This is a genomic window from Micromonospora sp. NRRL B-16802 (assembly GCF_001279555.1).
Classification (GTDB): domain Bacteria; phylum Actinomycetota; class Actinomycetes; order Mycobacteriales; family Micromonosporaceae; genus Micromonospora; species Micromonospora profundi.
Genome location: NZ_LGEB01000001.1, coordinates 228136 through 285434, shown reverse-complemented (window position 1 = coordinate 285434; position 57299 = coordinate 228136). Strand labels below are relative to the sequence as shown.

The window sequence follows — 57299 nt, the reverse complement described above, 5'->3', positions numbered from 1 at the left end:
TCAGCTCGATGGCAAGCGGCAGTCCACCCAGTCGGCGAACCAGCGCGGCCAACGCCGGCAACTCCTCGGGTGTGGGCGGCTCCCGGCGGACCTGGGCGAGCCGGGCGATGAACAGCGCGACCGCGGGCCAGGAACCGAGCGTGGCCGGGCCGGAGTGTTGGGCGTCAGGCGGTGGCACCTCGAGCGGGGCCACCGGCCAGACCCGTTCGCCGGGCAGACCGACCGGGTGTCTCCCGGTGACGAGCACCCGCAGCGACGGCACCACTGTGGTCAACCGGTGCAGCGTCTCGGCGACCGGGCCGGGGGCCCGCTCCACCGCGTCCATCACCAGCAGTGCCGGCCGGCCGGACAATCGGGCGGCAAGCTCCGGTAGCCGGGCCTCGCCCAGCACTGTCATCGCGCCGGCGAGCACGTCCGGCCCGTCCGAACCCTCACCGACCAGCACACCGGCGACGCCGGCCGGATACGCGCGGGCTGCCGCGTGTGCCACGGCCAGGGCGAGCGCGGTCTTGCCGACGCCGGCCAGCCCGACCAGGCTCACCAGTCGAGGGCCGCGCTCGGCGATCAGCATCTCGGCCAGCTCGCTGACGTCGCGGTCGCGGCCGATCAGGGCGACCGGAGGCGGAAGGGCTGCCGGTGCGGCTGTCGCCTCCGTGTCGCCGGCTACCGCACCGCCCTCCGGCTGCGGAGGTTCACCACCGGCGGTGCCCCGGGCCGCGCTCAGGAACGCCGCACGGGTGGCTCCGGTCAGCTCCAACGCCGTGGCGAGCAGCTCGACGGTGGTGCGCTGCGGCCGGACCGATCGGCCGCGTTCCAGGTCGCGTACGGTCCGCACGCCCACCCCGGCTCGGGACGCCAGCTCCGCCTGGGTCAGTTCGGCAGCACGCCGGTGCGTGCGGAGCAGCTCCGGCAGCCGGGTACGACCAGCCGGGCTCCGCGACCAGTCCTGATCCGGAGTCATGGGCACGAAGAGTACGGTTCGACGCCGACTGATGGCAGTCGACCGTCTGGCTCCCGACGCCCGCTCGCCGATATCCGACAGCCGAACGGACAACTCGGCCTGGACAGGTGGCTGAACCGCTCGCCTCCCGGGTGCCCGCGCGGGTCAGAGACCCAGGTCGCGAGCGATGATCATGCGCTGCACCTCGCTGGTGCCCTCACCGATCTCCAGGATCTTGGAGTCCCGCCAGAAGCGGGCCACCGGGTACTCGTTCATGAAGCCGTAGCCGCCGTGGATCTGGGTGGCCTCGCGGGCGTTGTCCACGGCGATGGTGCTGGCGTGCAGCTTGGCGATGGCGGCCTGCCGCTTGAACGGCTCGCCGGCCAGCATCCGCGCGGCGGCGTCGTAGTAGGCCAGCCGGGCGGTGTGGGCCTTCAACTCCATGTCGGCGATCTTGAACTGGATCGCCTGGTTGGCACCGATCGGCCGGCCGAATGCCTGCCGCTCCTTCGCGTACTTGATCGACTCGTCGACGCAGCCCTGCGCGAGCCCGACGGCCAGCGCGGCGATGGCGATCCGACCCTCGTCGAGGATCCGCAGGAACTGGGCGAAGCCCCGACCCCGCGCACCGAGCAGGTTGGCCGCCGGCACCCGGCAGTCGTCGAAGGTCAGCTCGTGGGTGTCCGAGGCGGTCCAGCCCACCTTGGAGTAACCAGGCGCCACGCTGAAACCGGGCGTGCCGGTGGGCACGATGATCGTCGACAGTTCCTTCGAGCCGTCCGGGTTGGTGCCGGTCACGGCGGTGACTGTGACGAGTGCCGTGATGTCGGTGCCCGAGTTGGTGATGAACGCCTTCGACCCGTTGATGACCCACTCGTCGCCGTCCAACACGGCGCGCGTCTGGGTGCCTGCGGCGTCGGAGCCGGTGCCCGGCTCGGTGAGCCCGAAGCCGGCAAGCGCCTCGCCGCTGAGCAGCTTCGGCAGCCAGGTCGCCTTCTGCTCCTCGGTGCCGAACCTGTAGATCGGCATCGCGCCGAGCGACACCGCCGCCTCCAGCGTGATCGCCACGCTGGAGTCGACCCGCGCCAACTCCTCAAGGGCCAGGCAGAGCGCGAAGTAGTCGCCGCCCATGCCGCCGTGCTCCTCGGCGAAGGGCAGGCCGAACAGGCCCATCTTGCCCATCTGCCGGATCACCTCGTACGGGAAGGTGTGCTGCTCGTAGTGCTCGGCGATGACAGGGGCGACCACCTCGCGCGCGAAGTCCCGCACGCTGGACCGCAGCGCCGCTTGTTCGTCGGTGAGCCGGAAGTCCATCTCAGTCCTCCTGTGTGGACGGCCGCCGTGCGCTCGTGACGCCGGGCGGTCGCTGTGCGGGTGGTCGGGGATCAGACCGGGGTGACGCCGTGCCGACGCCGAGAGAACGTACGGTCCTTCGTGCGTGCCGCCGCGAAGCGACGGATCAGCTCGGCGCGTAGGTCGTGCGGCTCGACGATGGCGTCCACCACCAGCTCGCTCGCGAGCCGGACGACGTCGATGTCCTGCTCGTACTCGGCCCGCTTGGCGGCCACGAAGGCGGCCCGCTCGGCCTCGTCCCCGATCGCCGCGATCTTGTTGGCGTAGACGGCGTTCACCGCTGCCTCGGCCCCCATCACCGCGATCTTCGCGGTGGGCAGCGCGATTGTGGCGTCCGGCTCGAACCCGGGGCCGGCCATCGCGTAGAGGCCCGCGCCGTACGCCTTGCGGACCACCACGCAGATCTTCGGGACTGTCGCCTCGGAGATCGCCGTGATCATCTTTGCGCCGTGGCGGATGATGCCCTGCTTCTCGACGGCGCTGCCGACCATGAAGCCCGGCACGTCGCTGAGGAAGAGCAGCGGCACGTTGAACGCGTCGCAGAGCTGCACGAACCGGGTCGCCTTGTCGGCGGAGTCGACGAAGAGCACCCCGCCCTTGAACATCGAGTTGTTGCCGAGCACGCCGACGACCTCGCCGTTCAGCCGACCGAAGCCGATTGTCAGCTCCTTGGCCCAGAGCGCCTGGATCTCGAAGAACGACCCCTCGTCGAGCAGTCCCTTGACGTACCGGCGCATGTCGAACGCCTGCCGCTCGCTGGCCGGCACCAGCGCGGCCAGGTCGGCCTTCGCGGGCGCGTCGACCGCCGGGGCGGTCGGCGGCTGCTGCGTCCAGTTGGCCGGCAGGTACGACAGGTAGGTCTTCACCACGTCGAGCGCGTCGGCCTCGGTCTTGCAGAGGAAGTGCCCGACGCCGGACTCGGCGGTGTGCACCTTGGCCCCGCCCATCGCCTCAAGCGTGGTCTTCTCGCCGGTGACCATCTCGACCATCCGGTCGGAGCCGAGGTACATGCTCGCGTTGCCGTCGACCATGGCGACCACGTCGCAGAACGCCGGGATGTAGGCCCCACCGGCGGCGCTCGGGCCGAACAGCGCGCAGACCTGCGGGATCGAGCCGGAGGCACGCACCTGGTTCCAGAAGATCTTGCCGGCGCCGCGCCGTCCGGGGAAAAGGTCGACCTGGTCGGTGATCCGCGCGCCGGCCGAGTCGACCAGGTAGACCATCGGGACGCTTGTGGAGTATGCGCGCTCGATGATCCGGATGATCTTTTCGACCGTGCGGGCGCCCCAACTGCCGGCCTTGACCGTGGAGTCGTTCGCCATCAGGCAGACCTGTCGGCCGTCGATGGTGGCGGTGCCGGTGACCACGCCGTCGGCGGGCAGCCCGTCGGCGAGCGCGTTGGCGTAGAGGCCGTCCTCGACGAAGGAGCCCTCGTCGACGAGCAGGGCGACCCGCTCGCGGGCGAAGAGCTTGCCCTTGGCGGCGTTGGCCGCGTGGTACTTGTCCGCGCCGCCGGACCGGGCCCGCTTGCGCAGTTGCTCCAGTGCCTCACCGTCGAGCGTCACGCCGACTCCCTCGCCGTACTGACCTGAACGATCGTTAGGCTATCGCATTCGCGCGCCCCTCGGCGACCCGCGCGGGGAGCAGCCAACCTCTCAACCTAGACATTGAAATGGATTGATGTTTGGCGCTAGGCTCCTGACACCCCCTCCCGGATAAGGAGTCAGCGATGACCTCACGACTCAAGCGGCTCGCGGTCGCATCGCTCGCGACGGCGCTCGCCACCCTCGGCATCACGGTCGCCAACCCCTCGCCCGCGTCCGCCGCCATGACCATCTGCTACAACACCAGCCAGGCGGGAAGCTACGCCAGCGTCGCCAACCAGGCCGCCTCGATCTGGAACAACGCCACAGTCAACCTGACGCTCTCGGCGAACTGCGGCTCGAACCTGCGGATCTACCGGATCACCGGTGGCGGCTCGTACGCCGTGCGGACCAGCCTCGGCAACGGCCGGGTCTACATCGACACCCAGCAGGCCGCCCAGTACAGCGTGCTGCGGATCATGACCCACGAGATCGGGCACATCCTCGGCCTGCCGGACAACTACAACGGCAACTGCTCGCTGCTGATGTCCGGCGGCAGCGCCGGCACCAGCTGCACCAACGCGTACCCGAGCAGCGCCGAGGCGAACCGGGTGAGCAACCTCTTCGCCGGCACCTTCGCCGCCACCGAACGCAGCGCCGACCGCGCCGGAGCGGACGTCTTCCAGGACAGCTGGCCGAGCATGCTCACCTCCGTGAGCTGACCTGGCCGAAACGACGGAGGGGCCGGCACTCTGCCGGCCCCTCCACCACGTCACGGCCCGTCAGTCGGGCATCGGCGTCAATCGGGTACGCGGACCCGCCCGCAGTACGCCGGAGGGCAGCTTCTTGCCGAGCAACTCCTCGGCCAGCTCGGCCGCCTCGATCAGGGCCGCCAGGTCGATGCCGGTGTCGATGCCCATGTCGTGAAGCATGTGCACGGCCTCCTCGGTGGCGAGGTTGCCGCTGGCGCCCGGCGCGTACGGGCAGCCACCGAGGCCGCCCACGCTGGCGTCGAACTCGGTCACCCCCAATTCCAAGGCGGTCAGCAGGTTGGCCAGCGCGGTGCCCCGGGTGTTGTGGAAGTGCAGCAGCACCGGCACGTGCGCGTTGCGGTCGCGTACCGCGGTCAGCAGCTCGCGGACCCGACGCGGAGTGGCCATGCCCGTGGTGTCGCCGAACGCCACCCGGTCCGCGCCGTCGCGGACCACCCGGTCCACGATGCCGGCCACCCGCTGCGGGTCGATATCCCCCTCGTACGGGCAGCCGAAGCTTGTCGCCACGATCACCTCGACCCGTGCGGAAGCACCGTGCAGCAGGTCGATCAGCTCGGCGATGTCGTCGAGCGACTCGTCCGTGGCGCGGTTGACGTTGCGCCGGTTGTGCGTGTCGCTCGCCGACACCACCACCTCGATCTCGGTGAACCCGGCGGCCAACGCCCGCTGGGCACCCCTGGTGTTGGGCACCAGCGCCGAGTAACGCACCCCCTCGGCCTTCGTCGCCCGACGCCACACCTCGTCGGCGTCGGCCATCTGCGGGATCGCCTTCGGGTGTACGAACGACACCGCCTCGATCCGGCGTACGCCGGTGCCGGAGAGCGCGTCGAGTAGCCGCACCTTGGCGTCGGCGGGGATCGGGTCCTCGTTCTGCAACCCGTCCCGCGGGCCGACCTCGCGGATCGAGACGGAATCTGGCAACTGGGTCATTCGGTCACCTCGCTGTGACGTCGGGTCGGGACGGAGGGTTGGGGCCGGGGGCGGGGGGCGGGGGGACAGCGCGACGACCGGCGGCCGCCCGAGGGCTCAGCGCATGCGGGAGACGATCGCCGTGTCGTAGGCGCCGGAGAGAAACTCCTCGTTCTCCAGCAACTCGGCGAAGAAGGGCAGGTTGTTCTTCGGGCCGACGATCTGGAACCCGGCGACCGCGTCCCGCGCACGGGCGATCACCTCGTCACGGCTGGCACCGCTGACGATCAGCTTGGCCAACAGGCTGTCGTAGAACGGCGTGACGGTGTTGCCCTCGACGTACCCGGAGTCCACCCGGATGCCCTCGCCGGTGGGCTCCACCCAGGTCGTGACCTTGCCGGGGCCGGGCAGGAAACGCTTCGGGTCCTCTGCGTTGACCCGCAGTTCGATGGCGTGCCCGCGCGGCGACAAAGCGTCCGGGTCGAACGTCGGCGCCAGGCCGGCGGCCACCCGCAACTGCTCCTCGACCAGGTCGACGCCGTAGACGTACTCGGTCACCGGGTGCTCCACCTGAAGCCGCGTGTTCATCTCCAGGAAGAAAAAGTCTTCGGAGTCAGGAACAGCGCCAGCAGCGTCCGGCTCGCGCGGGACCAACAGGCACTCGACGGTGCCCGCGTTGCGGTACTTCACCGCCTCACCGGCCCGCACTGCCGCCGCCAGCAGGCGGTCGCGCAGCTCCGGCGAGACCGCCGGGGACGGCGACTCCTCGACCAACTTCTGGTTGCGTCGCTGCACCGAGCACTCCCGCTCGCCGAGCGCCACAACCCGACCGTCGGCGAGGCCGAGGATCTGCACCTCGACATGGCGTACCCGGGGGAAGAACCGCTCGATCAGCACCGAGCCGTCGCCGAACATCCGCTCGGCGAACGCGCGCACCTTGTCGTACTCGATGCGCAGCGCGCCCTCGTCGGCGGCCACGCCCATGCCCATGCCGCCGCCACCGGCCGCGGCCTTGACCATCACCGGATAGCCGATCTCCGCGGCGGCGGTCACCGCCGCGTCCAGGTCGGCGGCCGGGTCGGTGGTCCCGGGAGCGACAGGCACCCCCGCCGCGGCCATCAGATTCCGAGCATTGATCTTGTCGCCCATCGCGGTGATCGCGTCCGCGCCGGGGCCGACCCAGATCAACCCGGCAGACTCGACGGTACGGGCGAACTCGGCGTTCTCCGACAGGAACCCGTAGCCGGGGTGGATGGCCTGCGCACCTGTGGACTTCGCGGCTGCGAGGATCGCCTCGGTGTTGCGGTAGCTCTGCGTCGGGTTCGGCGGGCCGATGAGGACCGCCTCGTCCGCCTCGACGACGAAGGGCAGGTCGGCGTCAGCCTCCGAGTACACCGCGATCGCGCGGATGCCGAGCCGCTTGGCGGTCCGGATGATCCGGCGGGCGATCTCGCCCCGATTGGCGACCAGCAGTGACTCGATCATGTTTCCTCCAAGTGTCCGAATGTCGGGACGCCTGTCAGGGAACCATGACCGGACCGCTTCTGACGAGTCGGCTCAGGCGAGCAGCGCGGCGAGGGTGGCGTCGCGCAGCAACTCGGCCCGACGCTGCCGATCGACCTCGCCACCGAGGAACGGAGTCGAGTTCATCAGGCCGAAAGCGGCATGCGCCAGCACCCGCGCCTCACCGTCGGGCATGCCCGGGTGCAGCGCGGTAAGCACTGTCACCCACTCCTCGACATAGAGCCGCTGGAGCCGGCGGATGCGCCGCCGCGGCTCCTCCGGCAGGCGGTCCAACTCGTGCAGGTGCAGCGCGATCACCGCCGGGTTGGCAAGCGCGAACTCGACATGGAAGTCGATAAGCGACTCCAGCACGCCGCGCGGGTCGTCCGGGTGCCCGGCGGAGCGTTCCCGCCCGCCGGCCAGCAACCCTTCGCTGACCGGGATCAGCGCGGCGGCCAGCATGGCCTCCTTGCCGGCGAAATGGTGATAGAGCGCCGGACCGGTGACCCCCGCCGCCGCGCCGATGTCGTCCATCGACACACCGTGATAACCACGGGCGGCGAACAGCCCGACAGCGATCTCCAGGATCTCGTCCTTGCGGGACCGGCGCCGGCCCGCACCCACCGCGCCCCGCGCCTGCTGCTCCACCTTCACCGGGCAAGCGTAGACCGCGAACCGCGCCGGTTGGTTACCGGTCAGTTGCGCCCACCGACCGCCAGCCGCCCCTCGTCCGGCAGGGGCGGCCGGTGGCGGTCAGTCCTCGTCCAACTGGTGCTCCGCGCGCACCGCGGCGGCCTCCGTCGGCCGGTCCAGCAGGTCCAGCGCACGGGCCAGCAGCCAGGCCGTCTGGCGCACGGGCCGCGAGTCGGCGGGGAGCCCACCGAGCACGCGGCGCAGGAGTGGTTCGGCCTCCGCCGGCCGTTCCAGGCGCAGCAGCAGCTCGCCGGCCAGGATCTCCACCTGGATGGCCTCACCGAACGCCTCGATCGACCGCAACCGGTCGGGCACGCCGGCGATGCGTCGCAGTGCCTCGTCCGGTCGGTCCTCCCCGGTCAGCACCCGGGCGCCGACCTCGGCCACCATCGCCAGCTCGTAGGTCGCCGCCGGCTCCGTCCGCCCGGCCAGCTCCGCCGCCAGCGCGTCCACCAGCTCGACAGTACGCAGCGCCGCCTGCCGATCATCGGACCAGAACCAGGCGTACGCCTCCCGTCGGCGGGCCCGCAGCTCGTCCAGCCGCAGGTCGGCCAGTCGGTACGCCGTGGCGGCTGCGGCGAACCGCTCGGCGGCCGCCGCATCCCGGTCGGCGTCGTAGAGGATCCCACCGGCCTCCTCAAGCACCTGCCCCCGGTGCGGGAGATTGTCCGGTCCATCCAGGTTGTCGGCCAACTGGCCGAGCAGCGCCAGCGCCGGCTCGATCTCACCGAGCCCGGCGTAGACACCGGCCAGCAGGTGCCGGCAGCGGTCCGCCTCCGACTGGGCACCCATCCGGGCCAGACCGAGCACCGCTTCCTCGGCCACCTCGGCCGCCTCGGAGAGCCGACCCACCGTCCGGTACGCGATCGCCAACTCCCAGCGCAGGAACGCGTCGCCGTCGGCGCCCCGTTCCACGCAGAGCGTCACCGCCTCGACGAAGTCGTCCACAGCGTCGGCGGCCCGACCGGCGGCGAGCAGCGCCCGAGCCCTGGCGACCCGCACCGGCAGCTCCGCGTCCGGCGGCGCCCATCGCAGCGCCTCGTCGCAGGCGACCACCGCCTCCGCCGGATAGTCGACGGTCCGCGCGTACGCCAGGCAGGCAGCCGTCTGCAACTCACCGACGCCCAACTCCTCGGCGATCCGGCGGGCTGCTGCGGCGGCGACGCGGGCCTCCTCGATGCGGTCCAACTGCTCCAGCAGATGAGCACGGTGCAGCGCGATCCGGGTCGCCAGATGACTGTCGCCACCCGCGTCGGCCGGTGCCCGGTCGAGTGCCGCGAGGGCGTCCTCCCACCGTTCCCGGTGCAGCAGCGCCAACGCCAGCCGGTCGTACCCGGCCGCCCGCTGTCCGGCGTCACCGAGCCGGTCGAGCACCTCGACGGCCTCCCGGACCAGTGTCAACCCTTCCTCGGCGGTCTCGTCGGAGTGCGTCAACAGCACGCCGAGCCGCCCGGCAACCACCTGGGCGGGCACCTCCTCGGCCGCCTCCCGGTAGAGCTTGAGCGCGGCGCGGTTGATCTCGATGGCACCGTCGATGTCGTCCTCGTCGCCGCGCTCGGCCGCGCGCAGCGCCAACCGGTGTGCTGTCGTACCCGCCGGCAGGTCGGCAGCGCCGAACCGGTCGTCGAAGGCGGCCAGCGCCGCCCGGAAGGTGGCCCGCTCGTGGCGCCCCCAGCTCAGCTCCGCGAGATCCAGCAGGTCGTCCGGGCCGGCGTCGGCGGGCGGCTGGACGGCCGGCGGCTCGCCGACCCGGGCCTCCCTACCCTGCTCACCGGAGGACGACGCACCGGTCGCCGCGTCGGCCCCGGCCGGGCGGGCCGGGCGGGCCGGGCGACGGCGGACGCTCGCGGACAGCGGCAGGTGCTCGCCGCTCGGCCGCACGGCGAGCCTGCGGGTGATCCACTCCGACTGGTGGGTGGTGCCGTTGCGGGCGTCGAAGCGGGCGGCCAGCCCGGTCGCAGTCTCGGCCAGCTCGTCGGCCAACACCGACGCCGGCACCTCGGCCGCCGGCCGGCCCTCGGCTGCCCGGCGGTACACCGTCGACGCGCCGGCCTGGCGCAGCGCCGCGGCGCCGGCGGCCGCGAAATGCATGGCGGCGGCCGGGGACGGCGGCCGGTCCAGCCAGTCCAGGTGCCGCTCGATCAGCTCGACCGCCCGCGCCTCGTTTCCGGTCAACGTGCAGAACTCGACATGATCGCCGATGTCCCACAGGTCCGCGAGGTTGCCACGCAGCCGCCGGTACGCCTCCCGGTGCGCGTCCCGCGCCGCCTCACCCCGCCCGGTCCGCAGGTACGGCAGGAGCAGCGCGGTGAGGATCGCCTGTGGCTGCTCGGTGCAGGTGAGCCGGCCGGCGAGCACCGGCTCGGCAAGCGCCACAGCCTCCGCGTCCCGCCCCGTGTCGGCGAGGTAGCCGACCTGACTCGTCGGGTCACAGCCCGCGCAGTCGGAGAGGTCATCGCGGGGGGTCGTCTGCCAGAGCCGGTACCAGTGCGCGGCAGCCTCCGCGTCGCCCACATGGTCGGCCACCCGGAACCGATGCTTGTGGACGGTCTGCAGGCTGTGCCCGCCCGCCCGATAGCGCCGCTCCATGTCGTCGAGCACCGCGTACGTGCGGTCCAGTGGCACCTCGGGGAACTTCAGCAGGCCGGACACCATGTACTTGAAGTGCCACAGCAACTGGTGCAGGTGCCGCTGGTGGTAGGGCTGCGGGTCACGATCGAACTCCGACAGGCACCAGGAGAAGGTCACGAACGACTTCGCCGGCTCCCCGCCGTAGACGTACCCGGTGGTGGCCTGCATACGGGTGACGAAGGCGAGATGCCTGTCGTCGGCGGCGTCCACCCGTCGTAGCAACTGCTCCAGGGCGGCGATCTGCCCCGCCCCGTACGGCATGTCGGCGATGCCGCGAAGCACACGCCACAGATCCTCGCCGCTCATGCTCACTCCCGTCCCGGCACGGCCCGGCCGAGCAGGCCGAGGAAGGAATCGTTCAACAGGGCGGCGTCGGCCGCGCGGATCGGATGGTGGCCGAGCAGCAACGCCTGCCCGTACAGCGCCTCGACGGCGAGCCCCACAAGCTCCGGGTCGCTGAGCATGGCCACCCGGCGTACCAGCGGGTTGCGATGGTTGAGCACCAGTTGCGGGCGGTCCGGCGGGGCGGTCGCGGCGAGAGCGTCGAGCACGCCGCCCCACAGCTCGTCGGCCCGGTCCCGGCTGGCGGCGAGCTGGTCGTTGAACGCCGCCGACCGGCTGACCAGGTAGAGCGCGGGCAGCGAAACCGGGTCGTACGCCCGGACGACCACCTCGCAGCCGGAACGCTCGACGGCCCGCTGCGCGGCGGTGAGGAACGGCCGCAACGCCAACTCCACCTGCGGGTCCAGTGCCTCGAAACGGGTCGTGAGGTCGCTCGGCTCCAACCGCTCGATCAACACCGTGCGGTCCACCACCGGCAACCGCTCGATCAACTCGGTGTCGTACGTGTAGCCGGCGTTCACCACCGCCAGGTCCTGCGCGGCGGCCACCGCGGCGAGCTGGCGGAACTCGTCGAGGCTCGCCGCGTAGCGGACCACGCCGTAGCGCTCCCGGAACTCGGCGAGGGTGAGCGTGCCGACGTTGGTGTCCATCGGCCACCACCTGTCGACAAGCCGCAGCATCTCGTCGTCGTGCAACGCCAGCGCCTTCACCCCGAGGTGGTGCACCTGGAGGAACTCGGCAAGCCGGCGCGGCTCGTGCCGCGCCAACCGGACAAGCCAACCCCGGACCTGGTCGCCGAGCGCCTCCCGGGTCGCCGTCAGCAGGGTGTCCTCATAGAGGGCCTCCCGGCTTGCGGTGGGGCGCAGCTCGGTCGCGTCCACAACGCAGTGCGCGAAGAACGCCCAGTCCGGCAGCAGCCCGTCGGCGGTCTCGGTGAGCAGCATCCGCTTGAGGTAGACCCGGTGCCCGGCCCGGGCCGCCGGGTTCACCGGGGTGGGCAGGATGAAGGCGACACCTGTCAGCCCGGCCTCCGGCACGGCGAGCGGCAGCACGTCGAACGGGTCCACACCGAGCGTCTCCCGGGCGTACCCGACAAGCGCGGCGCGGTCCAGTGGTGCGCCGGGCGTGGTCGGCCACGGCGGTTCGCCGGTGGTGGTGACCACGTCGCCGACCCGGACGGTGACCGGCAGCAGCGAACCGAAGAGCCGCGCGAGGTCGGTGACCGTCGGAGTGGTGAACCACTGGTCGGCGTCCTGGCGGGGCACAAGCGTGACAGTGGTGCCCGGCTCGGCACGGGCGGCCTCGGTCGGCGCCACGGTAACCGCGTAGCGGCCGTCGGCGTACCCGGTCCAGCGGACCGTCGGGTTGTCGCCGTGCCGGGTGAGCACGTGGATCTCGTCGGCCACCAGGAAGCAGGAGAGCAGACCGATGCCGAACTGGCCGAGGAACTCGTGCCGGGAGAAGCCCAGCTCGTCGCGCTTCGAGCTGCGGCCGATGGTGGCCAGCAGTTCGTGCACCTGCGCCTCGGTCAGACCGATTCCTGTGTCGTGGATTCGCAGGGTGCCGTCACCGGTGCGCTCCGGTGGCTCGATGCGGATCAGCGCGGGCGCTTCCGGGTCTGCGGCACGTCGCGCGGTGATCGCGTCCACCGCGTTCTGCAGCAGCTCACGGACGTAGACCCGTGGGCTGCCGTAGAGGTGATGACTGAGCAGGTCGACCACGCCGCGTAGGTCGACCTGGAAGGTGTGGTCCACGCCTGATTTCTCCCCGATCCCGGTGCCGGCGCTCACCGTACCGACGTTCACGGGCCGGCGCGGCCCCCCTTTTCGCCACCGGCGGCTTGACCCTCGACCCTGTCGAACCGGCACGGTCGCCGGCATGACCTCCTCCGCTCTGGGCCGGGATTTCCGGCTCCTGTGGTCGGCCGCTGTCTCGTCCCGGTTCGGCGACGCGCTGCGTACCCCCGCTCTGGCTCTGCTGGCCGCGACGGTGACCCGTGATCCCCGGGTCATCGCGGCGGTCGCAGTGGCCGGGCTGTTGCCGCCGCTGCTGTTCGGCCTGCTCGGCGGCGTGTACGCGGACCGCTGGGACCGGCGTCGGGCCATGGCGCTTGTCGACGGGGTACGCGCAGTGGTGGTCGCGGCCCTGGCCGTGGCGGTCGCCCTCGACCGGTCGCCCGTCGTGGTGCTGCTTGTGGCGGCGTTCGTCCTCGCCACGCTGGGGACGCTCTTCGACTCGGCCTCGTTCGCGATGCTGCCCATGGTGGTTCCGCCGGACGCGCTGGCCCGCGCGAACGGGCGGCTACAGGCCGGAAGCGCTGTGGCTGGCGGCTTCCTCGGCGCGCCGGCTGCCGGCATCCTGTTCGCCGTCGCCCCCGCGCTCCCCTTTGCCGTCGACGCCGTCAGCTTCGCCGCGGCCGCCCTGCTCGTGCTGGCGCTGAGCCCGCCTCCCGCCGTGGCCTCGGCGACGCCGCCGAGGCGTGGCTCGGTGTGGAACGAGATCGCCGAGGGAGTGCGATGGCTGCGGGGTCACCGGACACTGTGGCGGGTCACGCTGCTCACGGCCGCGAGCAACCTGGCGATCAGCGGCATCGTGGCGGTGCAGGTGCTCTACGCGCTGGACGTGCTGCGGGTCCCGCCTGCCGGGTACGGGTTGTTCACAGCGGCCGCCATCGTGGGCGGCTTGACGGGGGCGCTCGGGGCGGGCCGGCTCGCCGCCCGGCTCGGCACGGTGTCCGCGCTGCTCGTTGTGCTCGCCGCGGAGACCGTCGCGCTCGCCGGGTTCGCGCTGGCCCGGCACCCGGTGTCGGGCGGGATCGCCTTGGCCGTCTTCGCCGCCGGCACTGTGGTGTGGAACAGCCTGTGGGCGTCGTACGGGCAGCAGCAGGTGCCGAGTGGGCTGCTCGGACGGGTGGGTGCCGCCCAGCGGATGGTCGGTCTGCTCACCGCTCCGGTCGGGGCGGCGCTGGCCGGGTTTGTGGCCGCCGCGTACGGGACGGTGCCGGTGATGGGCGGGGCAGCGGGCACGTTCGCACTTGTCACACTGGCGGCGTGGTGGGCACTACGGCCGGCCGCACCGACGCCGACGGTCGCGCCCACCAGCGACGCGACAGAAGCCCGGCCAGTGCCGCACCCGTCGCGTTGAGCAGCACGTCATCCACTGAGGACACCCGACCGAGGTCCAGCGCGTACTGGAGGAACTCGATGACCAGGGAACCGGCGGCACCGAGCAGGAAGAGCCTGCTGACGCTGGCGAGGGCGGCGAAGCGTACCGGGGCGAAGAAGCCCAACGCGGCGAAGACCAGCAGGTTGCCGACCACCTGCACCACGGCGGTCGCCGGCGGGGCGGTGAGCAGGTCGGCCAGGTCGCGCAGCGGCACCAGGTGGACGTCGCGGGGGGCGGGACGCGGCGCGAGGGTCATCCACACCCAGGGCAGGGTGCCGGCGACGGCGCCCACCTCGGCGACGCCGCGTCGCCGTGCCGCGCGGTCCGACGGTTCCCGCCGCGCGCGGGCGAGGCGCACGATGACAAGGGCCAGCAGCGCAAGGCCGGCCAGCACGGTGAACAGCACGGCGCACCAGTCCCGCCAGACCTGATCCATCGGCGCAGACTAGCCCGGGGTCCGTTCCCTGTGGGACAGCCCGGACAGGCGCAGTGCGACATTCCGGCGGACCGGCGGCACTGCGCCGATCAGCCGGAGCAGCACATCGCGGGCCGGCCGGCGCACCGGGGAGGCGGTCGCCAGCCGGGTCAGGCCGGCGGCGAGGCTCAGCACGTCCTCGGCCATCGGGCGCTGGCGGGCGCTGTAGTCGTCGAGCAACGTCTCCGAACCGCCGGCGAGCACGTCGGCCAGCGCGGTACCGGCGGCGACCGCGTCGCAGATGCCGAGGTTCATGCCCTGCCCACCGGCGGGGCTGTGGACGTGTCCGGAGTCGCCGGCCAGCAGCACCGGCCCGGAGCGGAAGGTGTCGGCGATCCGGTGGTGCACCCGGAAGCGGGAGCCCCAGAGCACGTCGGTCACCCGGTCGGGCCGCCGCGCCGGGCCCCGTTCGTCGAGCAGTGCCTGGAGGTACGCCCGGTCCGGGTCTGTCGGCGGCGTCGGCACGGCAGCGACAAGCCGGACCACCCCGTCCGGGAGGGGCGCCCAGACCAGCGGTCCGGAACGGGCGAGGAAGAGGGCCACCTCGTCGCACGGCAGCGAGCTGTCCACCCGCACGTCGGCGAGCGCGAAGGACTCCAGGTCGCTGGGGCCTGTGAAGCCGATGCCGGCGGCCTGCCTCACGGTGCTGTGCAGGCCGTCCGCGCCGACCACGTACCGGGCGCGCAGAGGCTCCCCGTCCACCTGCGCGAGCACCCCGTCGCCGGTCCGGGCAAGGCCGGTCAGCCGGCTCGGTCGCCGCACCCGCACGCCGAGGTCGGCCAGCTGCCCGGCGAGCACCTCCTCGGTGACGGACTGGGAGACCAGCAGCGCGTAGGGAAAGCGGGACGGCAGGTCGTGGAACGGAACTCTCAGGAGCACCCGGTCCCGGTCGCGCACTGTGAAGCCCGGCGACCGCACACCCTGGGCGACAAGCGGCGCTGCGGCGCCGACCAGGTCCAGCACCTCAAGGGTGTACGCGTGCACGACCGCCGCGCGGGAGGTCATGGGCGGCTCGGCCTGTTGGTCGAGCACTGTCACGTCGACGCCGCGGCGGGCCAGCGTCAGTGCGGTGGCGAGGCCGGTGGGGCCTGCTCCCACCACCAGAACGTCGGTGCTCATGGCCACCTCCGGTTCGGTTTGCCAACGACCGTTGGCAAACACTTGTTGGCAACGTTAGGGCTGGTGCCCCTTGAGTGTCAACAAGCGTTGGCATACGGTCGTTGACATGACAGAGACGGCGCCCCGGACCCAACCCCGCCGCTCGGACACCACCCGCGCGGCGATCCTGCGAGCCGCCCGGGAGCGGTTCGCCGCCGACGGGTACGAACGGGCCACGATCCGGGCCATCGCCGCCGACGCGAAGATCGACCCGTCGATGGTCATGCGCTACTACGGCAGCAAGGAGGGGCTGTTCGCGGCGGCTGCCGAATTCGACCTGCGGCTGCCCGACCTCACCGCCGTACCGGCCGGGCAACTGGGCGAGACGCTGGTCCGGCACTTCCTCACCCGCTGGGAGGGCGACGAGACACTGGTGGCGCTGCTGCGGGCCGCCAGCACCAACCCGGGCGCTGCCGAACGCATGCGCGGGATCTTCGCCGACCAGCTCACCGCGGCCGTTGCCACCTTCGGCACCGACCCGGCGACAACCGGCCGCCGCGCCGGCCTGGTCGCCAGCCAGATCCTCGGCCTCGCCTTCACCCGCTACATCGTTCGCCTGCCGCCCATGGTGGACCTGGCACCGGAGGAACTGGTTTCCTGGATCGCACCGACCCTCCAGCGCTACCTGACCGGGCGGGTCGAGAACTGACCCAACCTTTTGCCCCTCGCCATGCGTCTGCCAGGTGACGCACCGCGACAGCCGGGAGGGGGGCGGATGGCACCGACGGCGAACGACGGCCGCGACGGCTACCTCGCCTTCGTGGAGAGCCACCAGCACCGGCTGCTCCGCGCGGCGTACCTGATCTGCGGTAATCGACACCAGGCCGAGGACCTCCTCCAGGACGCCCTGCTGAAGCTGGCGCTGCGCTGGACCTCGGTACGCGACGGCGACCCCGCCGCCTACGTGCGGGCCATCCTCTACCGCGACGCCGTGTCCTGGTGGCGTCGTCGACGCCGGGAGTGGCTGAGCGCCGCGCCGCCGGACCAGGCGACCCGCGACCGCGACGGCGCGCTGCGGCTGGCGCTGCACGACGCGCTGGGACAACTCCCGCCCCGGCAGCGGGCCGTCCTGGTCCTGCGCTACTACGAGGACCTGACCGAGGTCGCCACTGCCGAAGCGCTCGGCGTGACAGTCGGCACCGTGAAGAGCCAGTGCCACAGCGCCCTGCGCCGACTCCGCGAGGTGGCACCGGACCTCGCCCCGCCCACCCGAGCGCACTCGGGCGACCTGGCAACCGGTGTGGAGGTGAACCCGTGAACGAACAGGACCTGCGACGACTGCTCACCGTCAGCGTCGAGGACGTCCTACCCAGCCAACCGGCGTCGGCAGGCTGGGATCGGGCACGGCGTACCCGGCGTACCCGGAGGACTGTCGGCGCGGTCGTCATGGCCGTGGCGCTCGTCGGCGGCGGCACCGTGGCCGCGCTGCGCCCGCCCGCCAGCCCGCCGCCGGGACACCCTGTGACACCGACCGTCGAGGCGACCCACGCTGGTCCCGTGCAGCACCCGCCGGCGGAGCTGACCTACCCACCCGATCCGCTGTCGCGGCTCGGTGACCAGGCGACAGTGCGGCTGTCCGAGCGTCCGGTCCAGCGGGCGCTGGCGCTGTACCAACCCCTTGACGACCAGTACCGCGCGGACGGCCCGGTCCGGGTCCTCGGCGACGACGGCGTGGTGCGCAGTCTCGACGTGGTGACGCTGGCGCCAACCCGGGACCGGGACGGCAACGAGGCGCCCGCCGTGAAACCGGGCGTGCTGTCGCCGGACGGCCGGTGGGCCGCCTTCGCGCAGACCAACGAGCTGGTCATGGTCGACCTCACCAAGGCGGGCGTACGTCGCGTCCCGCTCGACGGCTACCTGGAGTTGGTGGTCTGGGCGAACGACCGGGTGCTTGTCGGCGGCGACGGCCGGACGTACGCGGTGCAGCGCGACACCGAGGCGGCGAGCACCATCGACGTGTCGGCCTGGGACCTGGCGGTACCCGACCCGGAGGCGGGACGCGAGGCCGCGCTGATCGAGACGGGCGGCCAGCGGGACGGCCTGACGTTGCGCAGCCGGACCGCCCGCGAGGGCGCACTCCGCTCCGAAGAACGCGTCACTGGCGAACTGCTGCCCGCCCCCTACCAGGTGAACGAGTTCTACGGCCGGGGCTGGCTGCACGGCGACCGGGTGGCCCGCGCTGCCTGGATCACCAACGACAGAATCGACGGCGCCGAGGGAGTGGCGGTGCTGGACGCCCGCACAGGCGCGGTGGCCCACGTGCTCGACCTCGGCCGGGACCGGGCGAAGGGCTGCTGCGAGGTGCTGGGCTGGGACAAGCAGGGTGCCGTGCTGCTCCGCCTCGAACCGGCGGGCCTGGCACGGTGGCACCCGGAGACCGGCGAGATCACTGGCGTGCTCCGCGACCGCGCCGGCATCGTGGCGCTGGCCGGCTGACCGCTCGCACGCCCGGCTGACCCGCTCGTGCGTCCGGCCGGCTGGCGCCCTCGTGCGTCCGGCCGGCTGGCGCGTGACAGCGCTCAGCCGGCCGGGTCGTGCACGTGTCCGCCCACGCGGCGGGCTTGTTCAGGCGGCGATACCGCCGGGCTGGTCACCCTTCACGACAGGTGCCCGGACCAGGTTGCCCCACTCGGTCCACGAACCGTCGTAGTTGCGCACCTGCGGGTAGCCCAGCAGGTGCCGCAGCACGAACCAGGTGTGGCTGGACCGCTCGCCGATCCGGCAGTACGCGATCACGTCGTCGTCCGGGCTGAGCCCGAGCTGGTCGGCGTAGATGGCGCGCAGCTCGTCGGCGGACCGGAACGTGCCGTCCTCGTTCGCGGCGGACTTCCACGGCTTGTTGACAGCGCCCGGGATGTGCCCGCCGCGCAGCGCGCCCTCCTGCGGGTAGTCCGGCATGTGCAGCATCTCGCCCGTGTACTCCCCCGGGGACCGGACGTCGACGAGCGGCCGTCCGACGGCGATGTGCGCCATCACCTGCTCGCGGAACGCCCGCAGCGGCGCGTCGTCGCGCAGCGGCACCGGGTAGTCGGCGCGCGGCCGGTTCGGCTTGTCACGGGTCAGCTCGCGCCCCTCGGCGACCCACTTCTGCCGGCCGCCGTCGAGCAGTCGCACATCGACGTGGCCGAAGAGCGAGAACACCCAGAGGGCGTACGCGGCCCACCAGTTGAAGTTGTCGCCGTAGAAGACGACAGTGTCGCCCCGGCCAATGCCCTTGGCGGCGCACATCTCGGCGAAGCGCGTGGCATCGAGGTAGTCCCGGGTCACCTGGTCGTTCAGGTCGAGGTGCCAGTCGACCTTCACGGCGCCGGGGATGTGCCCGGATTCGTAGAGCAGCACGTCCTCGTCGGACTCGACCACGACGAGGCCATCGTCGCCCAGGTGCTCGGCCAGCCACTCGGTGGTGACCAGCCGCTGCGGGTCCGCGTACGACTGGAGGCGGGGATCAGGATCGTTCGGCACAGACATGATCCCCAAGGTACGCCGCTCCACGGCCGGACGGCCCGCCATCGAGCATCGAGGGCCACAGGTGTGGCCGAGAACGCGCCCGGCCCACCACCCGGGCAGGGTGACGGGCCGGGCTTCACACTGGCTCTAACTGGCTGCGGGCTGCTCAGCGACCCCGAAGATCCAGAGGGCTGCCGCGGTCTCGATGCCGTCCTGGTTGACGCCGACGACTTCGAGCAGGAACCAGCCGGCCTCCGTCGGCATCCAGGTCACCGACGCGCTGCCGTCGGCGTTGGCCGGCACGGTGCCGGCCTGGTCGTTGAAGGAGTAGCGGTAGCTGACCGTGCCGGGCACAACCGGGGTGAATGTGAACACCCCGGGCACGCCGGGCCCACCGCCTTCGGTGAACTCCTGGTAGACGGTCGCGGAGATGGTCGGCGCGGTGTAGGCAGCCGAGAATTGGTAGTTGGTGACCGGAGACTGGTTGCCAACGGCATCCAGGCTCCACACCTGGATAGTGTTCGGGCCGCTGCGGGGGTTCAGCGTCACCGTGGCCGAGCCGCCGGGTCGGTCGGCGGTCACCTTGCCGGGAGCACCGGCGTTGAGCTGGTAGGCGAATCCGGCTACGTCCGACGTGCCTTCGGCGTCGAAGGTGAACGTCCCCGACAGCGCGGGTGCCGGCGTTCCGTCGACCGGGAAGTCGGTGGAGGAGACGGTCGGTGCCGTTGCCGGACCCTCGTAGTCGGTACGGAAGTAGCAGACCGGACTCCACTCACCGGTGGCCCGGCTGTCCGCCGCGCGCACCTGCCAGGCGTAGACCCGGTCGTGCTCGAACAGGGAGGGAATATCCCGGTACCGGCCCACCGCCCGCTGACCGTCGCGGGAGAAATCGATGCGTTCCACCCGGGCGTCCGGCTCGTCGACCGGCCAGAGTGCGAACGTCGCGGTGAGCTCGTCCGTCCCGCCGGTGTCGGTGAGATCCTTGTCGTGCAGGACCGCCGAGAGATCCAGCTGTCGGAACGGCAGCACCTGGTACGGCTCGGCGACCGTGCAGTTCGTGCCCTTCGCCGTCTGCAGATCGGTCGGCACACCCGGCGGGTAGTTGTGGTCGATGGAGAGGCCGACCTGGCTCGCATACTTCCGGGCCAACGTCGGGTCCTTCTCGACCTCGACCGGGAGCCGGAGCGAGAGGGTGAGCGTCGACTTGCCCTCGGCGAGGGCCTGACGCAGCCCTTCCGTGGCGTCGAACCCGACGTAGGGCGCCGGGCACCCGGACTGGGCAGGCATCGCCGTGGCGTCGATCCGCGCCAGGTCGACCGGGGGCTTCGCCCAACTGGAGCGGGAGATGTACGGCTCCGTGCGCCACAGCTCCACCTCGGGCCGCTTGGCGCAGTCGCCCGCCCCGGTCTCCTTCGCATTGAACTTGGCGAGTTCGATGACCGCACCGCGGTAGGCGGTGATGTCGAAGGTGAAGTACGCCCGCGAGGTGTGCGGACGCCGCTTGCTGTCGAGCCAGGTGCCGACGGACACGTCGCCGGCCTCATCGATGTTGATCTTCTTTGGCCGCTCGGAGTCGGTCCAGGCCCAGGAGGTGTTGTTCTCGAAGCGCACGTCGTACGCGGCGGCCGGCGTGGCGGTCGAGACGACCACCATCCCGACGGCCACCAGCATCGACAGTGTGGCGGCCAACAAGGGACGCCCCGGTGAGCGGGGCGATGTCGTACCAGGTATGAGGGTCATCCCTCATCCACCTTTCCCCGATTGTCCCCGTGCTCGATCGACGGGGGCAGCGGATGTTATCCACCGGGAAGGACGTTCGGCGATCCCTTTCAGGCGCGTCGGTGCACGATCCGGCCGGCGGCCACTGTCACCAGGCAGGTGCCGTCGGCGTCGTGCACCGCCAGGTCGGCCCGTCCACCTGGATGCAGGTGCGGCGGCACGGGTGCGGACAGCACGAGCAGGTCACTTCTGTCGACGGCGGCCCGCAGCACCGGGTCGGTCAGGTGCTCGGCCAGCACCGTCGTCACCCCGTGCCGCAACAGCGCGTGCACCCGCTCGCGCGGGGTGGGCGCCATGGGCAGTGGCCCGTCGTGCGTCAACCCCGGCCCCAGCGTGCCTGGCCAACGGCGAACACGCACACCGGCGTACGCCTCGATCAACTCGGCCAGCGGACCCACTGCCTCGACCCGGTCGCCACCGACAAGCACGGCGTGGCCCGGCACCGCCTCGCCGTCGGGGGTACGCCGCAGCAGGGGCGCGGTGTGCAGGGTGCGCACGCTCAGTCGACGATCGGCCCGAGCAGCGGACGCTTCGCGGTCACCGTGTCGCCGGACGAGCGGCCGGTGAGCCGCCGCTTGATCCACGGGGCGAGGTGCCGGCCGGCCCAGCGCAGGTCGGCCGCGCGGGCTGCGAGCCACGGCGACGGGGCCGGGTGCGGCGGAACCATCAGCCACTCCTCGTCGCAGCCCACGCCGAGCGCGTTCAACACCTGCCCGGCGACCCGCCGGTGCCCGAACTCGGACAGGTGCAGCCGGTCGGTGCTCCAGAGCATCGGGTTGAGGAAGGTGTCGTCGGCGTACAGGTCGACGAGGATGGCGCCGTGCCGCTCGGCGGTCTCACCGACCGCCTGGTTGAGCAACTCCACCCGGGGGGCGACGAGGCGCTGGCCGGGCAGCCGGGCCATCACGTCGGCGAACCGGAAGAGCAGGACGTCCGCGCCGCCCGAGCGCAGTTGGCGAACCACGTCGTCGAAGCGGGTGACGATCCTTTCCGGGTCGAAGGTGCGGCGCAACACGTCGTTTCCGCCGGCCGCGAAGCTGATCAGGTCGGGCTTCATCGCCACCGCGGCGGGCACCTGCTCGGCGACCACGCTGGGAAAGAGGCGACCCCGGATGGCCAGGTTTGCGTAGCGGAAGTCGGGGCCGGCCTCGGCCGCCAGCCGGGTCGCCACCAGGTCCGCCCAACCCCGGTAGGTGCCATCGGGGTACGCGTCGTCCATTCCCTCGGTGAAGCTGTCCCCGACCGCGACATAACTGCGCCAGCGCACCCGCGTCTCCCTCACGCCACCCCGTTGCTTGCGGCGACCAGTCTGTCACCGCTGACGCGACGGACGATGCCCCGGAGGGGCGACGTGGCGGACGTCATCCGTTCTGAGGATCAATGCGATGCCGGTCGGTGCGATGCCGGTCCGTGCGACGCCGGTCGGTGCGACGCCGGTCGGTGCGACCCGCCGGGAGCGCACCGGATGTGAGTCGACAATCCGGCTCGCGTCGGGTCGCCCCGGCTCGCATCCAGGGCTCACAATGGAGGGCCGGTCACCAGGCCGCGCAGCGGGAGGCCTACTTGAGTCAGGCAAGCGAACCGAACCCCGCCGGGCCAGCCCCGGCGGACACCACCTCGCCACGCACCGCCCGGAGTCGCCAGATCCGCCTCGTGGGGCTCACTGTCGCGCTTGCCGTCCTGGTGGCGGCCCTTGTCCCGATCGTGCTCGCCGCCGGTCCCCCGACCCGCGACGAACTGCTCGAACAGGCCGGCATGAAGGGTAAGCAACAGCTCGTCATCGGGGTGAAGGACGACCAGCCCGGCATCTCCCAGCGCTTCGGCAACAACGTCTGGAAGGGCTTCGACGTCGACATCGCCTACATGATCGCCGGGTTCCTCGGGTTCGATCATTCCCAGGTGCGGTTCCTGCCGATCGAGAGCGAGGACCGGGCCCGTCGACAGGCCCGCGACAACGACGGCTTCGTCACTGTCGACCTGGTCATCGCCTCGTACAGCATCAACGACAAGCGCGTGGACGAGGGCGCTGTCTTCTCCTCCTCGTACCTGCACACCGAGCAGTCGGTGGTGACCTTGAAGAGCTTCAAGGGCCAGGTGAGCAGCCTGGAGGACCTGAGCGGGCGGACGGTGTGCTCGCTCACCACGTCGACGTCCATCCAGCGCCTCGGTGAGGCCGGCGCCAAGCCGACAGGCCGCAACCGGATCAGCGAGTGCATCCAGATGCTGTACGACGGCACGGTCGAGGCGGTCACCACCGACGCTGCGATCCTCGCCGGCTTCGTCACCGGCGACCGGCCCGACGACAGCGGTCAGCGCTTCCCGGTCACGCTCCGCAACGTCAAGCCCTTGCAGCACTGGGACATCGGCTCGTCGCCCCAGGAGAGGTGGGGTATCAACACCGGCCCCAACAAGGCGCTGCGCGACCTTGTCGACCTCGCGCTCTACGTCTCGGCCAACGACGAGGAGGACTCGACCTGGGAGGACGCGTACAACACCAACCTCCGCTGGCAGCAGGGATACAACCTCCCGCAGCCGGTCGCGGAACAGCAGCAACCCGAGGCGAGGAAGGTGGAGGTGCGACAGTGGCCGTGGGAGAGGATCGCACAACCCGCCCCGGCGCACCCCGGATCGCCAGCAACCCCGCCAACGCGGGCCGTCCGCGTCGGATGGCGGGGGCGCGGCAGGCGCAGCAGTGGCTGCTGACCCTCCTGCCCACATTCCCCGTCCTGCTCCTGGTGCTGCGGCTGTGGCAGCTCAGCCGGCAGGACATGTCCACGATGCTGCTGCTTGTGCAGTACGTGAGCCCGCTCGGTCTGCTCAGCGCCCTGTTGATCGCCCTGGTGTGGGCGTTCCCCGTTGTCGTGTTGACGTTCGGGGTGCTCGGCCGACTGCTCCGGCTCAGCGCCCCTGACCGTTTCGACCCGGAACGGTCGCTGCTGGCTTCCCTGACGGCGCGTACCCCCGGTTGGGTGCTCACCGCCGCTGTCGCGCTGGGGGCGCTCACCTGGCAGCTGCGTTTCCTGCCGGCGCTGCTGATGCTGGGTCTGTGGCTGCTCGCGCTGCGCACCCGCTACCTGCACCCGCAGGAACCGACGCGGATCCTGCTGGTCAGTGTGGCGCTGCCGCTGGCGGCGGCGATCCTGGCGTACAGCCTGCTGGGTCCGGCGATCTGGACGGCGCTCCGGGAGGGCGAGTGGGCCACCGCGGCGCTGCTGGCGGTGCCACCCGTCACCACAGTGGTGGTCACCGGCCCGATCCCCGGCTGGATCGCCCCGGCGCTGACCCACGGTCTGGCGTTCACTGTCGCCGCCGTGCTTCCGCTGGTGATGGGCGCGGTCTTCCTCCGGGTGCCGCTGCTGCCCACCGCCGCGATCGAGGTGGCGCCGAAGGCGGCGGTCGGGACGCCGCGCACGGAGGCCCCGGACCCGACGGCGAGCCCGCCGCCAGATCTCACGGCGGCCCCGCCGCCGGCCAGCGGGGCCGGTACGGAGGTGGTGCTCGGGGCGCTCATCACTGTCACCGACACGTCGACGATCGTGCTGGACCAAACCGCCGGTGTGCGGTTCCTGCCGAACGGCCAGGTCCAGTCGCAGGTCCTCTGCCCGCAGGCGGCAGCGGCGCCCTACAGCCTGGTGTCGGTGCGCGGCTGGCCAGTGGAGGAGACCGCCCTGGAGTGGATGATGCCCCGACGACCGCTTACCGACCCGGACATGCGCTGCGCGGGCCGCCTACCCGGCGCGAAGTAACACGGGCCGACGCCCCGGCGCGAGGTGAATTTGAGTCGTCGTGGTCGACGCGTGCGTTCTACGCTGCGCCCATGCTGCTTCGCATGTCGACCCTGTTGCTGCGGACCCTGCGCGAGGATCCGGCCGACGCGGAGGTGCCGAGCCATCGGCTGCTGCTGCGCGCCGGTTACATCCGCCGCGCCGCATCGGGCGGCTACACCTGGCTGCCGCTGGGCAAGCTGGTGCTGGACCGGATCACCGAGGTGGTGCGGGGCGAACTGTTCGCGATCGGCGACCAGGAGGTGCACTTCCCGGCGCTGCTACCCGCCGAGCCGTACCAGACCAGCGGCCGGTGGGCGGAGTACGGCGACGACATCTTCACCCTCGCCGACCGGCGCGGCGCCGAGCACCTGCTGGCGCCCACCCACGAGGAGATGGCGGCGCTGCTCGTCAAGGACCTGTTCACCTCGTACCGGGACTTCCCGGTGACGTTGTTCCAGGTGCAGACGAAGTTCCGCGACGAGGCACGGCCCCGGGCAGGGCTGCTGCGCGGCCGGGAGTTCCTGATGAAGGACGCGTACTCCTTCGACCTGGACGACGAAGGGCTGCGGGAGGCGTACGCCCGGCACCGGGCGGCGTACCGGCGGATCTTCGACCGGCTGGGCCTGGACTACACGGTGGTGCACGCGATGTCCGGCGCGATGGGCGGCTCGGCGTCGGAGGAGTTCCTTGCCACGACGCCGGTCGGCGAGGACACGTTCGTGGGCTGCACGACCTGCGACTACGCGGCGAACACCGAGGCGGTCGTCACGCGGGCGCCGGCCGCCGCTGATCCGGTCGCGCAGCCTGCCGTCGAGGTGCACGACACTCCCGAGACGCCGACGATCGCCAGCCTCGTGGAGTTGGCCAACGCCCGCCGGCTGGGCGGCCGGGACGACTGGACAGCCGCCGCCACCCTCAAGAACGTCGTGCTGACTGTGCGGCAGCCGGGCGCCGAGCGGGCCGAGCCCTTGGTGATCGGGTTGCCCGGTGACCGGGAGGTCGACCTGAAGCGGGTCGGCGCGGCCCTGCACCCGGCACAGGTCGCCGTCTTCGACGAGTGGGCCGAGCATCCGGAACTGGTACGCGGGTACATCGGCCCGCAGGGGCTCGACAAGCTGGGCGTCCGCTACCTGGTCGACCCGCGGGTGGCACCCGGCTCGGCGTGGCTGACCGGCGCGAACGAGCCGGGTCGACACGCGACCGGTGTGGTGTCCGGACGGGACTTCACACCGGACGGCACGATCGAGGCGGCCGAGGTACGCGCCGGCGACCCCTGCCCCGACTGCGCCGACGGCGAGTTGACGATCCGGCGGGGCATCGAGATCGGGCACATCTTCCAGCTCGGCCGCCGGTTCACCGACGCGTTCGCTGTCGACGTGCTCGGCCCTGCCGGCAAACCCGTCCGGCCCACGATGGGCTGCTACGGCATCGGGATCTCCCGGGCCGTGGCGGCGATCGCCGAGCAGCACCACGACGACAGGGGGCTCTGCTGGCCGGCAGCGATCGCGCCGTGCGACGTACACCTGGTGGTTGCGGGTAAGGGGCCGCAGCTCGACGCGGCGCTGGAGCTCGGCGGACGCCTCGCCGCAGCCGGCGTGCGCGTGCTTGTCGACGACCGGACGCACGTGTCGGCCGGTGTGAAGTTCACCGACGCCGAGCTGATCGGCATCCCGCGCAGCGTCGTGGTCGGCCGCCGCCTGACCGACGGGTACGTCGAGTTGCGTGCGCGGGTCGGCGACGGCCGCGTGGAATTGCCGTTGGACGGTCTGGTGGAGCGCATCGTCCACGAAGTACACAGCGAACGTGGGAACCTGGGTGTAGCCGCCAGGTGACGGGGGTACCGCAGGTCGGTCGGGTGGGAAAAAGTCTTCGGAGGAACTCATGGCCGGTTACCGGGTCAGTGACGTGATGACCAAGCAGGTGGTCTATCTGCCGGTGGAGACCACCCTGGACGAGGCGGCCAAGGTGATGAAGGAGGCGGACATCGGCGACGTGGTGGTCACCGAGGGCGCCACTCTCGCCGGCATGCTCACCGACCGCGACATCGTGGTCCGGGCAGTGGCCGAGAACAGCTCACCGGCGTCCACCACCATCGGCTCGATCATCACCCGCGAGGTGGTCATGATCGAGCAGCACTGCACGGCTGGTGAGGCGGCGACGCTCATGCGGGACCGGGGCATCCGGCGGGTGCTTGTCTGCGACAGCGACCGCAAGCTTGTCGGGATCGTGTCGCTCGGCGACCTGGCCATGCAGCTCGACCCGACGAGCGCCCTCAGCGAGATCAGCGAGCAAACCCCCACTGTGTAAGGAAGGGCCCCTTCTTAACGCCTCGGGTATAGGAAGGGGCCCCTCCTAACGGCGGTAGCCTCGACGCATGGCTGACATGCCGGCCCGACTGGCCGAGATCGTCGACGAGTTCGCTGCCGCGCCGCGCGACCTGGTGCTGGAGATGCTCCTGGAGTACGCGGACGTCGTCCCACCACTGCCGGACGACACCGTGCGCGAGGGCATGGAGCAGGTACCGGAGTGCCAGACGGCGTTCTTCCTGCGCGCCCAGGTGACGCCGGACGGGGTCGTCGACACCCTCTTCGACTGCCCGCCGGAGGCGCCCACCACGAGGGCGTTCGCCGGGATCCTCGCCGAAGGGCTGGCCGGCGCGAGCGCCGAGGAGGTGCTGGCCGTGCCGGACGACCTCTACCAGCGGATGGGCCTGGCGCAGGCGATCAGCCCGCTGCGCGTACGCGGTGGCACGGCGATCCTGGGCCGACTCAAGCGGCAGGTACGGGAACAACTCGGCTGACCGGGCGGTTGCCACCGATCATGGAGATCGAGATCTACGCCGACGTCGTCTGCCCGTGGTGCTACATCGGCAAGCGGCGGCTGGATGAGGCTCTGGCCCGCTACGAGGGCGAGGTGACGGTGCGCTACCGGCCGTTCCAGCTCGACCCGTCGCCGGTGCCCGAGCCCCGCCCGACTGTGGAGGCGATGGCCGCGAAGTTCGGCGGGCCGGAGCGGGCGCGGCAGATGTTCGACCACGTGACCCAGATCGCTGCCGCTGACGGGCTACGACTGGACTTCGACAGCGCGCTGATCGCCAACACCTTCGACGCGCACCGGCTGGTCTCGTACGCCACCGACCACGGTCGGGCCGCCGAGATGGTCGAGGCGCTCTACCAGGCGCACTTCCAACAGGGTGTCGACATCGGCTCCCGTGAGGCACTGGCCGCCATCGCCGGCGGGATCGGCCTGGACGCCGCCGACGCACGCCGGTTCCTCGAGTCCGACGAGCGCGTCGCCGACATCACCGCACAGTTGGCCACCGCCCGGGACCTGGGCATCAGCAGCGTGCCGACCTTCGTCCTGGCCGGGAAGTACGCGGTTTCCGGCGCACAGGAGACGCAGACGTTGCTGGCTGCTCTCGCCGAGGTCGAGCAGCGGGAGTCTGCGACGAACTGACCACGCACGCGATGTTTCACGTGCAACAGTATCGACGGTGATCTCTGCTCAGGCGGGCTTGGCCAGGCCCTCGACGACCTGCGCGCCGGGCAGGGCGCCGAGCGCCGGCCCCGGCAGCGCGATCTTGCTGTGCCGTACGCCGGACCCGATGATCACGTGCGGCGTGGCGATCACCCGAGCGTCGACGAGGATCGGCCACTGGGCCGGCAGCCCGATCGGCGTGATGCCGCCGTACTCCATGCCTGTCAACTCGACCGCGTCGTCCATCGGGGCGAAGCTCGCCTTGCGTACGTCCAACGCCCGCCGGGCCACCCCGTTGACGTCGGCACGGGTGGTGGCCAGGATGACGCAGGCCGCGTAGCGGACCACACCCTCACGCTTGCCGGCCACCACCACACAGTTGGCCGACACCTCCAGCCCCACCTCGTACGCGGCGCAGAAGGCAGCCGTGTCGGCGAGGTCGGCGTCGATCGGAGCGACAAACACGTCGTCGACGTCCACCGGCGCCTCGACGGGCCACTGGGCGATGGCCTCCGCCACCGGCGCGGCGAGCAGGTCGAGGCGGGCACGGGCCGGTTCGGTCTTCAGCGTTCCCATCACGGGTGCGATCCTCGCACCTGCCGCGTCGGGTCGCCCGTCGACCTCCGAGCCGTCCCGCGACGCCACCTGGTCGGGCTGCACGGGAGCGCGACTCAACTGCCGGACAGGAAGGCGTTTTCGCGCAGGAAGGTGCGGTCGCGCGAGGCGGCCATCTCCTCGGCGCGACGGGCCTTGGCCCGATACAACTCCAGATCCTCCAGGGCGTGCCGGACACCGACCCGGATCACGCCGTAGAGGAAGACGAAACCGGCGACGTAGAGGATCACGGTGATGACGACAGCGAACATGGCGTCACCGTAAGGCGAACGTGAACGGCCGTCGGTCTCATTTCCGGCCGGTTCCCCCGTACGTGTCGGCGAGATGGTCGGCCCATGTGCGTACGCCGCGCGGCAGGGCGTCGGTGAGCAGACCACCGGCGCGCAGCTCACGACCGAGCCGGCCCGGAATCCGCACCGGCAGCAGCGGTCTGCGTGAGCCTCGGGCCTCCCGCCAGGCGCGGACCGCCTCGTCGAAGCGGAGCACCTGCGGGCCTCCGTACTCCTCGATTCCACCGAGCGGGCCGGCGACCAGCCGGGCCGCGAGGCGGGCCGCCACCTCGCCCGGGTCGACCGGCTGGGCGAGCACCGCCCGGTCGCCGATCACCGGGCCCAGCCGGGAACTGGACGCCAGCAGGTCGTCCAGGAACTGGGGGAACTGGGTGGCCCGCAGCACCGACCACGGCACCGGACCGGCAGCGACCACCTGCTCGGCGGCGAGCTTGTGCCGGTAGTACGGGATCGGCACCCGATCCACGCCGACGATCGAGACGTAGACCAGGTGCCGGACGCCGGCCGCGGCGGCTGCCACCACCAGCCGACGGGTGCCCAGCACGTCCACCTGGTGGGTCCTGCCCCGAGGCGAGGACGCCAGGTGCAGCACCGCGTCCACTCCCGCCACCGCCTCGGCCACACCGTCCCCGGTGGCAAGGTCGGCGACCACCCACTCGACGTCGGAGTCCTGACGCGCCCGCCGGCCGGTGGCACGGACATCCACCCCGTCCTCGCGTAGCCGGGCCAGCGTCGGCCGACCCAGATGACCACCCGCCCCGGTGACAAGCACCTTCATCGTCGTCTCCCGTCCCGCCGCCATCCACTGTCACCACCGAGCCACCCGGCCCACGGCAGATGACGGCAGTCGGAGGCGACACGTGACAAGGTGTGCGCCGCCTCACCCCGAGCGCACCAGGTCCAGCACTGTGAACAGCGCGAAGAACGCGATAAGCACCTCGTTCACCACCCAGGCATGCCCCTCGGCCCACCGCCGCAGGGCCGTCAACACCCGGGTCGCGCGACGCCCGAGCAGCAGCAGCGCCAACAACGGCAACGCCAGCAGGAACACTGTGACCAGCACGAACGGCAACAGATGCCACCACGGCAGATCGTGTCGGGCCACGCTCGCTCCGACGGCGGCCATTGTCAGGTCGTCGGGGGGCGCCACCACGACGAGCACCACACCCGCTCGCAGCGCCCAGCGCGAATCGCCGCGTCCGACGCTGCCCAGCCACCGGGGCGGCCCGGCCCGGTTCCGGCGCACCCAGACCACCACGGCCAGCATCACCAGCAGGACGAGCACCACCACGTCGATGAGCCGGCCCCTGTCGACCCGGCCCGCGACGGCGCTGGCGTCGGCGGTCAGCCCACCCAACCAGCGGGTCAGCAGCCAACTCGCCGTCACCCCGGCGGCCACCACCAGCCCAACACCGGCGAGGAAGCTCAGCGACGCTGCCCGGGGCCGGTCCGACGAGGCGAGGAAGACCGCCACGATCAGCTTCGTTCCGGCGGCCACCACCACGGCCAGTGGCAGGACGGTCAGGAAGCTCATTGCCCGCCATCCTCCCGGCCCGGCCGGGCGTCACACCGTCGAATCCGCGCGGATCACCCGCCCGGCCGCGTACGCCCGACCACCACCCGGCCGGCCAGCAGCGCACCGACCAACGCCAGGCCGCCGGCCACCACCAGGGTCACCGTGTAGCTGCCCGCACCTGGCGCGCTTCCGGCCGCCAGCACGGCACCGGTGAGCGCCAGTACGGTCGCCGCGAAGAGCGCGTCGCCCAGTTGCAGCGAGGAACTGTTGCGGCCCTGCTCACCGGGGGCGGACAACTCAAGGGTGAGCACCGACAGCGACGGATAGAGCAGACCCATGCCCACACCGGCCGCGGCCCAGCCCAGCACGAGGACTGCCACCGGCACAACAGGTTGGACAGCGACCGCCACCAACGCGATGCCGACAGTAATGAAGGTCAGCCCCGCCCGGGGCAGGCTCGCCCGGGAGGCCGGCACCGGGACACGCCCCTGCACCCAGGAGCCCACCGACCACGCCAACGCCCCCACTGTGAGGACCAGCCCGGCAGCCGTCGGCGAGAACCCTCGCTCCCGGGAGAGCAGAAGCGGGATGACCACCTCGGCGCCGACGAAGGCCGCCGAGGCCAGACCCCGCAGACCGATCACAGTGGGCAGCCCTCGGGCGGCCCGCAGGAACCCGGCCGGCAGCAGGCGGGGAGCGCAGACCAGCAGACCGGCCAGGGCGATGATGACCAGCACCACGGCGGTCACGCCGCGCTGCTGTCCCCCGATGTGCAACAGCGCGGCGCTCACCCCCGCCCCGCACGCCCAGGCGATCCGGGCCACCGCCCCCGCCGGCACCCGGCTCGCGACCGTAGCGCCGAACGACCGCAGGCCGGGATGGATCAGCAACACCGCGGGAACGGCCAACGCCGGCACCGCCAGGAACACCCAGCGCCAACCCAGGTGCTCGACGATCAGGCCAGCCAGCACCGGGCCGACAAGCGACGGCACGACCCACGCGGCGGCGAACGCCGCGAAGATCCGCCGATGCAGATCCTCCGGGTACGCCCGAGCGACGATCACGTACAGCGCCACCGAGAGCAGGCCCGAGCCGAAGCCCTGCACCACCCGACCGACGACAAGGAAACCCATCAGCGGCGCCGTTCCGGCCACCACCAACCCGACGACGAACCAGCCGACGCCGTGCCACAGGGGCGCCCGGGGCCCTCGGGCGTCGCACCAGATGCCGGACACCACCATGCCGATCACGCTGGCGGCGAACGAACCGCCGAACGCGATCCCGTACAGGGCGAGACCGTCCAGGCTGCGCGCCACGGTCGGCATCGCCGTACCGACCGCGAGCGCCTCGAACGCGACGAGCGAGATCAGCGCGACGCTGCCCACTGTCATGGCCCGCAGCCGCGGTGCCCAGAGCCCGGGCTCCGGCGAAACAGCGGTGGCGGTCACCGCCGGGCCGCCGTCGGAGCGTCGGTCAGACACGGGTTCGGGTTCGTACTGGTCGGCATGGCCCAAGCCTGCGACCTCAACCTCAATTCAGGTCAACCGGGAGTGACCTGACTCTCGTCCGCCATCCACGGCGAAGTTCCCCTCCTCGCGGGGCATAACGGATGCCACGTCGGGAAGCCAGCCCTCCGGATCCGAGGCAGCGGGAGGGCACGATGGCCGACGGCAGAACCAGCAGCGGCAGGGAGCCGGGCGGGCGCCACTGCGACCGTACGCCTCGATGACGGCGGTGGGTCGCGCCGCCGGCCGTCTGCTGCCGTCCGTCAACGTGCCGCAGTTGGTCGGCGCGGCGTCGCGCACCGTTGGCCCGACCGCGACCCGGCTGGCCCGGCTGGCCGGCCTGACCCGCCGGAAGGTCCGCTCCCGCCCCGGCCGGCACCACATCGAGGTGCACGGTGTCTGCCAACCGGGCGGCGACAAGCTGGCCCGGCAGGTGGAGAGCGCGTTGGAAGGGCTGCCCGGGGTGATCTGGGCACGCGTGAACGCGCCCTCAGGCCGGGTGGTGGTCGCGGTGCAGGCGCCGGAGCCGGACCTGGGCGACCTGATCAGGACGATCGAGCGGACCGAGCGGACCTGCGATCACGACCCCGATCCGGACGTCCCACCGCCCCACCCGCCAGAGGAGGGGCCGCGTACGCCACGCACCCTCGGAGCGCTGGCCTCCGACGTGCTGGGCCTGACCATCTCCGCGGCGACCCGGATCCTGCCGCTGACACCCGTACCCGGTGAGGTGGTCGGGCTCGTAAGCGCTGTCGACCTGCACCCGAAACTGCACGCGCTCGCCGACCGGGGACTCCGCTCGGACCCGCGCGCCGAACTGCTGTTTCCGCTCACCGAGGCAGTGGTGCAGGGCATCACCGGCGGCTGGATCGGCATCGTCCTGGACGGCGCACAGCGGATCGTGCAGTGGGGCGAAGCCCGGGCACAGCTACGCGCCTGGGAACAGGCCGAACCGCGGCTGACCGGCGCACCGGACCGGGCCAGCGCACGGTGGCACCCGGACGACCGCCCCCGACCGAAGCCGGACGGTCCGATCGAGCGGTACGTCAACGGCATGCTGATCGCCGGCGCGGCGGGAGCGCTGGCGGCCATACCCGTAGTCGGGCACAAACGCGCCGGCTCGGTAGGCCTCTCCGCGCTGCCCAAGGCCCCCGGCAGTGGCCGCGAGGGGTACGCCGCGCAGCTCGGCCGGATCCTGGCCCGCCGAGGCGTGATCGCCATGGACCGCAGCGTGCTGCGGGAGCTGGACCGCATCGACACGCTGGTGCTCGACGCCGCCGTACTCGGCTCCGACCGAGGGGGCCTCGCCGACCTGGCACCGCTGCCCGGAGCCGACGTCGACCAGGTGGCCGAGCGGGCGTTCGCGCTGTTCGACCCCGACGCGCCGGGCGCGTCGCGGGAGGTCGACGGCTGGCGACTCGGCCCGCTGGAGCAACTGCACGCCGAGGACCCCGGCGACACCGCCGACAGCGACCGGCTGCGCTCGGCCGGCGGCCAGGTGCTCGGCCTCGCGCACGGCGACCGGCTTGCCGCGCTGCTGCGTGTCGAGCCGGAACCCGCGCCGGGCGTCGACGGCCTTCCGACCGCCGCACGGCACGCCGGGCTGCGGCTGGTGGTCGCGGGAGCGGACGACGAACGGTACGGCTTCGCCGACGCCCTGCTGCCCGGCGGTGACCAGCTCGCCGACTCGGTGCGGACACTGCAACGTGACGGCGCGGTGGTGATGCTGGTGTCCGGAAACCGGGCAGGGCTCGCCGCCGCCGACTGCGGCCTCGGTCTGAGCGGGCCGGATGACCTGCCACCGTGGGGTGCGCACCTGCTGGTCGGCACCGACCTGCGGGTGGTGGCGCTCATCGTGGAGGCGGCCGGGGTGGCCCGCCGGATGGCCGGGCAGAACATCCGCCTGGCGATGGCCGGCACCGGTCTCGGCGCACTGGGCGCCTTCACCGCCCCACGGACGCAGCTCCCCCTGCGCGCCCTCGCCTCGGTGAACGGCGCGGCGGCGCTCGCCTTCGCCCACGGCGTGTGGCGGGCCGGGCGCGTTCCGGACCACACGGACACCCCTGCACCGGTGGCGACAGCCTGGCACCTGATGCCTGTCGACGCGGTCCTGCACCGGCTCCACACCGGGCCGGGCGGTCTGAGCAGCGCGGAGGCGTCCCACCGGCAGAGCGGACACGGTAGGCCCGACAGCAACGCCCCGGCCGGTGGGCTGCTGCGCGCCTTCGTGGACGAGCTGGCCAACCCACTCACCCCGGTGCTCGCCGCCGGGGCGGTGCTCTCGGCCACGTTCGGCTCGCTCGTCGACGCCGCACTCGTGGGCGGCGTGGTGGGCGGCTCCGCACTCGTCGGGGCGGTCCACGAGCGCAACACCGAACGGTCACTTGCCACACTGCTGTCCCGCTCGGCGGTCACCGCGAGGGTCCGCCGGGACGGCACCGAACGGGTGGTCGCCGCGGAGGACCTGGTGCCCGGGGACCTCATCACCCTCGAATCCGGTGACTCGGTGCCCGCCGACTGCCGGGTGCTCGAATCGGTGGGGCTGGAGGCCGACGAGTCGTCGCTGACCGGCGAATCGCTGCCGGTGGCCAAGACCGACAGGCCGGTGGTCGCCACCGCCCTCGCCGACCGGCACTCGATGCTCTACGACGGCACCACCATCGCCGCCGGGCACGGCACCGCAGTCGTCGTTGCGACCGGCGCCGACACCGAGGCAGGGCGCAGCATGGCGCTCGTCCGGCAGGCACCTCCGACCAGTGGGGTGGAGGCTCGGCTCGGTTCGCTGACCAAGGCCGCCATCCCGTTGGCAGCCGGTTCGGCGATCGCGGTCGCCGGCGCGGGACTGCTTCGGGGCGTACCCCTGCGGGAGACGGCGGCGACCGCCGCGAACCTGGCCGTCGCGTCGGTGCCGGAAGGGCTGCCGTTTCTGGTAAGCGCGGCACAACTGGCCGCCGCCCGACGGCTGGCCGAGCACGGTGCCCTGGTCCGCAATCCACGCACGATCGAGGCGCTGGGCCGGGTGGACGTGCTGTGCTTCGACAAGACCGGCACCCTCACCGAGGGCCGTTTGCTGCTCGCCGGGGTCGGTGACGGTGCCGGCGACCGGTACGCGTCGGTGGACCGGCTGGACGACCGGCTCCGGTTGACGCTGGCGGCGGCGCTGCGGGCGACGCCTGCGGCGGCCGATCCGGAGGAGTTGGCGTTGCAGACCGACCGGGCGGTCCGGCGGGGGGCAACCACGGGCAATGTGGTGGAGCAGACCGGCGCGCCCGGGTGGCAGGCGGCCGGTGGGCTGCCGTTCGAGCCGTCCCGCGGCTACCACGCGAGCGTCGGGGAGACCGACGGCCGCCTGTTGTTGAGCGTCAAGGGCGCGCCGGAGACGGTACTGCCGCGCTGCGCGACCCGCCGCGTCGACGGCCGGCAGGAGCCGCTGGACGACGCCGGACGCGCCGAGCTGCACCGGATGCTTGCCGACCGTGCCGGCGCGGGGCACCGGATCCTTGCCGTCGCCGAGTGCACGGTGACCAGCCCGGACGTCACCGACGACCAGGTCCAGGGCCTGGCCTTCGTCGGCTTCCTCGCCATGGCCGACGGTGTCCGGGAGAGCGCCGCGCCGGCCGTACGCCGGATCCGCCAGGCCGGCGTGCACACCATCATGATCACCGGCGACCACCCGGCCACCGCCGAAGCGATCGCCGCCACCATCAGCGAGCACGACGAGCAGCGGGTCGTCACTGCCGGCGAGCTGGACCAACTCGACGACGAGGCACTCGCCGAACGGCTCGCCCGCACGGACGTGGTGGCCCGCTGCACCCCGGCGCACAAGGTACGGATCATCCAGTCCCTGCAGAAATGCGGACGGACCGTTGCCATGACCGGCGACGGCGCCAACGACGCGCCAGCGATCCGACTCGCCGACGTCGGTATCGCGCTCGGCCAGCGGGGCACCCCGGCCGCCCGAGCTGCCGCCGACCTGGTGGTCACCGACGATCGACTGGAAACCATCATCGCCACCCTTGTCGAGGGTCGGGCCATGTGGTCGTCGGTACGCCACGCACTCAGCATCCTCGTCGGCGGCAACCTCGGCGAGATCGCGTTCAGCGTCCTGAGCGCCGCCGCTACCGGCCGCTCCGCGCTCACCGGGCGACAACTCCTGCTGGTCAACCTCCTCACCGACCTGGCACCGGCGCTGGCCATCGCCGTCCGCCCACCTGCCGCGGACAGCACCGACAGCCTGCTCCGGGAGGGTCCGGACGCGTCGCTCGGAGCGACCCTCAGCAGGGAGATCGGGCTGCGCGCGGCAGCCACCACACTTGGCGCGACCACCGGGTGGACGCTCGCCCGGTACACCGGCCGCCGGCGGCGGGCCGGAACTGTCGCCCTCGTCTCCCTGGTCGGCACCCAGCTCGGCCAGACCGTCCTGGCCGGAGGCACCAGCCCCGCGGTGCTGGCGTCCACGGCGGCGTCACTGGGTGTGCTGGTCGTTGTGGTACAGACACCGGGGCTCAGCCAGTTCTTCGGCTGCACGCCGCTCGGGCCGGTCGGCTGGACCATCGGGGCCGGATCGGCGCTCGGTGCCACCTTCGCCAACGGCGCGCTCACCAGGCTGGTGGAGCGCCTGCCGTCCGCCGGCGACCGGCAACCATCGAGCGAAGACCCGGACCAGGCTACGGACGCATCCCAGGACTGATCGCCGTCGCGCCGCTTGGACGCAGCCGGCTGGGGTACGGCAGCCGAGGGAGGTGGACACAGTGGCCGAACATCCACAGGTGACGTTCATCGGAACCGCGACGACACTGCTGCGGATCGGCGGGTTCACCCTGCTGACCGACCCGAACTTCCTGCATCGGGGCCAGCGCGCGTACCTCGGAAAGGGTCTGTGGTCGCGCCGACGCACGGACCCTGCGCTGCGGATCGCCCAGCTTCCCGCGCTGGACGCCGTGGTCCTGTCCCACCTGCACGGCGACCACTTCGACCGGGTCGCCCGCCGCGAACTGGACCGCGAACTGCCCATCGTCACGACGCCCGCAGCGGAGCGCAAGCTGCGCCGCTGGGGTTTCCGGGCCGCCGAGGGCCTGCCCACCTGGTCGTCCCGGGAACTGCACCGCGACGGTACGACAGTGCGACTGACCTCCATGCCCGGCAAGCACGGCCCGGGCGCGCTGGACCGGCTACTCCCCGACGTGATGGGCACGATGATCGACGTGGAGCGCGCCGGACGGCGCGAGTTCCGGCTCTACGTCACCGGGGACACGTTGAACCGGCCCCTGCTAACGACCATCCCCGAGCGTTACCCGGACATCGACGCGATGCTGATCCACCTCGGCGGCACGAAGGTCGCCGGGATCCTGCTCACCATGGACGCCCAGCAGGGCGCCGACCTGGTGGAGCTGATCCGGCCGAAGCTGACAGTGCCGATCCACTACGACGACTATCCGGTGTTCCGCTCCCCGCTGCGGGACTTCGTCGACGAGGCCCGCCGCCGTGGCTGGGTCAAGCAGGTACGCACCATCGCGCGGGGCGAGACCGCCCCGCTCACCCCGCCTGCCTGACGGACGGCGCCTTATCCGGCTGCCGGAGCGGGCTTATCCCGCTGCCCGAACGGATCGCGGGGCGGTGCCTGCTCCGCCCAGCAGAGGCCGCCGCGGAACTCCACCCCGGGGATGCCGTCGACGAGCCCACTGATGTCCACGACACCGGCCAGGGAACTGGCAAGGTCGGCCCGCAACTCCTCGACGGCGGATTCGAGGTCATCTTCCTCAGTGGACCAGTCGATGTCGGCGGCCCGAAGCTCTCGTACGGCGAGAGCGCTGACCGCCGCGGGATCGGTCACGATCACCTCCAGCCGGCAGTACACCTGCATCGTCACTGTTTGCTCGTTCATCCAGTGATCATGCATTCCGGCACATCGAGACGGGAGACGGGCCGGCTCAGGCAAGGAACCAGCCAAACACCTGTGCCTCGAGGTCTTACCCACGGCGTCAGGGGATGAGGCGGTCGAGCAGTTCGAATTGGTCGTACGGCTGGTCGTAGTCGCCGAAGTGCCCGTCGTCGCGCACGATCTGGGTGCCGCCGAGCTGCTCGAACATGGCGCGTCCCTGCCGGTCGTCGCAGCCGTACGGATCCTCGCGCGAGTTGACGAAGTAGATGTCACGCACGTGCGACCGGATCGCGGCCCAGTCGTAGCTCGGCTGAAGGACCGGTTCTTCCTCCGTGTTGGGCGGGGTGCAGTAGCCGGCGACCAGGATCGCCTGAGCAACGGTCACGTCCACGTGCTCCAGGAGAGCCAGCAGGAGAGCCGCGCCGCCGGAGTGCCCCACCAGGACCGTGTCCTCGTCGAAGCGGTGCCCGTTCAGCACCCTTGGCAGGAACGTGGCGATCGGCTCGACGTTGATGGCTGGGTAGTGCGGTACCTCGACGGTATAGCCCCGGCCCTTGAGCCGCTCTGCCAGCCAGGGATACCAGCAGACGTCCGGGCTGCCGCCGGTCCCGTGAAAGATGATCGCTCTGGCCGCCACCATGCCCCCTCCGGGTCGACTCGTCGATCCAACCATGTGATCCGTCGAGCGGCTCCCGCGTTCAGGCTCACCGACAGTAAGGCGTGGCGGGACGGGTGCCGGCTACCGCCTCCGCGCCCGAGTGCGCTCGCGATGCCCTGCGCGGTCCGGACGTCCGATGTGGCCGCCCGGACGCCCGGCCTCACCCAACCAGAGGTGCGGCGCGTGGTGGCGGACCACGGCCACCGCCAGGGGCACGTCGGCTGTCTCGATCCGGAGCCGGTACCGCAGATGAGGCAGCCCGGGGCGGAACGGCTCCTCGTCGCGCACCAGCGTCCACAGCACCGGGTCGTCACGGTCGATGGGACCCGTCGGGTACAACTCCAACGAGTGGAAAGCGATCTTGCGCCCCTGGCTCTGAAACAGGCCGACACCAGCGAGGGTGCGCCACGGGACGACGTTCCGCCGCGCGCCGATGTCGAGCCACAGCCCCGTGCGGTCGATGAGGATCCTCGTCCGGCGCTGCCGCCAGAACGCCACGAAGAGCACAACCCCCAGCACACCGAGTGCCATCAGGATGCCGGCCCCGAAGAGCCCCGCCATGAACGACCGGGGCTCGTGGATCCCGCCCACGATCGCGACAGCCGCGACGAGACCGGCCACCCCGGCCAGGACAGCAAGCAGGGCCAGGGGTAGACCCGTCCGGGCACGGCGCCGGCCCGTGGGTATCACCGTCGCGTCCGGTGCGGGGATGGCAAGGGGTACGGCCATGGTCGGCAAGCCTAGAACAGTGCTCACGGTGATGGAACTGCCGGGAACTCCACGATCCGAATGACAGCCGACCGAGATCAACCGATGAAAGTGCTGGTGGAGCCCAGGGGACTCGAACCCCTAACCCCTGCCTTGCAAAGGCAGTGCTCTGCCAGTTGAGCTAGGGCCCCGCGGGTGGCCGTGACAATCGCTCGTCGCGGCCTGACGTCAGCGCAGGTCAGGCGAGGTGGTCGCCTCGTGCCACAGCGCGCGCTCGTCGTTGGAGGCCTTGACCTTGCTGTAGACGACGGCGGCCACACCGACGACGCTAGCCAGGATCAGCAGCTTCTTGAACATGGGGCGACCCCTTGCGCTCGACTACCGTCGGACGACAATGCGGTGGGGCTAGCTGGAATCGAACCAGCGACCTCAGAGTTATCAGCTCTGCGCTCTAACCGACTGAGCTATAGCCCCGCGTTGCGACGAGCAAGATTAACCCATCCGCTCAGCTGGCCCCAAATCGGGGTCCAGCCCCGCGAGCCGGGCCATCGACACCTGGAAACCTACCCGAGTACGAGACGCCGGAGCGACCGCATTTTCGCAGCGCCCCGGCGTCCCGGCCACTCAGTCCCGCTCGGCGAGCGTCAGCTCGATGCCACCGACCAGGTCGGCGCAGACGTTGTAGACGAACGCTCCCAGCGTGGCCAGCGCGGTGAACAGCACCACGTTGACCAGGCCGATGAGCGCCGAGCTGAGGATCACGCCCTTGGCGTTGATCTGGAAGCCGCTGGTGCTCTGCCCACCGCCTGCGTTCACCAGGTCGCTGAGGCTGTCGTTGACGCTCTGGAACACGCCCATCGCGTCCAATGCCAGGTAGAGCACCGAGGTGGCGACCACCACCACGATGAAGAGCACCACCGAGACGGCGAACGCGAACTTCATCACCGACCAGGGGTCGATGCGCTTGAGGTTCAGCCGTGCCCGGCGCGGCCCGCGGGACGCGGCCGAGCTGACTGAGGTACGCGCGGCGCGTACCGCCTCACCGACGCGTGCGGCCCCGACGGCGGACGCGTTACCGATGCCCGGGGGCAGGCCGCCGCCGCTCGCCGGGCGGCCACCAGCGGCGGTACGCCCCGAATCCGGCCGGGTCATCCCCGGCGTGATCCGGGGTTGGGTGCCGGTGGCGCTGGTCGAGGACGCCTGACCGGGTCGTGTGCTGATCGGCTGTGTGGTCGTCGGGCGAGCCGAGTTCCCGGCAGACGCCGCCGGGGCTGAGCCGGCGGACGTCGGCGCCTCGGTGGTGGATTTCTCCGCCTTGCCCTCGCCCGATCCACCGTCGTCGCCGGGCTGCTCCGGCGGCGGCGTCATACCGGGAGCCCTTGTGAATTTCGGGGCAGGCGCGTCGGCGGGAACCGTGGCCCGGCCCACGGCCGCGCGGCCGGTCGCTGGTGTGCCGCTCTTGGCGGCCTCCTCGTCGACCGGGTTGGCCGAGGTCCCCGTGTTCCCCGACTTCGCCTGTGTCTCCGTCATTCAACTAGTCCTGTTCGTCAGGCTCGTCGGCATTGCGAGCAATCGCCACGATAGTCACGCCGTCCGGGAGGTCCATCAGCTTGACCCCCATTGTGTTCCGGTCACGTGTACGGCGTACAGGCTTCACCGGAGTCCGGATGACACCACCGTTGCTGGTGATCGCGAACAGCTCGTCGTCCGGGTCGATCACCACGGCACCGACCAGACCACCGCGCCGTTCGGTGATCTTCGCAGTCAGCACGCCCTTACCTCCCCGGCCCTGCACCGGGTATTCCTCGATCGGGGTACGTTTCGCGTATCCCCCGTTAGTGGCCACCAGGACGTCCAGACCGTCCCGGACGACCTCCATGGCCAGCAGGACGTCGTCGTCCGTGAAGCGCATGCCGATCACGCCCGAGGTGGCCCGGCCCATCGGCCGCAGCGCCTCGTCGGAGGCGTTGAACCGGATCGCCTGCGCCTTCTTGGAGACCAGCAGCAGGTCGTTCTCCGGAGCCACCAACGCAGCACCGACCAGCTCGTCCTCATCGCGCAGGTTGATCGCGATGATTCCGCCGGAACGGTTGGAGTCGAACTCCTCGAGCCGCGTCTTCTTCACCAGGCCGTTCTTCGTGGCCAGTACCAGATAGGGGGCTACCTGGTAGTTCGGGATTTCGATGATCTGCGCGATCTGCTCGTCCGGTAGGAAGGCGAGCAGATTGGCCACGTGCTGGCCCTTGGCTACCCTACTGGCCTCCGGCAGCTCGTACGCCTTGGCCCGGTAGACGCGGCCCTTGTTGGTGAAGAACAAAATCCAGTCGTGGGTGGAGCATACGAAGAAGTGGCTGACAATGTCGTCCTGCCGCAGCGTGGCGCCGCTGACGCCCTTGCCGCCACGCCGCTGTGAGCGGTAGAGATCGACCTTCGTCCGCTTCGCGTAACCCGTTCGGGTGATCGTGACGACCACGTCCTCCCGGGCGATGAGGTCCTCCATCGAGACCTCGCCGTCGAACGGAATGATCTGCGTACGCCGGTCGTCGCCCCACTTCGCGACGATCTCGCCCAGCTCCTCCGAGACGATCCTGCGCTGCCGCTCCGGCTTCGCGAGAATGTCCTTCAGGTCGGCGATCTCGATCTCGAGCTTGGCCAGATCGTCAACGATCCGCTGCCGCTCCAGGGCGGCGAGCCGGCGCAGCTGCATGTCGAGGATCGCGGTCGCCTGGATCTCGTCGATCTCCAGCAGCCGGATCAGGCCCTGGCGGGCGTCGTCCACGGTTGGCGAACGCCGGATCAGCGCGATGACCTCGTCCAGCGCGTCGAGGGCCTTGCCGAGACCGCGCAGGATGTGCGCCCGCTCCTCAGCCTTACGCAGCCGATACGCGGTCCGCCGGCGGATCACGTCGATCTGGTGCTCGACGTAGTAGCGGATGAACTGAGCCAGGTTGAGCGTGCGCGGCACCCCGTCGACCAGGGCCAGCATGTTGGCGCCGAACGTCTCCTGAAGCTGGGTGTGCTTGTAGAGGTTGTTCAGCACGACCTTGGCGACCGCGTCGCGCTTGAGCACGAGCACGATCCGCATACCGGTACGCCCGGAGGACTCGTCACGGATGTCGGCGATACCGGCGAGCTTGCCCTCCTTGATCAGCTCGGCGATGCGCTCGGCCAGGTTGTCCGGGTTGACCTGGTAGGGCAGCTCGCTGACGACCAGACACGGCCGACCCCGCTTGTCTTCCTCGACCTCCACCACTGCGCGCATCCGGATCGAGCCACGACCCGTGCGGTAGGCGTCCTGGATGGCCGTCGTGCCGACGATCAGACCGTGGGTCGGGAAGTCCGGACCCTTGACGATGCCGAGCAGCGCCTCGAGGGTCGTCTCCTCGTCCTCTTCCGGGTTTTCCAGACACCACTGGACCGCCGCGCCGATCTCCCGCAGGTTGTGCGGCGGGATCTTGGTGGCCATGCCGACCGCGATGCCCTCGGAGCCGTTCACAAGCAGGTTGGGGATCCGCGACGGCAGGATCGTGGGCTCCTTGGCCCGGCCGTCGTAGTTGTCCTGCAGGTCGACGGTGTCCTCGTCGATGTCCCGCAGCATCTCCATGGCGAGGGGGTCGAGCTTGCACTCGGTGTAGCGCATCGCGGCGGCCGGATCGTTACCCGGCGAGCCGAAGTTGCCGTTGCCGTCGACAAGCGGGTAGCGCAGCGACCAGGGCTGCGCCATCCGGACCAGCGCGTCGTAGATGGCCGAGTCGCCGTGCGGGTGGAACTGGCCCATCACGTCGCCGACGACGCGGGAACACTTGACGTAGCCGCGGTCCGGACGGTAGCCGGAGTCGAACATCGCGTAGAGGATCTTGCGGTGGACCGGCTTGAGCCCGTCCCGGACGTCCGGCAGCGCACGACCGACGATGACGCTCATCGCGTAGTCGAGGTAGGAGCGCTGCATCTCCACCTCGAGCCCGACCGGTTCGATCCGGTCGTGCGCGACCACCGCGGCGATGGCCTCGGCGGGGACCTCGGGCTCGTTCGGTGTGGACTCGGGAGAATCGGTCACTGTATACCCTTATCAGACTCAGAGTCGTTTTCGTGCTGTGGATAACCGCTGTGGATACCGGCCAAGCTGTGGATAACTCTGTGGACCGGCGGATCGGTCGGGTGCGCCCGGCCGATCCGCCGCAGTCCGTCAGATGTCCAGGAACCGCACGTCCTTGGCGTTGCGCTGGATGAACGACCGGCGGGCCTCGACGTCCTCACCCATCAGCACGCTGAACAACTCGTCGGCGGTCGCCGCGTCGTCGAGAGTGACCTGACGCAGGGTACGCGTTGCCGGGTTCATCGTGGTTTCCCACAGCTCGGGGTAGTTCATCTCGCCGAGGCCCTTGAAGCGCTGGATGTCGTCCGGCTTGGCGTTCGGCTTCTTCTGCTGGCGCAGCGCGATCAGCCCGTCCCGCTCGCGGTCGGAGTACGCGTACTGGGCGTCGTCGCCCTTCTTGTTCCACTTGATCTTGTAGAGCGGCGGGGCGGCCAGGTAGACGTGGCCCATCTCCACAAGCGGACGCATGAAGCGGAACAGCAGCGTGAGCAGCAGCGTCTGGATGTGCTGGCCGTCGACGTCGGCGTCGGCCATCAGCACCACCTTGTGGTACCGCAGCTTCTCCATGTCGAAGTCGTCGTGGATGCCGGTGCCCAGCGCGGTGATCAGCGCCTGGACCTCGTTGTTCTTCAGCACCCTGTCGATCCGGGCCTTCTCCACGTTGAGGATCTTGCCGCGGATCGGCAGGATCGCCTGGGTGCGCGGGTCGCGGCCCTGCTTGGCCGAGCCACCCGCCGAGTCGCCCTCGACGATGAACACCTCGGACTCGCGGGGGTCCGTTGACTGGCAGTCGGCGAGCTTGCCCGGCATCGAGCCGGACTCCAGCAGAGACTTGCGCCGGGCCAGCTTGCGCGCCTGCTGCGCGGCGATCCGTGCCCGAGCCGCCTGGGAGGCCTTCGTAATGATCATCTTGGCCTCGGCCGGGTTGCGGTCGAACCAGTCGACCAGCCGGTCGTTGCAGACTCGCTGCACGAAGCTCTTCACAGGGGTGTTGCCCAGCTTGGTCTTGGTCTGACCTTCGAACTGCGGGTTGGCCAGCTTGACCGAGATGATCGCCGCGAGCCCTTCCCGGATGTCCTCACCGGAGAGCTTCTCGTCGCCCTTGAGCAGCTTCTTGTCGGTGCCGTACCGGTTGACCACGCTCGTCAGCGCGGAGCGGAAGCCCTCCTCGTGGGTGCCGCCCTCGTGCGTGTTGATCGTGTTGGCGAAGGTGTAGACCGACTCGCCGTACGACTCGTTCCACTGCATGGCGATCTCGAGTGACATGCCCTCCTCTTCGGCCTCGAACTCGACCACGGTCTTGTGGATCGGGCTCTTCGAGGCGTTGAGGTGTCGGACGAAGTCGGCGATGCCACCCTCGTAGTAGAAGGTCACCTCACGCTGCCGGCCGTCCTCCTCCTCGGCCACCCGCTCGTCGAGCAGGTGGATGCGCAGGGCGCGATTGAGGAAGGCCATCTCCTGGAGACGCCGGTAGATGGTCTGGAAGTCGAAGTCGACGGTCTCGAAGACGTCGGGGTCGGGCCAGAAGGAGACGGCCGAGCCGGTGCGGTCGGTGGTCTCGCCCTTCTCCAGCGGGCTCGGCTTGGAATTGGTGTAGTGCTGCCGCCACACGGAGCCGGACTTGTGGATCTCGACGAACATCTTCGTGGAGAGCGCGTTCACCACAGAGACACCGACGCCGTGCAGACCGCCGGAGACCGCGTACGCCTTGCCGTCGAACTTGCCACCCGCGTGCAGGATGGTCAACGCGACCTCGACGCCGGGCTTCTTGAGCTTCGGGTGGAGGTCGACCGGGAAACCACGGCCGTTGTCGGTGACGCGTACGCCGCCGTCGGCGAGTAGCACGACGTCGATGGTGTCGCAGTATCCGGCCAGCGCCTCGTCCACCGCGTTGTCGACGACCTCCCACACGAGGTGGTGCAGACCGCGCTCGCCGGTGGACCCGATGTACATACCGGGCCGCTTGCGAACGGCCTCCAGCCCTTCGAGAACGGTGATCGACTCTGCGCCGTACTCCTGCTTGTCCTGCGCTGCCACCCTCGGCCACTTTCTCGCGTCGTCCACGCCAAAACAGGGCGCGTCGGGCGCGGGTTCGGCGGACAGGACGCGACGTCGGCGCGCGGACCGGTGCCGGAGACCTCCGGACAGCGGGTCGAACGCGCCGGTCGCCGCGGTTGCCCGCGGATCGCGATCGGCTCGACCCGACATGGAGAATGATCCGGGGCCACCGGCCCCGTCCCGCACTCCGCACCGGGTCTTCGTCTCACTGTCAATCCTACTGTGCGCGCGGGACAGAACCGCCACTCGGCACCCTCAACGAGGCGGCTGAGATGTCCATAGCCGGCAGAACCCCATTACCCACGACTCCCCCCACACGCCATGCCTCGATCGCACGCGCCGCCGCCGGACGGGTTGACCCGCGGCCGGGCGGGTCGGGGGTCGCGGTCGGATCTCGGGTGTCGTAGGTTTGCGGCGCTCCGGAAGCGGCCTTGATCTTTAGCGGCCGGAACCGGGACGATCGACCCGATCGTCCCGACACGTGCTCTTTAAGAGGTGACAGATGGGGCTGGACAACGTCGCGGTGCACTGGCCGCGGACCGGCCGCTTCTACGATCCGGTCGCGCCGGCCGAGTTCGTCGACTTCGGCGAGATCGTCGACGTACCCGGGATCTCGGCGCCGACGGCGGCCCTGGCGGAGCTGATCGCGAAGACCGGCACCATCCGCGCGACCGCGTACACCGAGTTGGTGGATCTTCTGCTCGGCCTTGAGGGTGTGTTGTATGCCACAGACGCCGCGGCAGAGGACGAGGACCCGGTAATCGATCCGGACGGGTGTGCCTGGATCGCGGCCGGCATCGAACGGTTCGTGGCCGGCCATCGCGCGTACGGCGAGGCTGTCACATTCGAGTCGGTGAGCACGGTTCTGCGTTCGCTGCTCGGTGACGGTCGGCTCGCCGAGCAGCAGCTCCGGTGGCTGGAGAGCCGGCTGGACGCGATGCGCGACGAGAGCGGCGATCCGCCGCAGTGGAACTTCACCTGCCCCGAGTTGGGGGTTTTGGCGGCGTTCTACAGGCGCTGCGCCGATCGCGGCTTCGCCGTCTACGCCGACGCCTGACCGGGCGCCTCCGAGGGCTGCTCGCCGCCGGGCCGGTTGGCCGCGGCGATGACCCGGGTGAGCACCCCGTGCAGGTGCTGCAGGTCCGAAACCGGCAGCCCGAGCCGCCGCACGATCGCTGCCGGGATCAGTTCGGCCTGGCTGCGCAGGGCGGCACCGCTGGCGGTCAGGGTGACGGCGAGGCTGCGTTCGTCGGCGGCGTCGCGCTCGCGGCGCAGATAGCCGGCGGCCTCCAACCGCTTCAGCAGAGGTGACAGCGTGCCCGGATCGAGTTGCAGGAGACGGCTCAGGTCGCGACCGGAGAGCGGCGCGTGCTGCCAGAGCGCCAGCATTACCAGGTACTGCGGATGGGTCAGCCCCATCGGCTCCAGCAGGGGCCGGTAGACGGCCACCACGCTGCGCGCCGCCACCGAGAGGGCGAAACAGACCTGCTGCTCCAACGCCAGCGGATCGTCGCCCTCCGGTCGGTCGATCATCGGTTGCCCTCCCCACGCGTGGTCATTATCGTAAGCGATCATTGGTACACCAACCATTGGTAGCCCAATTACCTGTCGGGCGCGGCGAGAGAAGGCGACAGATGACTGAGAACGGTGCGGCCCCCAAGTCTCCGGGCGAGGGCGGCCGGTTCCTGCGCTGGACCTTCCGCAACCTCGCCGGCCCCGCCGAAGGTGTGCAGGGTGCGATTCAGGGCGGCACCGCCGAGGCCCGCGAGGCGTGGAAGCGCGACCTGGCCGAGCGCAAGCGCCACACCCAGGAGCAGCGCGAACGGAAGCGGGCTGCCCGCGAGGCTGGCCGGAACCGGGGCGGATCCGCTCAGCCGTAGGTGTCCCGTGGTCCCCGGCCACGTACCCGACGCGGCCCCTTCGACCAGGACGGCGCGGCCGGGCCGTGGATGTGCAGCTTGCGTACCACGTTGTGGCCCACCTCCTGGGCGATCTGCTTGAGCAGCGAGCCGGCCAGCAGGCGCAGCTGGGTCGCCCACGCGGTCGAGCGCGCCTCTACCGTCAGCTCGCCGTTCTCCAGCTTGACAGGCCGGCTGTGCTGGGCGACCTCCGCGCCGACCACCCGTTCCCAGGCGCCGAACACGGTGGCCTCGGCCGCCGGCTGCTGCCAGCCCCGCGCCTTCACAAGCCGGTTCAGCACCGCGCTGAGCGGCTGCGGGTCGCGCGGGTCGGGGCCGGGACCGGAGTAGCCACGCAGCCTCCGCCCCGAACCGCCAGCGCCGTCGCCACCGGCGCCCGAGGGGGTACGTCGTGCGCGGGCCGCCGCCTGCCGCCGGGACAGCGCCGCGTCGAGGACCGCACGGGCCAGCTCCGGCCCGCTCGCGGCCTCCGCCTGCCCGCCAGCTCCGCCGTCCGCGGACACCCCTGGGGTACGCGCGTCCGTGGCGTCACCGGCCCGCCGGTCGGTCCGGCCCGTGTCGTTCCCGTTGGCGCGTGGCTCATTCGACACGGCGTACAGCCCCCTCGCCGACCTGGTATCGGGTGCCGCGCAGGGCGGCAGGTACGTCGTCGTCCACGGCGCAGGTGACGAGCAGCTGACTCGCTCCGCCGACAAGCTCGGCCAGCCGCTCCCGGCGTCCGGTGTCCAACTCGGCGAAGACGTCATCGAGGATCAGCACCGGTTCGATGCCGTCGGCGCGCAGCAGATCGTAGCCGGCCAGCCGCAGCGCGAGAGCGAACGACCAGCACTCGCCGTGGCTGGCGTACCCCTTGGCGGGCAGTGGGCCGAGGGCAAGGGCCAGCTCGTCGCGGTGCGGACCGACGAGGGTCGTGCCCCGTTCGATCTCGGCGGACCGGGAGGCGGCCAGCGCTGCGGTCAGCGCCTCGGCCAACGCGGCCCGGTCCATTGTCGCGTCGGTCAGCTCGATCGAGGGCCGGTAGGCGATGCTGGCCGCACCCCGGCCGGCGGCCACCGCGTCGTACGCCTTGGCGACGTGCGGAGTGAGCGCAGCTACCAGCTCCAACCGGCCGGCGAGAAGTTCGGCGCCGTGCTGGGCCAGGTGGGTGTCCCAGACGGCGAGGGTGCCGAGGTCTCCGCCGCGGGACCCGCCGGTCTTGCGGGCCAGGTACGCGGTGCGCAGCAGGGCGTTGCGCTGCTTGACGACCCGCTCGTAGTCGGCCCGCACGCCCGCGTAGCGGGGCTGCCTGGTGACAAGCAGGTCGTCCAGGTAGCGGCGACGCTCGGCCGGATCGCCCCGGACCAGCTCCAGGTCCTCCGGGGCGAAGAGCACAAGGCGCAGGGCGCCGAGCACGTCCCGGGCACGCCGTGCCGGAGATCTGCCCAGCCGGGCGCGGTTGGCCTTGCCGGGCACGATCTCCAGCTCGACCAGCAGTTCCCGCCCCTCGTGTGCGACAGCGCAGCGGATCACCGCCGAGGAGGCGCCCATCCGGACGAGCGGCGCGTCAGTGGCGACCCGGTGCGAGTCCAGGGTCGCCACGTAGCCCAGCGCCTCGACGAGGTTGGTCTTGCCGACGCCGTTGGCGCCGACCAGGACGTTCGCCCCCGGTTGGAGGTCGACGGCGACCCGCTCGTACGAGCGGAAGTCGACCAGTTCCAGCCGCTGGACGTACACAGGGTGTGGATACCGCTCAGCGCTTGTGGACGGCGTGGCCGCCGAACTGCTGGCGCAGCGCGGAGACCGCCTTCATGGCCGGTGAGTCGTCCTGGCGGGACGCGAACCGGGCGAACAGGGAGGCGGTGATGACGTTCAGCGGCACGGCGAGCCGGACGGCCTCGTCGACAGTCCAGCGACCCTCGCCGGTGTCCTCGGTGTAGCCGCTCAGCTCGGCCAGCTCCGGGTCCTCGTCGAGGGCCCGGTCCAGCAGGTCGAGCAGCCAGGAGCGCACGACGGTGCCCTCACGCCAGGACTTGATGACCCCCGGGACGTTGGTCACCAACTCGGAGGCGGCCATCAGCTCGTAGCCCTCGGCGTAGGCGTGCATGAGGCCGTACTCGATGCCGTTGTGCACCATCTTCGAGTAGTGCCCCGCGCCGACCGGGCCGGCGTGCACGAAGCCGAACTCACCCTCCGGCTTGAGCGCGTCGAAGATCGGCATGAGCCGGTCCACGTGCTCCTGGGAGCCGCCGACCATCAGGCCGTAGCCGTTCTGGCGGCCCCAGACGCCGCCGGAGACGCCGACGTCGATGTAGCCGATGCCCTGCTCGTTGAGCCGCTCCGCGCGCGGAGCGTCGTCGCTGAAGCGCGAGTTGCCGCCGTCGATGATGATGTCGCCCTCGCCGAGCACTGCGGCGAGCTCGTCGATGGTGGCGTCGGTGACGCCGGCGGGCACCATGACCCAGACAGCGCGCGGCGATTCGAGCTTTGCCGCCAGCTCGGCGAGGTCGGCGGCGTCGCTCAGCTGCGGGTTGTGGTCGAAGCCGACCACCTCGTGCCCAGCTGCCCGCAACCGCTCGCGCATGTTGCCGCCCATCCGGCCGAGTCCTACCAGGCCGAGCTGCATCTGTTCCTACCTCCGTGGATCTGGGTGTTGCTGGGCGCGATCAGCGGGACACGCGGATCGGCATGATGAGGTACCGGTACCCCGGAATGACCTCGCCATCCTCGCCAGCGGGCGAGATCACCGCGGGTTTGAAGGCGTCGACGAACGAGAGCATGGCGGTCTGGGAACCCAGGTTTGCCAGGCCGTCGATGAGGTACTGGGGGTTGAAACCGATGGTGAGTGCCTCACCGGTGAAGGTGGCCTCCATGGCCTCGCTGGCCCGGGCCTCCTCGGAGCCACCGGCCTCGACCACCAGACCGTCGGCGCTGAAGCTGAGCAGCACCGGGGTGGTCCGCTCGGCGACGAGCGCGACCCGCTTGACCACCTCGATCAGGGTGCTGACCGGCACCCGGGCCTCGGCGTTGTGGGTGGCGGGGAAGAGGGATCGCACCGGTGGGTAGTTGGCGCCGTCGAGCAGGCGGCTGGTGGTGCGTCGGGTGCCTCCGGCGAGACCGACCATGCCCTCACCGGCAGCACCCTGCGCGAGGGCGAGGGTGACCTCGCCACCGATCGGGCCGAGCGCCTTCGCGGTGTCGTTGAGCGTGCGGGCCGGCACCAGCGCGTTGATGCTGACGTCGGGGTCGTCGGGCCGCCACTGGATCTCACGCAGCGCCAGCCGGTACCGGTCCGTGGCGAGCATGGACAGGGTGCTGCCGGAGAGTTCGACCCGGACGCCGGTCATCATCGGCAGCGTCTCGTCGCGGCCGGCGGCGACGGCCACCTGGGCGACGGCGGTGGCGAACGCTGCCGCGTCCACGGTCCCGGCGCTCTGCGGCATCTCGGGAAGCGCGGGGTAGTCCTCCACAGGCATGGTGGGCAGGGTGAACCGGGCGCTGCCGCAGACCAGCTCGAGGTGGGCCCCGACCGCGGCGATGTCCACCGGCTTGGCCGGCAACGCCTTGGTGATCTCGGCGAGCAACCGGCCGGAGACCAGGGCGGCACCGTCGGCGTCACCCTGCACCTCGACGGTGACCTGGCTGGAGACCTCGTAGTCGAACCCGGAAACCCGCAGGTTGCCGTCGGTGACGCGCAGCATCACCCCGGCGAGCACCGGTACGGATGGCCGGTTGGGCAGGCTCTTCGCGGTCCACGCCACGGCCTCGGCGAGCGCGTCGCGCTCCACTCGGAACTTCATCAATGCCTCCGCGTCGACGTCAGCGACAACTCTCTCATGCCGACCGCTGCCTACCGTCCCGCCCGACCGTGCGGGTACCCATCGCACCTTAGGGCGCGGGGGCATCGGCTGTGCGCCCGACCCCATGGATCGTGTCGATGCTGACCGGCCTGTCCGGCAGCGTTCGGCCCGATCCACAGAAAGCCCAACGGTGATGATTGGTTTTTGTTCTCTTAGAAGAGATAACTCATCGTCTTCATCGCACCTGTGCAAACTGTGGAGAACTCAAGTTCGCGCAGCTCAGACAGGTTATCCACCGGTGATTTAGCTGTGGAGAACCCGGGGTACAACCGCCTCGTCTGTCCACAGCCCGGCGACGGCGGGAGGTTGTCCACCGTTGTCCACCGGTTGTCCACCGGTAATCCACCGACTTTCTCCCCATGCCTGTGGACAGCCGGGAAGATCACCATTGTGGTTGTCCCCAGAACCTTCAACAGCCCGTACACAGGTGGACAGGCATCGGTGGATAACCTCGCGGTTGTCCCCAGCCGTCCACAGCGTCGTACACAGGGTTTCTCCACAGCCTGTGGGTAACTGGCGGAGCGCGGACCGTAGTTATCCACTGACGGTGGATAACGAGCTGTGGACAACGAGTGAGCAACGAAGCGGACACGGCGTCGATCCTGTGGTCTGCACCATGTCGAGGGTCAACCCGAGGCCCCTCGCGGGAGACAAAAAGAGCGCGAGTCGGGCGCCTCGGAGACGGGCCGGTGCCCCGGCGCGGACGAAAAGAACGCCCGACCGGATCTCCGGCCGGGCGTGTCCCGGGTACGCGTGCCGCCGTACCCCTCAGGTGTTCTGCTTGATCCGGTTGGTCAGCTCGGCAATCTGGTTGTAGAGCGAGCGGCGCTCGGCCATCTGCTGCCGGATCTTGCGGTCCGCGTGCATGACAGTGGTGTGGTCCCGACCGCCGAACGCCTGCCCGATCCGGGGCAACGACAACTCGGTCAGCTCCCGACAGAGATACATGGCCACCTGGCGGGCGTTGACGAGCACCCGGGAGCGGGACTGGCCGCGCAGGTCCTCCAGGCTCACCCCGAAGTAGTCGGCGGTGGAGACCATGATCTGGTCGGCCGTGATCTCCGGGCCGGCGCCGTCCGGGATGAAGTCCCGCAGCACCTCCTCGGCCAGCGACAGCTCGACGGTCGACCGGGTCAGGCTGGCGAACGCGGTCACCCGGATCAGCGCGCCCTCCAGCTCCCGGATCGAGTTCGACACCCGGGAGGCGATGAACTCCAGTACGTCCGGTGGGGCGTAGAGCCGCTCCTGCGCTGCCTTCTTCTGCAGGATCGCGATCCGCGTCTCCAGGTCCGGAGGCTGGATGTCGGCGAGCAGGCCCCACTCGAAGCGGGTCCGCAGCCGGTCCTCCAGCGTCGCCAACTGCTTCGGCGACCGGTCGGAGGTGATCACGATCTGCTTGTTGGCGTTGTGCAGGGTGTTGAAGGTGTGGAAGAACTCCTCCTGCGTACGCTCGCGGTTCTCCAGGAACTGGATGTCGTCGATCAGCAGGATGTCGACGTCGCGGTAGCGGCGCTGGAACGCACTTGTCTTGTCGTCCCGGAGCGAGTTGATGAAGTCGTTCGTGAACTCCTCGGTCGACACGTACCGCACCGACCGCGCGTTACCGAGCGTCGTGGCGTAGTGGCCGATGGCGTGCAACAGGTGGGTCTTGCCCAACCCGGAGCTGCCGTAGATGAAGAGCGGGTTGTACGCCTTCGCCGGCGACTCGGCCACCGCGACGCTCGCCGCGTGGGCGAAGCGATTCGACGAGCCGATGACGAACGTCTCGAACATGTACTTCGGGTTCAGCCTGTTGCCGCCGGTGTCGGTGCCGGGCAGCCGACGGTCGTCGCGGCCGCCGGCGCGGTGATCCATCCCGCCGCGGCCGGGCCCGCTGTCGGTTCCACCGTCGCGGGGCAGTGGACGGATCACGTGCTGGTCCCGGGGCGACCCGGCGTCCTCGCGGTAGCGGGGCTCGTAGGGCCGGGTGTCAGGGCCCGGCTGATCCTGCCGGGGGGGCTGGTCGTCGTAGCCGCGCCGGTCCGACCCCGCCCGGGGCGGAGACCGCAGCGGCTCCACGAACGCGGCGCTGAACAGCGCCTCCTGCCCGTCGCGGCTGGCCGGAATCAGCCCGGACCGGTGGCCGTCGGCAGCCGGTGCGGGTGGCGGACCGGGCGGCGCCGGCGGTGCGGCGAGGTCGTACCCCGGCTGATGCTGCTCGGGGATGGTGTTGTCGGCCGGCGGTCGTCCGGAGTGCCCGTCGTCGAGGGAACCGGACAGCGGGATCTCGCCGTCGGTCGAGCCTGGCTCCGGTGCGCTGCGGTAGACGGTGCCGGCCGGGCGTCCGGTGGCGTCCTCGGCCACCCGCACCGTCACCGCCACCTGGATGGGCCTGCCGAGCCTGCGGGTCAACGCCTCGGTGATCGCCGGGCGCAGCCGTGACTCGATCACGTCCCGGGTGAACGCGTCCGGAACGGAGAGCAGCGCGGTGTCCTCGACGATCGCCCGTAGCCGGGTCAGCCGGAGGTAGGCGCGCTGCTGGGCGGAGATGATCTCGTCGGCGAGCTCGTCGGTCGCCGCTAACCACACCGCGGCAAGGTCGGTCGTACCGGCCACCGTCGTGCCACCCCCTCGCCTCTGCTCCCGGCCGCCGCTGTCTGCCAGCCGGCCGTCCCGGGCCCGCCCCGTGCGCGGGTGGAACATCACCCACCCGGACGACTGACCAGTGGGTCGTCCACAGGTTATCCACAGCCTGTGTACCGACCGATTGTGGGCCGCCCGGCGGACGCGGGTGCGACCTGCCCCCTGCCTGGCCGGGCGTTGAAGCGGGTTCACCGTGCCGAACGATTCACCGGCGTGTCCGGTCTTGCCTGCGCGCGACGACCGGAGCTTCCGACGCTCACCGCAATCGGGCACGGTAACAGCGTTGTCCCTGCCCCATCAACCGGCGACGCGGCAGCGACCTTGTCGGCATCAGCGAAAACCGCCCCTTCGGCCCCGGGCGCGTCCTCGACGGCGGCGCTGGGCATGTTTGACGGTCATTGCGCCCCTGCGTAGGCTGGAGCGGCTGCTCTCTCGTCCTCTGCTAGGGTGATGGGTGTTTGCTGCCCACGGTCGCATCCCCGCGTCGCCGAGGTCCCGTTCCGCAGGGCAGCACCGATCGGTGGTCACCGTCGAGGTGGCCTGGACCACCCCAGAACCCCGGCGATCCCGTCGCGCGGGGCGCGTACGAATACGGAGAGCCTGACGTGAGCAAGCGCACCTACCAGCCGAACAACCGCCGGCGCGCGAAGACCCACGGCTTCCGGCTGCGCATGCGCACCCGTGCCGGCCGTGCCATCCTGTCGAGCCGTCGCGCCAAGGGTCGTACCACCCTGTCGGCCTGAGCCGACCGGGCGGGTCCGGGGGACGTGGGCAGTCGTGCTGGCCGCTGCGCAGCGACTGCGGCGCAGCACTGACTTCGCCGCAGCGGTTCGCGGTGGCCGACGCGCCGGACGAGGTGCCGTCGTGGTCCACCTGACCGTGCCGGTGACCGCCGACCCCACCACATCGACCTCGCCGAAGCCGGCGCGGGAAACTGGTGCGGAGCAAGCCTCCGTCCCGGCCCGCGCCGGCTTCGTCGTGTCCAAGGCGGTGGGCAACGCGGTCGTCCGCAACAAGGTCCGGCGCCGACTGCGCGCGCTGGTCCGGGAACGACTGGCCGCCTTGCCCACCGGCAGTACCCTGGTCGTCCGGGCGTTGCCCGCAGCAGCCGAGGCGTCATATCCCCGGCTCGCCGCAGACCTGGACGCCGCCGTCGCGGTTGCCCGGTCGCCCCGAGAGAGGCGGTCCCGTTGAGCAGCGACAAGACCGCCGCCGCGTCCCCGATGTCGACCGGTGCCAAGGTGCTGACAGCGCCTATCATCGCGTACCGTCGGTGGATAAGTCCGGCTCTGCCGGCCCGCTGCCGGTTCTACCCGTCGTGCAGTGCGTACGCCCAGGAGGCGGTGTCCACCCACGGCGCGCTCCGGGGAGCCGCGCTGGCGGTCCGGCGGTTGTTGCGCTGCCACCCCTTCCACCCTGGTGGACATGACCCGGTGCCGGAGCCGGGCGGTCGCCGCCGTGCCGATGTGACTGGAGCACCGAATTGAGTCTCGACTGGATCTACTACGCGATTTCGTGGATCCTGCTGACCTGGCACTCCGCCTGGGACGCCATCGGGGTGCCCGTCGGCGCGGTGATCGGCACCAACTTCGCCTGGATCCTGGCCATCGTCTTCCTGGTGGTCACCGTCCGGGTGATCCTGTTCCCGGTCTTCGTCAAGCAGATCAAGTCGCAGCGCGCGATGCAGGCCCTCCAGCCCAAGGTCAAGGAGCTGCAGGAGAAGCACAAGGGTGACCGGGAGACGCTCCAGAAAGAGATGATGGAGCTCTATCGGAAGGAAAAGGCCAACCCGCTGATGGGCTGCCTTCCGATGTTCCTCCAGATCCCCGTGTTCCTCGGTCTCTTCCACGTGCTGCGCCGCCTGGACCCGGCCAAGCAGAGCAAGGACCTCTACGGCTGGACCGCCAGCCAGTTCGACAGCGCGTCCAACGCGAAGATTTTCACCGCCCCGATCGCCGGCAAGTTCGGATCCACCGCCGACGAGCTGACCCGCCTCGGCGCCAACGGCACCACGGTCAAGGTCATCGCCGGTCTGCTGGTCCTGATCATGATCGCGACCACCTACCTGACCAGCCGTCAGATGATCCTCAAGACCGGCTGGGCCGAAGACCCGCAGCAGCGGATGATCCAGCGACTGATGCTCTACGGCATCCCGGCGTCGCTGCTGATCTCCGGCGCGATCTTCCCCATCGGTGTGATCATCTACTGGGTCACGAACAACCTCTTCACCCTCGGCCAGCAGCAGTGGGTGCTGCGCAAGTTCCCCCCGCCGGTGACCGCGAAGAAGACCACCTCTCCCGCCGCCAGCCGCAACCCTGTGCAGCCCGCCAAGTCCGGTGGTCTGTTCGGCCGTGGCAAGTCGACCCCGCCCGCGCCGGTCAAGGCCACCGCCCCCAAGGTGGCCGGTCCGAAGCCGGGCGCCAAGCCGGTGAACCCGAAGAAGAGCCGCCCCGCCAAGCGGCAGGGCTGACCCGTACGGGCCGTCGTCGGACCACCGGCGACGGCCCGTTCCGCACCGTGCAGCCGCCGGATGGCCGGCGCCGGGCGGAACCGGCCGCGCACGACGCGGTCACGGGCGACACTGCCCGTACAGACGTGCCCGCGGGCACCGGCGACCTCCCGCCGGCCCCGGGAAACCAGCGGACCCGACGGTCCGGCCGAGCGAGTACGGAGATGAGACCGTGACCGAGACCAGCATCCCCCGCGTCGAGCAGCACCTGGACGAGGAGGACACCGCGCCTCTCGCAGCAGACGGCGACACCGAGGCCGACGAGTCTGAGGTGGACGACGACGCCCCCGCCGCGGGCGGCCGTGAGAAGAAGGCCGCCGGCGAGGGCGAACTGTTCCGGCAGAGCGAGATCGCGGCGGACTACGTCGAAGGACTGCTGGACATCCTCGACTACGACGGCGACATCGACGAACTGGTCGCCGGTGGCCGGCCGGTGGTCGAGGTGGTCGGTGCCCGACTGCAGAACCTGGTGGGCCAGCGCGGCGCCACCCTGGAGGCGCTTCAGGAGCTGACCCGGCTGGCCATCTTCCGGCAGACCGGGACCCCGAGCCGCCTGCTGCTCGACGTCGGTGGCTACCGAGCGACCCGACGCAAGGAACTCGCCGCCGTGGCCAAGAACGCCGTCGAGAAGGTCAAGGAGTACGGCGAGCCGGTCCGGCTGGAGGCGATGTCCGCATTCGAGCGCAAGTGCGTCCACGACGTCGTCAACGCCATGTCCGGCGTGGCGAGCGAGTCCGAGGGCGTCGAGCCGAACCGTCGCATCGTCGTACGGCCGGCGGACTGACCGGGTGGCCCACGACGACCCCGCGGCTGACGCCGTGACCGGCCCGGGCGGTACGCCGCCCGGGCCGTCCGCTGTCCGGCCCGACACCGATCCGAATAGGTACGACGAGGACGGCGGCACTTCCGCACCGGACGCGCATGTCGGCGACACGTCGTCGGCGGCAGAGTCCGGTGACCGCAGCCCGTCGCCTGCCGACGCGGCACTGCCGCCCGAGTTGGCTCCGGCCGCGCTCACCCTCTTCGGTGATCGGCTCGACCTGGCCGCCGCGTACGCCGAACTGCTGGTGACCGACGGCGTGGTCCGCGGT

Annotated in this window: 52 protein-coding genes, 2 tRNA genes and 1 pseudogene (2 of these 55 only partly in view); 21 read left to right on the top strand and 34 right to left on the bottom strand. The window is 71.0% G+C overall.

Annotated features, from left to right (window positions below; all coding sequences use genetic code 11):
• From ADK66_RS01340 to ADK66_RS01330, 3 genes are all read right to left on the bottom strand, one after another.
• Positions 1-961: the start of a helix-turn-helix domain-containing protein gene (locus ADK66_RS01340; RefSeq protein WP_053651765.1), read on the bottom strand. The gene continues 1703 nt to the left of window position 1, outside the view; only the first 961 of its 2664 coding nucleotides appear in the window; its start codon is at positions 959-961; the stop codon falls past the left edge of the window.
• Positions 962-1105: 144 nt separating this feature from the next.
• Positions 1106-2254, bottom strand: a complete 1149-nt coding sequence (locus tag ADK66_RS01335; protein WP_053651763.1) for an acyl-CoA dehydrogenase family protein — start codon at positions 2252-2254, stop codon at positions 1106-1108.
• Positions 2255-2325: 71 nt separating this feature from the next.
• Positions 2326-3858: an acyl-CoA carboxylase subunit beta gene (locus ADK66_RS01330; RefSeq protein ID WP_053651762.1), complete on the bottom strand. Its 1533-nt coding sequence runs from the start codon at positions 3856-3858 to the stop codon at positions 2326-2328.
• Positions 3859-4022: 164 nt separating this feature from the next.
• On the opposite strand from ADK66_RS01330, the gene ADK66_RS01325 reads away from it, so the two are divergent.
• Positions 4023-4598 (top strand): snapalysin family zinc-dependent metalloprotease, encoded by a 576-nt coding sequence (locus tag ADK66_RS01325; RefSeq protein WP_053651760.1) that lies wholly within the window; start codon positions 4023-4025, stop codon positions 4596-4598.
• Positions 4599-4658: 60 nt separating this feature from the next.
• On the opposite strand, the gene ADK66_RS01320 is transcribed toward ADK66_RS01325, so the two are convergent.
• From ADK66_RS01320 to ADK66_RS01300, 5 genes are all read right to left on the bottom strand, one after another.
• On the bottom strand, positions 4659-5579 hold the full coding sequence (locus ADK66_RS01320) for a hydroxymethylglutaryl-CoA lyase (RefSeq protein ID WP_053651758.1): 921 nt from the start codon (positions 5577-5579) through the stop codon (positions 4659-4661).
• Between the two features lie 96 nt (positions 5580-5675).
• On the bottom strand, positions 5676-7043 hold the full coding sequence (locus tag ADK66_RS01315; RefSeq protein ID WP_053651756.1) for an acetyl/propionyl/methylcrotonyl-CoA carboxylase subunit alpha: 1368 nt from the start codon (positions 7041-7043) through the stop codon (positions 5676-5678).
• A gap of 72 nt (positions 7044-7115) precedes the next feature.
• Positions 7116-7685, bottom strand: coding sequence for a TetR/AcrR family transcriptional regulator (locus ADK66_RS01310; protein ID WP_157552169.1), 570 nt, complete (start codon positions 7683-7685; stop codon positions 7116-7118).
• A 129-nt stretch (positions 7686-7814) separates the two neighbouring features.
• On the bottom strand, positions 7815-10691 hold the full coding sequence (locus ADK66_RS01305) for a hypothetical protein (RefSeq protein ID WP_053651752.1): 2877 nt from the start codon (positions 10689-10691) through the stop codon (positions 7815-7817).
• Positions 10692-10693: 2 nt separating this feature from the next.
• Positions 10694-12481 (bottom strand): HSP90 family protein, encoded by a 1788-nt coding sequence (locus tag ADK66_RS01300; RefSeq protein ID WP_053652338.1) that lies wholly within the window; start codon positions 12479-12481, stop codon positions 10694-10696.
• A gap of 124 nt (positions 12482-12605) precedes the next feature.
• On the opposite strand from ADK66_RS01300, the gene ADK66_RS01295 reads away from it, so the two are divergent.
• Positions 12606-13871 carry an MFS transporter gene (locus tag ADK66_RS01295; protein ID WP_053651750.1) on the top strand — a complete coding sequence of 422 codons (1266 nt, stop codon included), beginning with the start codon at positions 12606-12608 and terminating at the stop codon, positions 13869-13871.
• Here the strand turns inward: ADK66_RS01295 and ADK66_RS01290 are convergent.
• Positions 13765-14328: a VanZ family protein gene (locus ADK66_RS01290; protein WP_053651747.1), complete on the bottom strand. Its 564-nt coding sequence runs from the start codon at positions 14326-14328 to the stop codon at positions 13765-13767. The genes ADK66_RS01295 and ADK66_RS01290 overlap by 107 nt on opposite strands.
• Before the next feature lie 9 nt (positions 14329-14337).
• Positions 14338-15486 carry an FAD-dependent oxidoreductase gene (locus ADK66_RS01285; RefSeq protein ID WP_053652337.1) on the bottom strand — a complete coding sequence of 383 codons (1149 nt, stop codon included), beginning with the start codon at positions 15484-15486 and terminating at the stop codon, positions 14338-14340.
• 106 nt (positions 15487-15592) lie between these two features.
• Here ADK66_RS01285 and ADK66_RS01280 point away from each other — a divergent pair, with 106 nt between their 5' ends.
• The 3 genes from ADK66_RS01280 to ADK66_RS01270 all read left to right on the top strand — a co-directional run bounded on the left by ADK66_RS01280 (position 15593) and on the right by ADK66_RS01270 (position 17961).
• The gene (locus ADK66_RS01280; RefSeq protein WP_053651745.1) at positions 15593-16174 is read left to right on the top strand and encodes a TetR family transcriptional regulator; all 582 of its coding nucleotides are present in this window, start codon (positions 15593-15595) and stop codon (positions 16172-16174) included.
• Between the two features lie 66 nt (positions 16175-16240).
• A complete protein-coding gene (locus tag ADK66_RS01275) occupies positions 16241-16783 on the top strand; it encodes a SigE family RNA polymerase sigma factor (protein WP_053651743.1) in 543 nt (180 codons plus the stop codon).
• Positions 16780-17961: a hypothetical protein gene (locus ADK66_RS01270; protein WP_053651740.1), complete on the top strand. Its 1182-nt coding sequence runs from the start codon at positions 16780-16782 to the stop codon at positions 17959-17961. The genes ADK66_RS01275 and ADK66_RS01270 overlap by 4 nt, the downstream gene beginning before the upstream one ends.
• 129 nt (positions 17962-18090) lie before the next feature.
• Here the strand turns inward: ADK66_RS01270 and ADK66_RS01265 are convergent, their stop codons facing one another.
• The 4 genes from ADK66_RS01265 to ADK66_RS01250 form a co-directional block, all read right to left on the bottom strand.
• Entirely contained in the window at positions 18091-18993 is a 903-nt protein-coding gene (locus ADK66_RS01265) for a sulfurtransferase (RefSeq protein WP_053652336.1), read from the bottom strand.
• A 126-nt stretch (positions 18994-19119) separates the two neighbouring features.
• Entirely contained in the window at positions 19120-20712 is a 1593-nt protein-coding gene (locus ADK66_RS01260; protein WP_157552131.1) for a hypothetical protein, read from the bottom strand.
• An 89-nt stretch (positions 20713-20801) separates the two neighbouring features.
• Positions 20802-21248: a hypothetical protein gene (locus ADK66_RS01255; protein ID WP_053651736.1), complete on the bottom strand. Its 447-nt coding sequence runs from the start codon at positions 21246-21248 to the stop codon at positions 20802-20804.
• Between the two features lie 2 nt (positions 21249-21250).
• On the bottom strand, positions 21251-22018 hold the full coding sequence (locus tag ADK66_RS01250; protein ID WP_053652335.1) for an SGNH/GDSL hydrolase family protein: 768 nt from the start codon (positions 22016-22018) through the stop codon (positions 21251-21253).
• Positions 22019-22314: 296 nt separating this feature from the next.
• Here ADK66_RS01250 and ADK66_RS01245 point away from each other — a divergent pair, with 296 nt between their 5' ends.
• From ADK66_RS01245 to ADK66_RS01220, 6 genes are all read left to right on the top strand, one after another.
• Positions 22315-23454, top strand: coding sequence for a transporter substrate-binding domain-containing protein (locus ADK66_RS01245; protein ID WP_053651735.1), 1140 nt, complete (start codon positions 22315-22317; stop codon positions 23452-23454).
• Positions 23418-24497, top strand: a complete 1080-nt coding sequence (locus ADK66_RS01240) for a hypothetical protein (protein WP_053651734.1) — start codon at positions 23418-23420, stop codon at positions 24495-24497. Before ADK66_RS01245 ends, ADK66_RS01240 begins: the two co-directional genes overlap by 37 nt.
• 71 nt (positions 24498-24568) lie before the next feature.
• On the top strand, positions 24569-26350 hold the full coding sequence (locus ADK66_RS01235; RefSeq protein WP_053651732.1) for a proline--tRNA ligase: 1782 nt from the start codon (positions 24569-24571) through the stop codon (positions 26348-26350).
• A gap of 49 nt (positions 26351-26399) precedes the next feature.
• Positions 26400-26825, top strand: coding sequence for a CBS domain-containing protein (locus ADK66_RS01230; protein WP_053651731.1), 426 nt, complete (start codon positions 26400-26402; stop codon positions 26823-26825).
• Positions 26826-26892: 67 nt separating this feature from the next.
• Positions 26893-27318: a SufE family protein gene (locus ADK66_RS01225; protein ID WP_053651729.1), complete on the top strand. Its 426-nt coding sequence runs from the start codon at positions 26893-26895 to the stop codon at positions 27316-27318.
• A 20-nt stretch (positions 27319-27338) separates the two neighbouring features.
• Positions 27339-27974 carry a DsbA family protein gene (locus ADK66_RS01220; RefSeq protein WP_053651726.1) on the top strand — a complete coding sequence of 212 codons (636 nt, stop codon included), beginning with the start codon at positions 27339-27341 and terminating at the stop codon, positions 27972-27974.
• Positions 27975-28022: 48 nt separating this feature from the next.
• On the opposite strand, the gene ADK66_RS01215 is transcribed toward ADK66_RS01220, so the two are convergent.
• From ADK66_RS01215 to ADK66_RS01195, 5 genes are all read right to left on the bottom strand, one after another.
• On the bottom strand, positions 28023-28571 hold the full coding sequence (locus tag ADK66_RS01215) for a YbaK/EbsC family protein (protein WP_053652334.1): 549 nt from the start codon (positions 28569-28571) through the stop codon (positions 28023-28025).
• A 95-nt stretch (positions 28572-28666) separates the two neighbouring features.
• A complete protein-coding gene (locus ADK66_RS01210; RefSeq protein ID WP_053651724.1) occupies positions 28667-28861 on the bottom strand; it encodes a hypothetical protein in 195 nt (64 codons plus the stop codon).
• Between the two features lie 37 nt (positions 28862-28898).
• Positions 28899-29702 (bottom strand): SDR family oxidoreductase, encoded by an 804-nt coding sequence (locus ADK66_RS01205; RefSeq protein ID WP_231639864.1) that lies wholly within the window; start codon positions 29700-29702, stop codon positions 28899-28901.
• 78 nt (positions 29703-29780) lie between these two features.
• On the bottom strand, positions 29781-30434 hold the full coding sequence (locus ADK66_RS01200) for a GAP family protein (RefSeq protein WP_053651720.1): 654 nt from the start codon (positions 30432-30434) through the stop codon (positions 29781-29783).
• Between the two features lie 53 nt (positions 30435-30487).
• On the bottom strand, positions 30488-31897 hold the full coding sequence (locus ADK66_RS01195) for an MFS transporter (protein ID WP_231639863.1): 1410 nt from the start codon (positions 31895-31897) through the stop codon (positions 30488-30490).
• 244 nt (positions 31898-32141) lie between these two features.
• On the opposite strand from ADK66_RS01195, the pseudogene ADK66_RS01190 reads away from it, so the two are divergent.
• Positions 32142-36651 (top strand): annotated as a pseudogene (locus ADK66_RS01190) (HAD-IC family P-type ATPase); the annotation flags it as partial.
• A 39-nt stretch (positions 36652-36690) separates the two neighbouring features.
• Entirely contained in the window at positions 36691-37473 is a 783-nt protein-coding gene (locus tag ADK66_RS01185) for an MBL fold metallo-hydrolase (RefSeq protein ID WP_231639862.1), read from the top strand.
• An 11-nt stretch (positions 37474-37484) separates the two neighbouring features.
• On the opposite strand, the gene ADK66_RS01180 is transcribed toward ADK66_RS01185, so the two are convergent.
• The 9 genes from ADK66_RS01180 to gyrB form a co-directional block, all read right to left on the bottom strand.
• Positions 37485-37805 carry a hypothetical protein gene (locus tag ADK66_RS01180; protein ID WP_231639861.1) on the bottom strand — a complete coding sequence of 107 codons (321 nt, stop codon included), beginning with the start codon at positions 37803-37805 and terminating at the stop codon, positions 37485-37487.
• 97 nt (positions 37806-37902) lie between these two features.
• On the bottom strand, positions 37903-38442 hold the full coding sequence (locus ADK66_RS01175; RefSeq protein ID WP_053651716.1) for an alpha/beta hydrolase: 540 nt from the start codon (positions 38440-38442) through the stop codon (positions 37903-37905).
• Between the two features lie 99 nt (positions 38443-38541).
• Positions 38542-39189, bottom strand: coding sequence for a hypothetical protein (locus tag ADK66_RS01170; RefSeq protein WP_053651714.1), 648 nt, complete (start codon positions 39187-39189; stop codon positions 38542-38544).
• 94 nt (positions 39190-39283) lie between these two features.
• A tRNA-Ala gene (locus ADK66_RS01165) sits at positions 39284-39359 on the bottom strand.
• A 37-nt stretch (positions 39360-39396) separates the two neighbouring features.
• On the bottom strand, positions 39397-39525 hold the full coding sequence (locus tag ADK66_RS32095) for a DLW-39 family protein (RefSeq protein ID WP_209273410.1): 129 nt from the start codon (positions 39523-39525) through the stop codon (positions 39397-39399).
• Between the two features lie 43 nt (positions 39526-39568).
• Positions 39569-39642 (bottom strand) — tRNA-Ile (locus ADK66_RS01160).
• Between the two features lie 150 nt (positions 39643-39792).
• Positions 39793-40698, bottom strand: a complete 906-nt coding sequence (locus ADK66_RS01155) for a DUF3566 domain-containing protein (protein WP_053651712.1) — start codon at positions 40696-40698, stop codon at positions 39793-39795.
• A gap of 4 nt (positions 40699-40702) precedes the next feature.
• Positions 40703-43225: a DNA gyrase subunit A gene (gene gyrA / locus ADK66_RS01150; protein WP_053651710.1), complete on the bottom strand. Its 2523-nt coding sequence runs from the start codon at positions 43223-43225 to the stop codon at positions 40703-40705.
• Between the two features lie 129 nt (positions 43226-43354).
• A complete protein-coding gene (gyrB, locus tag ADK66_RS01145; RefSeq protein WP_053651709.1) occupies positions 43355-45301 on the bottom strand; it encodes a DNA topoisomerase (ATP-hydrolyzing) subunit B in 1947 nt (648 codons plus the stop codon).
• Between the two features lie 523 nt (positions 45302-45824).
• Here gyrB and ADK66_RS01140 point away from each other — a divergent pair.
• Positions 45825-46379 carry a hypothetical protein gene (locus tag ADK66_RS01140; protein WP_053651707.1) on the top strand — a complete coding sequence of 185 codons (555 nt, stop codon included), beginning with the start codon at positions 45825-45827 and terminating at the stop codon, positions 46377-46379.
• Here ADK66_RS01140 and ADK66_RS01135 read toward each other — a convergent pair.
• Positions 46364-46855: a MarR family winged helix-turn-helix transcriptional regulator gene (locus ADK66_RS01135; protein WP_053651705.1), complete on the bottom strand. Its 492-nt coding sequence runs from the start codon at positions 46853-46855 to the stop codon at positions 46364-46366. The genes ADK66_RS01140 and ADK66_RS01135 overlap by 16 nt on opposite strands.
• Before the next feature lie 101 nt (positions 46856-46956).
• Between ADK66_RS01135 and ADK66_RS01130 the strand changes: the two genes are divergently transcribed.
• Positions 46957-47202: a hypothetical protein gene (locus ADK66_RS01130; protein WP_053651703.1), complete on the top strand. Its 246-nt coding sequence runs from the start codon at positions 46957-46959 to the stop codon at positions 47200-47202.
• Here ADK66_RS01130 and ADK66_RS01125 read toward each other — a convergent pair.
• The 5 genes from ADK66_RS01125 to dnaA form a co-directional block, all read right to left on the bottom strand.
• Positions 47193-47744, bottom strand: a complete 552-nt coding sequence (locus ADK66_RS01125; protein ID WP_053652330.1) for a DUF721 domain-containing protein — start codon at positions 47742-47744, stop codon at positions 47193-47195. The two genes, ADK66_RS01130 and ADK66_RS01125, sit on opposite strands and share 10 nt — an antisense overlap.
• 76 nt (positions 47745-47820) lie before the next feature.
• Positions 47821-48954 carry a DNA replication/repair protein RecF gene (recF, locus tag ADK66_RS01120; protein ID WP_053651701.1) on the bottom strand — a complete coding sequence of 378 codons (1134 nt, stop codon included), beginning with the start codon at positions 48952-48954 and terminating at the stop codon, positions 47821-47823.
• Between the two features lie 16 nt (positions 48955-48970).
• Positions 48971-49843 carry a phosphogluconate dehydrogenase (NAD(+)-dependent, decarboxylating) gene (gnd, locus tag ADK66_RS01115; RefSeq protein WP_053651699.1) on the bottom strand — a complete coding sequence of 291 codons (873 nt, stop codon included), beginning with the start codon at positions 49841-49843 and terminating at the stop codon, positions 48971-48973.
• Positions 49844-49883: 40 nt separating this feature from the next.
• Positions 49884-51017, bottom strand: a complete 1134-nt coding sequence (gene dnaN / locus ADK66_RS01110; RefSeq protein ID WP_053651697.1) for a DNA polymerase III subunit beta — start codon at positions 51015-51017, stop codon at positions 49884-49886.
• An 828-nt stretch (positions 51018-51845) separates the two neighbouring features.
• Positions 51846-53672 carry a chromosomal replication initiator protein DnaA gene (gene dnaA / locus ADK66_RS01105; protein WP_053652329.1) on the bottom strand — a complete coding sequence of 609 codons (1827 nt, stop codon included), beginning with the start codon at positions 53670-53672 and terminating at the stop codon, positions 51846-51848.
• Positions 53673-54304: 632 nt separating this feature from the next.
• On the opposite strand from dnaA, the gene rpmH reads away from it, so the two are divergent.
• The 6 genes from rpmH to rsmG all read left to right on the top strand — a co-directional run.
• Positions 54305-54442, top strand: coding sequence for a 50S ribosomal protein L34 (gene rpmH / locus ADK66_RS01100; RefSeq protein ID WP_007453904.1), 138 nt, complete (start codon positions 54305-54307; stop codon positions 54440-54442).
• Positions 54443-54476: 34 nt separating this feature from the next.
• Positions 54477-54893 (top strand): ribonuclease P protein component, encoded by a 417-nt coding sequence (gene rnpA, locus ADK66_RS01095; RefSeq protein WP_053651695.1) that lies wholly within the window; start codon positions 54477-54479, stop codon positions 54891-54893.
• Between the two features lie 29 nt (positions 54894-54922).
• The gene (yidD, locus tag ADK66_RS30415) at positions 54923-55186 is read left to right on the top strand and encodes a membrane protein insertion efficiency factor YidD (protein WP_209274737.1); all 264 of its coding nucleotides are present in this window, start codon (positions 54923-54925) and stop codon (positions 55184-55186) included.
• Positions 55183-56169, top strand: coding sequence for a membrane protein insertase YidC (yidC, locus tag ADK66_RS01090; protein WP_053651693.1), 987 nt, complete (start codon positions 55183-55185; stop codon positions 56167-56169). The genes yidD and yidC overlap by 4 nt, the downstream gene beginning before the upstream one ends.
• Positions 56170-56380: 211 nt before the next feature.
• A complete protein-coding gene (locus tag ADK66_RS01085; RefSeq protein ID WP_053651690.1) occupies positions 56381-56992 on the top strand; it encodes a R3H domain-containing nucleic acid-binding protein in 612 nt (203 codons plus the stop codon).
• A 4-nt stretch (positions 56993-56996) separates the two neighbouring features.
• Positions 56997-57299, top strand: the 5' portion of a protein-coding gene (rsmG, locus tag ADK66_RS01080) for a 16S rRNA (guanine(527)-N(7))-methyltransferase RsmG (protein ID WP_053651688.1). Its footprint extends 606 nt past the window's final position; 303 of the gene's 909 nt are visible here — the first part of the coding sequence; its start codon is at positions 56997-56999; the stop codon falls past the right edge of the window.

Excerpts from the sequence above, each read along its gene's own strand:
- ADK66_RS01335 (WP_053651763.1), bottom strand. The coding sequence starts at position 2,254 with ATGGACTTCCGGCTCACCGACGAACAAGCGGCGCTGCGGTCCAGCGTG.
- ADK66_RS01325 (WP_053651760.1), top strand. The coding sequence starts at position 4,023 with ATGACCTCACGACTCAAGCGGCTCGCGGTCGCATCGCTCGCGACGGCG.
- ADK66_RS01320 (WP_053651758.1), bottom strand. The coding sequence starts at position 5,579 with ATGACCCAGTTGCCAGATTCCGTCTCGATCCGCGAGGTCGGCCCGCGG.
- ADK66_RS01315 (WP_053651756.1), bottom strand. The coding sequence starts at position 7,043 with ATGATCGAGTCACTGCTGGTCGCCAATCGGGGCGAGATCGCCCGCCGG.
- ADK66_RS01305 (WP_053651752.1), bottom strand. The coding sequence starts at position 10,691 with ATGAGCGGCGAGGATCTGTGGCGTGTGCTTCGCGGCATCGCCGACATG.
- ADK66_RS01295 (WP_053651750.1), top strand. The coding sequence starts at position 12,606 with ATGACCTCCTCCGCTCTGGGCCGGGATTTCCGGCTCCTGTGGTCGGCC.
- ADK66_RS01290 (WP_053651747.1), bottom strand. The coding sequence starts at position 14,328 with ATGGATCAGGTCTGGCGGGACTGGTGCGCCGTGCTGTTCACCGTGCTG.
- ADK66_RS01285 (WP_053652337.1), bottom strand. The coding sequence starts at position 15,486 with ATGAGCACCGACGTTCTGGTGGTGGGAGCAGGCCCCACCGGCCTCGCC.
- ADK66_RS01280 (WP_053651745.1), top strand. The coding sequence starts at position 15,593 with ATGACAGAGACGGCGCCCCGGACCCAACCCCGCCGCTCGGACACCACC.
- ADK66_RS01275 (WP_053651743.1), top strand. The coding sequence starts at position 16,241 with ATGGCACCGACGGCGAACGACGGCCGCGACGGCTACCTCGCCTTCGTG.
- ADK66_RS01265 (WP_053652336.1), bottom strand. The coding sequence starts at position 18,993 with ATGTCTGTGCCGAACGATCCTGATCCCCGCCTCCAGTCGTACGCGGAC.
- ADK66_RS01260 (WP_157552131.1), bottom strand. The coding sequence starts at position 20,712 with ATGACCCTCATACCTGGTACGACATCGCCCCGCTCACCGGGGCGTCCC.
- ADK66_RS01240 (WP_053651734.1), top strand. The coding sequence starts at position 23,418 with ATGGCGGGGGCGCGGCAGGCGCAGCAGTGGCTGCTGACCCTCCTGCCC.
- ADK66_RS01235 (WP_053651732.1), top strand. The coding sequence starts at position 24,569 with ATGCTGCTTCGCATGTCGACCCTGTTGCTGCGGACCCTGCGCGAGGAT.
- ADK66_RS01230 (WP_053651731.1), top strand. The coding sequence starts at position 26,400 with ATGGCCGGTTACCGGGTCAGTGACGTGATGACCAAGCAGGTGGTCTAT.
- ADK66_RS01225 (WP_053651729.1), top strand. The coding sequence starts at position 26,893 with ATGGCTGACATGCCGGCCCGACTGGCCGAGATCGTCGACGAGTTCGCT.
- ADK66_RS01220 (WP_053651726.1), top strand. The coding sequence starts at position 27,339 with ATGGAGATCGAGATCTACGCCGACGTCGTCTGCCCGTGGTGCTACATC.
- ADK66_RS01215 (WP_053652334.1), bottom strand. The coding sequence starts at position 28,571 with ATGGGAACGCTGAAGACCGAACCGGCCCGTGCCCGCCTCGACCTGCTC.
- ADK66_RS01210 (WP_053651724.1), bottom strand. The coding sequence starts at position 28,861 with ATGTTCGCTGTCGTCATCACCGTGATCCTCTACGTCGCCGGTTTCGTC.
- ADK66_RS01205 (WP_231639864.1), bottom strand. The coding sequence starts at position 29,702 with ATGGCGGCGGGACGGGAGACGACGATGAAGGTGCTTGTCACCGGGGCG.
- ADK66_RS01200 (WP_053651720.1), bottom strand. The coding sequence starts at position 30,434 with ATGAGCTTCCTGACCGTCCTGCCACTGGCCGTGGTGGTGGCCGCCGGA.
- ADK66_RS01180 (WP_231639861.1), bottom strand. The coding sequence starts at position 37,805 with ATGAACGAGCAAACAGTGACGATGCAGGTGTACTGCCGGCTGGAGGTG.
- ADK66_RS01175 (WP_053651716.1), bottom strand. The coding sequence starts at position 38,442 with ATGGTGGCGGCCAGAGCGATCATCTTTCACGGGACCGGCGGCAGCCCG.
- ADK66_RS01170 (WP_053651714.1), bottom strand. The coding sequence starts at position 39,189 with ATGGCCGTACCCCTTGCCATCCCCGCACCGGACGCGACGGTGATACCC.
- ADK66_RS32095 (WP_209273410.1), bottom strand. The coding sequence starts at position 39,525 with ATGTTCAAGAAGCTGCTGATCCTGGCTAGCGTCGTCGGTGTGGCCGCC.
- ADK66_RS01155 (WP_053651712.1), bottom strand. The coding sequence starts at position 40,698 with ATGACGGAGACACAGGCGAAGTCGGGGAACACGGGGACCTCGGCCAAC.
- ADK66_RS01140 (WP_053651707.1), top strand. The coding sequence starts at position 45,825 with ATGGGGCTGGACAACGTCGCGGTGCACTGGCCGCGGACCGGCCGCTTC.
- ADK66_RS01135 (WP_053651705.1), bottom strand. The coding sequence starts at position 46,855 with ATGATCGACCGACCGGAGGGCGACGATCCGCTGGCGTTGGAGCAGCAG.
- ADK66_RS01130 (WP_053651703.1), top strand. The coding sequence starts at position 46,957 with ATGACTGAGAACGGTGCGGCCCCCAAGTCTCCGGGCGAGGGCGGCCGG.
- gnd (WP_053651699.1), bottom strand. The coding sequence starts at position 49,843 with ATGCAGCTCGGCCTGGTAGGACTCGGCCGGATGGGCGGCAACATGCGC.
- dnaN (WP_053651697.1), bottom strand. The coding sequence starts at position 51,017 with ATGAAGTTCCGAGTGGAGCGCGACGCGCTCGCCGAGGCCGTGGCGTGG.
- yidD (WP_209274737.1), top strand. The coding sequence starts at position 54,923 with ATGTCGACCGGTGCCAAGGTGCTGACAGCGCCTATCATCGCGTACCGT.